At 72.8% G+C, this 55,387-nt stretch carries 58 protein-coding genes (1 of these 58 running past the window's edge); 40 read left to right on the top strand and 18 right to left on the bottom strand.

What is annotated here, in order from left to right; all coding sequences use genetic code 11:
• Nucleotides 1–59 precede the first annotated feature (59 nt).
• The 10 genes from thrS to ACH54P_RS07700 all read left to right on the top strand — a co-directional run bounded on the left by thrS (nt 60) and on the right by ACH54P_RS07700 (nt 7,614).
• Nucleotides 60–2,087, top strand: a complete 2,028-nt coding sequence (thrS, locus tag ACH54P_RS07745) for a threonine--tRNA ligase (RefSeq protein WP_489911653.1) — start codon at nt 60–62, stop codon at nt 2,085–2,087.
• Complete coding sequence (locus ACH54P_RS07740) at nt 2,084–2,626, top strand: HIT family protein (protein WP_489911652.1); 543 nt, start codon at nt 2,084–2,086, stop codon at nt 2,624–2,626. Before thrS ends, ACH54P_RS07740 begins: the two co-directional genes overlap by 4 nt.
• A gap of 62 nt (nt 2,627–2,688) precedes the next feature.
• Nucleotides 2,689–3,219, top strand: coding sequence for a MarR family winged helix-turn-helix transcriptional regulator (locus ACH54P_RS07735; RefSeq protein WP_489911651.1), 531 nt, complete (start codon nt 2,689–2,691; stop codon nt 3,217–3,219).
• Between the two features lie 88 nt (nt 3,220–3,307).
• The gene (gene pgsA / locus ACH54P_RS07730; protein WP_489911650.1) at nt 3,308–3,934 is read left to right on the top strand and encodes a phosphatidylinositol phosphate synthase; all 627 of its coding nucleotides are present in this window, start codon (nt 3,308–3,310) and stop codon (nt 3,932–3,934) included.
• The gene (locus ACH54P_RS07725) at nt 3,931–4,848 is read left to right on the top strand and encodes a phosphatidylinositol mannoside acyltransferase (protein ID WP_489911649.1); all 918 of its coding nucleotides are present in this window, start codon (nt 3,931–3,933) and stop codon (nt 4,846–4,848) included. Before pgsA ends, ACH54P_RS07725 begins: the two co-directional genes overlap by 4 nt.
• Before the next feature lie 19 nt (nt 4,849–4,867).
• Nucleotides 4,868–6,016: a glycosyltransferase family 4 protein gene (locus ACH54P_RS07720; RefSeq protein WP_489916351.1), complete on the top strand. Its 1,149-nt coding sequence runs from the start codon at nt 4,868–4,870 to the stop codon at nt 6,014–6,016.
• A complete protein-coding gene (locus ACH54P_RS07715; protein ID WP_489911648.1) occupies nt 6,013–6,495 on the top strand; it encodes an NUDIX hydrolase in 483 nt (160 codons plus the stop codon). Before ACH54P_RS07720 ends, ACH54P_RS07715 begins: the two co-directional genes overlap by 4 nt.
• A gap of 1 nt (nt 6,496) precedes the next feature.
• Entirely contained in the window at nt 6,497–6,655 is a 159-nt protein-coding gene (locus tag ACH54P_RS07710; RefSeq protein WP_489911647.1) for a hypothetical protein, read from the top strand.
• 109 nt (nt 6,656–6,764) lie between these two features.
• A complete protein-coding gene (locus ACH54P_RS07705; protein ID WP_489911646.1) occupies nt 6,765–7,022 on the top strand; it encodes a hypothetical protein in 258 nt (85 codons plus the stop codon).
• An 82-nt stretch (nt 7,023–7,104) separates the two neighbouring features.
• Nucleotides 7,105–7,614: an XdhC family protein gene (locus tag ACH54P_RS07700; RefSeq protein ID WP_489911645.1), complete on the top strand. Its 510-nt coding sequence runs from the start codon at nt 7,105–7,107 to the stop codon at nt 7,612–7,614.
• Nucleotides 7,615–7,662: 48 nt separating this feature from the next.
• On the opposite strand, the gene ACH54P_RS07695 is transcribed toward ACH54P_RS07700, so the two are convergent.
• Entirely contained in the window at nt 7,663–9,771 is a 2,109-nt protein-coding gene (locus ACH54P_RS07695; RefSeq protein ID WP_489911644.1) for an elongation factor G-like protein EF-G2, read from the bottom strand.
• 130 nt (nt 9,772–9,901) lie between these two features.
• On the opposite strand from ACH54P_RS07695, the gene ACH54P_RS07690 reads away from it, so the two are divergent.
• From ACH54P_RS07690 to pdxS, 3 genes are all read left to right on the top strand, one after another.
• Nucleotides 9,902–11,344: an FAD-binding oxidoreductase gene (locus tag ACH54P_RS07690; protein WP_489911643.1), complete on the top strand. Its 1,443-nt coding sequence runs from the start codon at nt 9,902–9,904 to the stop codon at nt 11,342–11,344.
• A gap of 30 nt (nt 11,345–11,374) precedes the next feature.
• Nucleotides 11,375–12,358, top strand: a complete 984-nt coding sequence (locus ACH54P_RS07685; RefSeq protein ID WP_489911642.1) for a DUF5937 family protein — start codon at nt 11,375–11,377, stop codon at nt 12,356–12,358.
• A gap of 88 nt (nt 12,359–12,446) precedes the next feature.
• Nucleotides 12,447–13,367, top strand: a complete 921-nt coding sequence (pdxS, locus tag ACH54P_RS07680; protein WP_489916349.1) for a pyridoxal 5'-phosphate synthase lyase subunit PdxS — start codon at nt 12,447–12,449, stop codon at nt 13,365–13,367.
• Between the two features lie 4 nt (nt 13,368–13,371).
• Here the strand turns inward: pdxS and ACH54P_RS07675 are convergent, their stop codons facing one another.
• Complete coding sequence (locus tag ACH54P_RS07675; RefSeq protein ID WP_489911641.1) at nt 13,372–13,935, bottom strand: helix-turn-helix domain-containing protein; 564 nt, start codon at nt 13,933–13,935, stop codon at nt 13,372–13,374.
• A 68-nt stretch (nt 13,936–14,003) separates the two neighbouring features.
• Here ACH54P_RS07675 and ACH54P_RS07670 point away from each other — a divergent pair, with 68 nt between their 5' ends.
• From ACH54P_RS07670 to ACH54P_RS07650, 5 genes are all read left to right on the top strand, one after another.
• Entirely contained in the window at nt 14,004–14,696 is a 693-nt protein-coding gene (locus ACH54P_RS07670; RefSeq protein WP_489911640.1) for an AzlC family ABC transporter permease, read from the top strand.
• Complete coding sequence (locus ACH54P_RS07665; protein ID WP_489911639.1) at nt 14,696–15,016, top strand: AzlD domain-containing protein; 321 nt, start codon at nt 14,696–14,698, stop codon at nt 15,014–15,016. The genes ACH54P_RS07670 and ACH54P_RS07665 overlap by 1 nt, the downstream gene beginning before the upstream one ends.
• 371 nt (nt 15,017–15,387) lie before the next feature.
• On the top strand, nt 15,388–16,008 hold the full coding sequence (pdxT, locus tag ACH54P_RS07660; protein WP_489911638.1) for a pyridoxal 5'-phosphate synthase glutaminase subunit PdxT: 621 nt from the start codon (nt 15,388–15,390) through the stop codon (nt 16,006–16,008).
• 41 nt (nt 16,009–16,049) lie between these two features.
• Complete coding sequence (locus tag ACH54P_RS07655; RefSeq protein ID WP_013227126.1) at nt 16,050–16,805, top strand: YebC/PmpR family DNA-binding transcriptional regulator; 756 nt, start codon at nt 16,050–16,052, stop codon at nt 16,803–16,805.
• Nucleotides 16,806–16,960: 155 nt separating this feature from the next.
• Nucleotides 16,961–17,512: a DUF4262 domain-containing protein gene (locus tag ACH54P_RS07650; protein ID WP_489911637.1), complete on the top strand. Its 552-nt coding sequence runs from the start codon at nt 16,961–16,963 to the stop codon at nt 17,510–17,512.
• On the opposite strand, the gene ACH54P_RS07645 is transcribed toward ACH54P_RS07650, so the two are convergent.
• On the bottom strand, nt 17,509–17,949 hold the full coding sequence (locus tag ACH54P_RS07645; protein WP_489911636.1) for a cupin domain-containing protein: 441 nt from the start codon (nt 17,947–17,949) through the stop codon (nt 17,509–17,511). The genes ACH54P_RS07650 and ACH54P_RS07645 overlap by 4 nt on opposite strands.
• Nucleotides 17,950–18,023: 74 nt before the next feature.
• Between ACH54P_RS07645 and ruvC the strand changes: the two genes are divergently transcribed.
• From ruvC to ACH54P_RS07605, 8 genes are all read left to right on the top strand, one after another.
• Nucleotides 18,024–18,608, top strand: coding sequence for a crossover junction endodeoxyribonuclease RuvC (gene ruvC / locus ACH54P_RS07640; protein WP_360269759.1), 585 nt, complete (start codon nt 18,024–18,026; stop codon nt 18,606–18,608).
• The gene (gene ruvA, locus ACH54P_RS07635; RefSeq protein WP_489911635.1) at nt 18,605–19,198 is read left to right on the top strand and encodes a Holliday junction branch migration protein RuvA; all 594 of its coding nucleotides are present in this window, start codon (nt 18,605–18,607) and stop codon (nt 19,196–19,198) included. The genes ruvC and ruvA overlap by 4 nt, the downstream gene beginning before the upstream one ends.
• A gap of 8 nt (nt 19,199–19,206) precedes the next feature.
• Nucleotides 19,207–20,274: a Holliday junction branch migration DNA helicase RuvB gene (gene ruvB / locus ACH54P_RS07630; RefSeq protein WP_489911634.1), complete on the top strand. Its 1,068-nt coding sequence runs from the start codon at nt 19,207–19,209 to the stop codon at nt 20,272–20,274.
• A 122-nt stretch (nt 20,275–20,396) separates the two neighbouring features.
• The gene (gene yajC / locus ACH54P_RS07625) at nt 20,397–20,795 is read left to right on the top strand and encodes a preprotein translocase subunit YajC (protein ID WP_489911633.1); all 399 of its coding nucleotides are present in this window, start codon (nt 20,397–20,399) and stop codon (nt 20,793–20,795) included.
• Between the two features lie 219 nt (nt 20,796–21,014).
• Nucleotides 21,015–22,802 carry a protein translocase subunit SecD gene (gene secD / locus ACH54P_RS07620; RefSeq protein WP_489911632.1) on the top strand — a complete coding sequence of 596 codons (1,788 nt, stop codon included), beginning with the start codon at nt 21,015–21,017 and terminating at the stop codon, nt 22,800–22,802.
• Nucleotide 22,803: 1 nt separating this feature from the next.
• Entirely contained in the window at nt 22,804–24,018 is a 1,215-nt protein-coding gene (gene secF, locus ACH54P_RS07615) for a protein translocase subunit SecF (RefSeq protein ID WP_489911630.1), read from the top strand.
• A 70-nt stretch (nt 24,019–24,088) separates the two neighbouring features.
• Nucleotides 24,089–24,607, top strand: coding sequence for an adenine phosphoribosyltransferase (locus tag ACH54P_RS07610; protein WP_489911629.1), 519 nt, complete (start codon nt 24,089–24,091; stop codon nt 24,605–24,607).
• 126 nt (nt 24,608–24,733) lie between these two features.
• Complete coding sequence (locus ACH54P_RS07605) at nt 24,734–27,088, top strand: RelA/SpoT family protein (RefSeq protein ID WP_489911628.1); 2,355 nt, start codon at nt 24,734–24,736, stop codon at nt 27,086–27,088.
• On the opposite strand, the gene ACH54P_RS07600 is transcribed toward ACH54P_RS07605, so the two are convergent.
• Nucleotides 27,064–28,347, bottom strand: a complete 1,284-nt coding sequence (locus tag ACH54P_RS07600; RefSeq protein ID WP_489911627.1) for an amidohydrolase family protein — start codon at nt 28,345–28,347, stop codon at nt 27,064–27,066. The genes ACH54P_RS07605 and ACH54P_RS07600 overlap by 25 nt on opposite strands.
• An 81-nt stretch (nt 28,348–28,428) precedes the next feature.
• Here ACH54P_RS07600 and ACH54P_RS07595 point away from each other — a divergent pair, with 81 nt between their 5' ends.
• Nucleotides 28,429–28,863, top strand: coding sequence for a MarR family winged helix-turn-helix transcriptional regulator (locus ACH54P_RS07595; protein WP_489911626.1), 435 nt, complete (start codon nt 28,429–28,431; stop codon nt 28,861–28,863).
• Here the strand turns inward: ACH54P_RS07595 and ACH54P_RS07590 are convergent.
• Entirely contained in the window at nt 28,860–29,261 is a 402-nt protein-coding gene (locus ACH54P_RS07590) for a DUF1304 domain-containing protein (RefSeq protein ID WP_489911625.1), read from the bottom strand. The genes ACH54P_RS07595 and ACH54P_RS07590 overlap by 4 nt on opposite strands.
• Complete coding sequence (locus tag ACH54P_RS07585) at nt 29,258–29,674, bottom strand: cupin domain-containing protein (RefSeq protein ID WP_489911624.1); 417 nt, start codon at nt 29,672–29,674, stop codon at nt 29,258–29,260. Before ACH54P_RS07585 ends, ACH54P_RS07590 begins: the two co-directional genes overlap by 4 nt.
• A gap of 88 nt (nt 29,675–29,762) precedes the next feature.
• Here ACH54P_RS07585 and ACH54P_RS07580 point away from each other — a divergent pair, with 88 nt between their 5' ends.
• A complete protein-coding gene (locus ACH54P_RS07580) occupies nt 29,763–30,785 on the top strand; it encodes a helix-turn-helix transcriptional regulator (RefSeq protein WP_489911623.1) in 1,023 nt (340 codons plus the stop codon).
• Nucleotides 30,786–30,842: 57 nt separating this feature from the next.
• Here ACH54P_RS07580 and ACH54P_RS07575 read toward each other — a convergent pair whose 3' ends face one another.
• Nucleotides 30,843–31,349 carry a hypothetical protein gene (locus tag ACH54P_RS07575; RefSeq protein ID WP_489911622.1) on the bottom strand — a complete coding sequence of 169 codons (507 nt, stop codon included), beginning with the start codon at nt 31,347–31,349 and terminating at the stop codon, nt 30,843–30,845.
• 95 nt (nt 31,350–31,444) lie between these two features.
• Here ACH54P_RS07575 and ACH54P_RS07570 point away from each other — a divergent pair, with 95 nt between their 5' ends.
• The 3 genes from ACH54P_RS07570 to ACH54P_RS07560 are packed head-to-tail and all read left to right on the top strand — an operon-like array spanning nt 31,445 to nt 34,146.
• Nucleotides 31,445–32,098, top strand: a complete 654-nt coding sequence (locus ACH54P_RS07570; RefSeq protein ID WP_489911621.1) for a serine/threonine kinase C-terminal domain-containing protein — start codon at nt 31,445–31,447, stop codon at nt 32,096–32,098.
• 24 nt (nt 32,099–32,122) lie between these two features.
• Entirely contained in the window at nt 32,123–33,805 is a 1,683-nt protein-coding gene (locus tag ACH54P_RS07565; protein ID WP_489911620.1) for an AbeC-like domain-containing protein, read from the top strand.
• Complete coding sequence (locus ACH54P_RS07560; protein WP_489911618.1) at nt 33,805–34,146, top strand: hypothetical protein; 342 nt, start codon at nt 33,805–33,807, stop codon at nt 34,144–34,146. Before ACH54P_RS07565 ends, ACH54P_RS07560 begins: the two co-directional genes overlap by 1 nt.
• Nucleotides 34,147–34,182: 36 nt before the next feature.
• Here the strand turns inward: ACH54P_RS07560 and ACH54P_RS07555 are convergent, their stop codons facing one another.
• Nucleotides 34,183–35,016: an alpha/beta fold hydrolase gene (locus ACH54P_RS07555; RefSeq protein ID WP_489911617.1), complete on the bottom strand. Its 834-nt coding sequence runs from the start codon at nt 35,014–35,016 to the stop codon at nt 34,183–34,185.
• Between the two features lie 73 nt (nt 35,017–35,089).
• Here ACH54P_RS07555 and ACH54P_RS07550 point away from each other — a divergent pair, with 73 nt between their 5' ends.
• Complete coding sequence (locus ACH54P_RS07550; protein ID WP_489911616.1) at nt 35,090–35,869, top strand: enoyl-CoA hydratase/isomerase family protein; 780 nt, start codon at nt 35,090–35,092, stop codon at nt 35,867–35,869.
• A 1-nt stretch (nt 35,870) separates the two neighbouring features.
• Here the strand turns inward: ACH54P_RS07550 and ACH54P_RS07545 are convergent, their stop codons facing one another.
• From ACH54P_RS07545 to ACH54P_RS07520, 6 genes are all read right to left on the bottom strand, one after another.
• Nucleotides 35,871–38,468: an NPCBM/NEW2 domain-containing protein gene (locus tag ACH54P_RS07545; protein ID WP_489911615.1), complete on the bottom strand. Its 2,598-nt coding sequence runs from the start codon at nt 38,466–38,468 to the stop codon at nt 35,871–35,873.
• Entirely contained in the window at nt 38,465–38,704 is a 240-nt protein-coding gene (locus tag ACH54P_RS07540; RefSeq protein WP_489911614.1) for a hypothetical protein, read from the bottom strand. The genes ACH54P_RS07545 and ACH54P_RS07540 overlap by 4 nt, the downstream gene beginning before the upstream one ends.
• Nucleotides 38,705–39,117: 413 nt before the next feature.
• A complete protein-coding gene (locus ACH54P_RS07535) occupies nt 39,118–39,684 on the bottom strand; it encodes a hypothetical protein (protein WP_489911613.1) in 567 nt (188 codons plus the stop codon).
• 94 nt (nt 39,685–39,778) lie between these two features.
• Nucleotides 39,779–40,588, bottom strand: coding sequence for a LysM peptidoglycan-binding domain-containing protein (locus ACH54P_RS07530; RefSeq protein WP_489911612.1), 810 nt, complete (start codon nt 40,586–40,588; stop codon nt 39,779–39,781).
• A gap of 74 nt (nt 40,589–40,662) precedes the next feature.
• Entirely contained in the window at nt 40,663–41,442 is a 780-nt protein-coding gene (locus ACH54P_RS07525; protein ID WP_489911611.1) for an aminotransferase class IV family protein, read from the bottom strand.
• Nucleotides 41,442–42,314 (bottom strand): peptidylprolyl isomerase, encoded by an 873-nt coding sequence (locus ACH54P_RS07520; RefSeq protein ID WP_489911610.1) that lies wholly within the window; start codon nt 42,312–42,314, stop codon nt 41,442–41,444. Before ACH54P_RS07520 ends, ACH54P_RS07525 begins: the two co-directional genes overlap by 1 nt.
• A gap of 148 nt (nt 42,315–42,462) precedes the next feature.
• Between ACH54P_RS07520 and ACH54P_RS07515 the strand changes: the two genes are divergently transcribed.
• Nucleotides 42,463–43,029: an MBL fold metallo-hydrolase gene (locus ACH54P_RS07515; RefSeq protein WP_489916347.1), complete on the top strand. Its 567-nt coding sequence runs from the start codon at nt 42,463–42,465 to the stop codon at nt 43,027–43,029.
• 2 nt (nt 43,030–43,031) lie between these two features.
• Nucleotides 43,032–43,673 (top strand): hypothetical protein, encoded by a 642-nt coding sequence (locus tag ACH54P_RS07510; RefSeq protein ID WP_489916345.1) that lies wholly within the window; start codon nt 43,032–43,034, stop codon nt 43,671–43,673.
• On the opposite strand, the gene ACH54P_RS07505 is transcribed toward ACH54P_RS07510, so the two are convergent.
• The 3 genes from ACH54P_RS07505 to ACH54P_RS07495 all read right to left on the bottom strand — a co-directional run bounded on the left by ACH54P_RS07505 (nt 43,645) and on the right by ACH54P_RS07495 (nt 46,792).
• Nucleotides 43,645–43,890 (bottom strand): hypothetical protein, encoded by a 246-nt coding sequence (locus tag ACH54P_RS07505; protein WP_489911609.1) that lies wholly within the window; start codon nt 43,888–43,890, stop codon nt 43,645–43,647. The two genes, ACH54P_RS07510 and ACH54P_RS07505, sit on opposite strands and share 29 nt — an antisense overlap.
• A 72-nt stretch (nt 43,891–43,962) precedes the next feature.
• Entirely contained in the window at nt 43,963–45,624 is a 1,662-nt protein-coding gene (locus ACH54P_RS07500; protein ID WP_489911608.1) for a YibE/F family protein, read from the bottom strand.
• Between the two features lie 190 nt (nt 45,625–45,814).
• Nucleotides 45,815–46,792, bottom strand: coding sequence for a GlxA family transcriptional regulator (locus ACH54P_RS07495; RefSeq protein ID WP_489911607.1), 978 nt, complete (start codon nt 46,790–46,792; stop codon nt 45,815–45,817).
• A 99-nt stretch (nt 46,793–46,891) separates the two neighbouring features.
• Between ACH54P_RS07495 and ACH54P_RS07490 the strand changes: the two genes are divergently transcribed.
• From ACH54P_RS07490 to ACH54P_RS07465, 6 genes are all read left to right on the top strand, one after another.
• Entirely contained in the window at nt 46,892–47,596 is a 705-nt protein-coding gene (locus ACH54P_RS07490) for a DJ-1/PfpI family protein (RefSeq protein WP_489911605.1), read from the top strand.
• 101 nt (nt 47,597–47,697) lie between these two features.
• On the top strand, nt 47,698–50,646 hold the full coding sequence (locus tag ACH54P_RS07485; protein WP_489911604.1) for an AfsR/SARP family transcriptional regulator: 2,949 nt from the start codon (nt 47,698–47,700) through the stop codon (nt 50,644–50,646).
• A 99-nt stretch (nt 50,647–50,745) separates the two neighbouring features.
• Complete coding sequence (locus ACH54P_RS07480; RefSeq protein WP_489911603.1) at nt 50,746–51,255, top strand: hypothetical protein; 510 nt, start codon at nt 50,746–50,748, stop codon at nt 51,253–51,255.
• Between the two features lie 96 nt (nt 51,256–51,351).
• On the top strand, nt 51,352–51,741 hold the full coding sequence (locus tag ACH54P_RS07475; RefSeq protein ID WP_489911602.1) for an SPW repeat protein: 390 nt from the start codon (nt 51,352–51,354) through the stop codon (nt 51,739–51,741).
• 101 nt (nt 51,742–51,842) lie between these two features.
• Nucleotides 51,843–52,727, top strand: a complete 885-nt coding sequence (gene ligD / locus ACH54P_RS07470; RefSeq protein ID WP_489911601.1) for a non-homologous end-joining DNA ligase — start codon at nt 51,843–51,845, stop codon at nt 52,725–52,727.
• Between the two features lie 195 nt (nt 52,728–52,922).
• Nucleotides 52,923–54,389 carry an MFS transporter gene (locus tag ACH54P_RS07465; RefSeq protein ID WP_489911600.1) on the top strand — a complete coding sequence of 489 codons (1,467 nt, stop codon included), beginning with the start codon at nt 52,923–52,925 and terminating at the stop codon, nt 54,387–54,389.
• A gap of 48 nt (nt 54,390–54,437) precedes the next feature.
• Here the strand turns inward: ACH54P_RS07465 and ACH54P_RS07460 are convergent, their stop codons facing one another.
• Nucleotides 54,438–55,387, bottom strand: the 3' portion of a protein-coding gene (locus tag ACH54P_RS07460) for a DNA polymerase ligase N-terminal domain-containing protein (RefSeq protein WP_489911599.1). The gene runs 127 nt beyond the window's last position; 950 of the gene's 1,077 nt are visible here — the last part of the coding sequence; its start codon lies off the right edge, out of view; it ends in the stop codon at nt 54,438–54,440.

Genomic DNA, 55,387 nt, shown 5'->3' with positions numbered 1-55,387 from the left:
GCGGGCCGCCGACTAGCATCGACGGCGTCATCTTTCTCACTGAAGTCCGAGGAGCCATCGTGTCCCAGTCGCCCCCCGTTTCCCCCGTGGCCGCCTCCCGCGTGGTGGTACCGGCGGGCACTACGGCGGGCGCGGCGGTCCGCGAGGCCGGCCTGCCGACCAAGGGCGAGGACACGATCGTCGTGGTCCGCGACGCCGACGGGAAGCTCCGCGACCTCGCGTGGGCCCCGGAGGCCGACGCCGAGGTCGAGCCGGTCGCCGCGAACACCGAGGACGGGCGCAGCGTCATCCGCCATTCGGCGGCGCACGTGCTCGCCCAGGCCGTGCAGCAGCAGTTCCCGGAGGCCAAGCTGGGCATCGGCCCGCCGGTGAAGGACGGCTTCTACTACGACTTCGCCGTCGACACTCCGTTCACCCCGGAGGACCTGCAGGCGCTCGAAAAGCGCATGAAGCAGATCGTCAAGGGCGCCCAGCAGTTCTCCCGGCGCGTTTTCGACTCGGTCGACGAGGCGAAAAAGGAACTGGCGGACGAGCCGTTCAAGCTCGAGCTCGTCGACCTCAAGTCCGAAGTGGACACCTCCGAGGTGATGGAGGTGGGCGAGGGCGAGCTCACCATCTACGACAATCTCGACCCGCGCACCAAGGAACGTGTCTGGAGTGACCTCTGCCGCGGTCCGCACGTGCCGACCACGAAGTTCATCCCCGCGTTCAAGCTGACCCGCGTCGCCGCGGCGTACTGGCGCGGCAGCGAGAAGAACCCGCAGCTGCAGCGGATCTACGGCACGGCGTGGGAGTCGGCGGAGGCGCAGGACGCCCACCTCGAGCGCATCGCCGAGGCCGAGCGCCGCGACCACCGCAAGCTCGGCGCCGAGCTCGACCTGTTCTCCTTCCCGGAGGAGATCGGCTCCGGCCTGCCGGTGTTCCACCCCAAGGGCGGCATCATCCGCCGCGAGCTGGAGAACTACTCGCGCCGCCGCCACGAGGAGGCCGGCTACGAGTTCGTGAACACGCCGCACATCAGCAAGGGCGAGCTGTTCCACACCTCCGGCCACCTGCCCTACTACGCGGACACGATGTTCCCGCCGGTGCAGTTCGACGAGGAGAACTACTACCTCAAGGCCATGAACTGCCCGATGCACAACCTGATCTTCCGCTCGCGCGGGCGGTCGTACCGCGAGCTGCCGCTGCGGCTGTTCGAGTTCGGCACCGTCTACCGCTACGAGAAGTCGGGCGTGGTGCACGGCCTGACCCGCGTGCGCGGGCTGACCATGGACGACTCGCACATCTACTGCACCAAGGAGCAGATGCCGGGCGAGCTGCGGTCGCTGCTCAAGTTCGTGCTCGACCTGCTGGCCGACTACGGCCTCTCCGACTTCTACCTCGAGCTGTCCACCCGCGGTGACTCCGACAAGTTCATCGGCGAGGACTGGGAGTGGGAGGAGGCCACCGAAACGCTGCGGCAGGCCGCCGTCGACTCCGGCCTCGAGCTGGTCCCGGACCCGGGCGGCGCCGCGTTCTACGGCCCGAAGATCTCGGTGCAGGCCAAGGACGCGATCGGCCGCACCTGGCAGATGTCGACCATCCAGCTGGATTTCAACCAGAACAAGCGGTTCGAGCTCGAGTACACCGCGCCGGACGGCACCCGCCAGCGCCCGGTGATGATCCACCGCGCGCTGTTCGGCTCGATCGAGCGCTTCTTCGGCGTGCTGACCGAGCACTACGCGGGCGCGTTCCCGGCGTGGCTCTCGCCGGTGCAGGTGGTCGGCATCCCGATCACCGCCGACCAGGTGGAGTACCTGCAGGACGTCGAGAAGGCGTTGCGCGCCAAGGGGATCCGCGCGGAGGTCGACGCGAGCGACGACCGGATGCAGAAGAAGATCCGCACGCACACCACGCAGAAGGTGCCGTTCATGCTGCTGGCCGGCGCGAAGGACGTCGAGGCGGGCGCGGTGTCGTTCCGCTTCCGCGACGGCGGCCAGATCAACGGCGTGCCGGTGGAGGCAGCGGTGAACGCGATCGCGGAGTGGGTCGGGCGGCGCGAGAACGCGTCGCCGTCGGCCGAGGCGCTGGAGACGGTCGTTCGGTGAGTGACGGTCCCGAGCTCGTCGAGCAGCAGGGCGTGGGGGTCCAGGACGCGTTCCAGCGCCTCTGGACCCCGCACCGGATGGCCTACATCAAGGGCCAGGACAAGCCGGAGGACGACGAGGAGCCCGGCTGCCCCTTCTGCCGCATCCCTTCCCTGGACGACAAGACGGGGTTGATCGTCGCCCGCGGCGACGCGGTGTACGCGGTGCTGAACCTGTACCCGTACAACCCCGGCCACCTGATGGTGGTGCCGTACCGGCACGTCGCCGACTACACCGACCTGACGGCCGGGGAAACGCGTGAGGTCGCCGAGTTCACGCAGCACGCGATGAAGGTGATCCGCGCGGTGTCCGGCGCGCACGGGTTCAACATCGGCCTGAACCAGGGCGTGATCGCGGGCGCGGGCATCGCGGCGCACCTGCACCAGCACCTGGTGCCGCGGTGGGGCGGCGACGCGAATTTCATGCCGATCATCGGCCAGACCAAGGTGCTTCCGCAATTGCTGGGCGAGACGCGGGACCTCTTGGCCGACGCCTGGTGAGCGTGAATTCGCCGTAATCGGAAAACCCTTATTGAGTGTTCAACCGAGGGTATGATGGGGGTATGTCCGAAACCCGATGGCTCAGCGACGACGAACAACGCGTCTGGCGTGAGTTCAACGCGGCCACCCGCATGCTGAGCGCCCACCTCGAGGGCCAGCTGCAGCACGACTCGGGCATGCCGCACACCTACTACGAGGTCCTCGTGGCCCTCTCGGAAGCGCCGGGGCGCCGGCTGCGGATGAGCGAGCTCGCCGACGCGCGTCAGGCGTCGCGAAGCCGGCTCTCGCACGCCGTCGCGCGGCTGGAGGCGAACGGCTGGGTGCGCCGCGAGGCCTGCCCGACCGACAAGCGCGGCGCCTGGGCGGTGCTGACGAAGGAAGGCTTCGCCGCGCTCGAGGCGGCCGCGCCGGGCCACGTCGAGGCCGTCCGCGAGAGCCTGTTCGACCCGCTGACGCCGGAACAGGTCACCGCGCTCGGCGAAATCAGCGCGGCGATCCGCCGTCAGCTGTCGCCGAAGTGCGCCGCCGCCGTGGCCGCCGAAGAGGCGCGCGAGCTCTCCGGCGACGTCGTCCGGCTCACGAAATCGGGCTGACCCGGGGCGGCACGTCGGAGGTGCGCACGGGGGTCGATAGGCTGCCAACGCCCACCCGACCCTCGTAGCCAGGTGCCTCGACGAACCGATGCTCAATATCTTCGCGCGTGCCTCCGTCTCCCGCGTCACCGATCCGATCGGCCAGGCGCTGGTCCGCGCCGGGCTGACCCCGAACATGATGACCGTGTTCGGCACCGCCGGCGCGGTGGTTTGCGCACTGGTCTTCTTCCCGAACGATCACCTCCTGTGGGGCACCTTCACGGTGTGGGGCTTCGCCATGCTCGACATCCTCGACGGTGCCATGGCCCGGGCCCGCGGCTACGGCACACCGTTCGGCGCGGTGCTCGACGCGACCTGCGACCGCCTGGTCGACGGTGCCCTGTTCGCGGCCATCGCCTGGTGGTGCTTCGTCGTCGACGACAACCGCCCGGCCGCCGCCGCGGCGCTGCTGTGCCTCGTGCTCGCCCAGGTGATCTCCTACGTCAAGGCGAGGGCCGACGCCTCGGGCCTGCCGGTCGACGGCGGGCTCGTCGAGCGCGCCGAACGGCTGATCATCGCGCTGGTCGGCACCGGTCTGCACGGCTTCGGTATTCCGTACACCGTGGACGTGACGCTCTGGCTGCTCGCCGCCGGATCGGTCGTCACGCTGCTGCAGCGCTTCGCCGCCGTGGCGAAGGCGGCCCGCGAGGCCGCCGCCGGGGAGCAGCCCGTATGACCAGGTTGACCGAGCGGCTGAGCGCCTTCGGCTACGCGGCCGGCTGGCGGCTGGCCGGCTGGCTGCCCGCCGGGTTCGGCAGCACGGTCTTCTCGCTCGGCGCCGACCTGGCGGTCCGCCGCGACGGCGGGGGAGTGCGGCAGCTGCGCGCGAACCTCGCCCGCGTGGTCCCGCAGGCCGACCCGGTCGAGCTGGACGAGCTCACCCGGCGCGCGATGCGCTCGTACGCCCGGTACTGGCACGAGACGTTCCGGCTGCCGTCGATGGACCAGCAGGAGGTCAGCGCCAAGGTCGCGGCCTCGATCACCGGCGTCGAGAACCTCGACGCCGCGCTCGCCGAGGGCAACGGCGCGGTGATGGCGCTGCCGCACAGCGGGAACTGGGACATCGCCGGCGTGTGGCTGGCCGGCTACCTCGGCGGCTTCACGACGGTGGCCGAGCGGCTGAAGCCCGAGTCGCTCTACCGCCGGTTCGTCGAGTACCGCGAGTCGCTCGGGTTCGAGATCGTGCCGCTGACCGGCGACAGCTCCGCGATGCGCGTGCTGCTGAAGCGGCTGCGCGAGAACAAGGCCGTCTGCCTGGTCGGCGACCGCGACCTGACCACCAGCGGCATCCCGGTGAAGTTCTTCGGCGAACAGGCCCGCTTCCCGGGCGGCCCGGCGCGGCTGGCGGCGACAACCGGCGCGGCCCTCATCCCGGCCGGCTGCTGGTTCACCGAGGACGGCTGGCAGATCCGCCTGCACCCGCGCATCCGGGTCACCGCGCGGGCCGAGGTCCCGGCCGCGACCCAGGCACTGGCCGACATCTTCGCCGGCGACATCGCCGCGCACCCGGCCGACTGGCACATGGTCCAGAAGTTCTGGCCCGCCGACCTCGAGGCCGGCGAGCGGGTCAGCCTCGAAGAAGCGAGCTGACGGCGTGACCGCGCGTCCGATGCGGGTCGGGATCGTCTGCCCCTACTCGTTCGACGTGCCCGGCGGGGTCCAGGGGCACGTGATCGACCTGACGAAGGCGCTGCTCGCGCGCGGGCACCAGGTGTCCGTGCTCGCGCCCGCCGACGAGGACGCGGACCTGCCGGAGTTCGTGCACCCGGCGGGCAAGGCGCTCGGGATCCCGTACAACGGCTCGGTCGCCCGGCTGCAGTTCGGCCCGGTGTCCTACGCCAGGGTCCGGCGCTGGATCCGCGAGGGCGACTTCGACGTCCTGCACCTGCACGAGCCGGCCGCGCCGAGCCTGTCCCTGCTGGCGCTGCTCATCGCGGACGGCCCGATCGTGGCGACGTTCCACACCGCGACGACGCGCTCGCGCACGCTGTCGGCGTTCCAGCCGGTGCTGCGGCCGCTGCTGGAGAAGATCACGGCGCGGATCGCGGTGTCCGCGCTGGCCCGCCGGGTCCAGGTGGAGCACGCGGGCGGCGACGCCGTGGAGATCCCCAACGGCGTCGACGTCGGCTTCTTCTCTTCGGCGACGCCGTTGCCGGGCTACCCGCGCGCCGGCGGCACGGTCGGCTTCGTCGGCCGGTTCGGGGAGCCGCGCAAGGGCATGGGCGTGCTGCTCGAGGCGCTGCGGCGGATCCTGCCGGAGTTCGAGGACCTGCGGCTGGTCGTCGTCGGCCGGGGGGACACCGACCAGCTGCGCCGCGACGCCGGCCCGGCGCTGGCGCCGCACCTGGAGCTGCTCGGCCAGGTCGACGACGCGACCAAGGCGCGGGCGCTGCGCAGCGTCGACGTCTACTGCGCCCCGAACACCGGCGGCGAGAGCTTCGGGATGATCCTGACCGAGGCGATGGCCGCGGGGACCCCAGTGCTGGCGAGCGGGCTCGACTCGTTCCGGCGGGTGCTCGACGACGGCCGCGCCGGGCAGCTGGTGGAGACCGGTGACCCGGCCGCCCTCGCGGACGGGCTGCGCGACCTGCTCGGCGACCCGGCGCGCCGCGCGTCGCTGGCCGCGGCGGCGGGGGAGCGGGTCACGATGTTCGACTGGTCGGTGGTGGCCACGCAGGTGCTGCGGGTCTACGAGACGGCCGTCGCCGCCGACCCGCGGCGCGTCGCCACGACGGCGGAGCGGGAGCTCGCGCAGTGAGCGTGCTCGGCTGGCTGCTTCCCCTGCTCGCGCTGATCGTGGTGCTGGGCGGGCTGTTCCTGGTGGCGACGGCGAACCGCCTCGACCGGCTGCACGTCCGGACGGACGCGGGCTGGGCGGCGCTCGACGCGGCACTGGCGCGCCGGGCGGTCGTGGCGCGCGCGGTCGCGGCCCTCTCGGGCGACCCGGTGCTGCGGACGTCGGCCGAACGCGCCGAAGCGGCGTCGCGGGCCGACCGCGAAGCCGCGGAGAACGAGCTGACCCTGCACCTGAGCCGCGTCGACCGGACGGCCCTGCCGGCCGAGCTGGCCGAGGAGCTCACCGACGCCGAGCACCGGGTGGTGATCGCCCGCCGCGTCCACAACGACGCCGTCCGCGACACCCTCCGCCTCCGGCGGCGCCGGAAGGTGCGCTACTTCCGGCTCGCGGGCACGGCGCCGTTGCCGGAGTACTTCGAGTTCGCGGAACCGGAGGTCTGAGATGTGGTGGGTGGTCGTCGAGGAGCAGCGCGGCGGCGGGGACGCACGCGCCTGGAACGTCACCAAGACGAAACCGGCGGGCGGGGACCGCGCCCACGCCGACGAGGTGGCGCGGCGGCTGGCGTTCTCTCGCACGAGCCCGTGCACCCGGCGTCGGTGAAGGAGCGGAAGGTGCTGCGCGTCGGCGACGGCTACCTGGTGATCGCGACCGGCCGGACCGCGACGTTCCACTTCCGCGTGACGCTCGGCGAGACCGTGGCGGAGCCCGCATGAGCTGGTGGGTGGTCGTCGAGGAGCAGCGCGGCATGGGTGACAACCGGAGCTGGTCGCTGTCGGAAACGTTCTCCTACGCCGACCAGGAGACGGCCGAAGCCGAGGCGCTGCGGCTGGCGAGGGAGTACCAGCCGGTGTACCCGTGGTCGCCGAAGTCGCGGAAGGTCCTGCGGGGTGCGGGCGGCTACCTGGTGATCGTCGAAGGCCGGACGTCGACGTTCCACTTCCGGCTGAGCGTGCTCGAGGAGATCTGAACCGCGTGCTTCGCGGGGCATCTCGCGTGATCGGCGGGGCATCACGCGTGATTGCGGGGGCGACACGGGGAACAATGACCGCATGAGCGAACCCGAGGCCTGCGACGTCGCGCACGGCAAGGCGGAAGCGGACCCGAACGTGCGGACCCTGGTGGCCGTCTTCGCGTCACCCGTGTCGCGGTACCTGCTGAAGTTCGCGCGGGACCTCGGGTACCACGTCGCGCTGTTCGAACCCGATCCCGCGCGCGTCACCGACGTGCCCGAAGGCTTCGAGGCGGAGACCACGCTGCCGCCGCTCGACGGGGCCGCGGACGTCGTCGTCACCGATCATCACCGGCCCGAGCTCGGTGAGGTGCTCAAGACCGCGCTGGCGGCGGGACCGCGGTGGGTCGGCGTGCTCGGCAACCCTCGGCACCCCGGCCCGCACGTGGCCGCACTGCAGGGACTAGGTGTCGCCGACGCCGAGATCGCGCGGGTGCACCGGCCGGTCGGGCTGAACATCGGCTCGCGGACCCCGCCGGAGATCGCGCTGGCCACGCTCGCCGGGCTGCTCGCCGACCGCAACGGCCGTCCCGGCGGCTTCGAGTTCTGACGGCGGAGCCGGAGGGGACACCCGGGGGATGTCCCCCTCGGCCCGTCGCTAGTGCACCGCCATCCCTTCCGGCATCGGCTCGAACCGGGCGTGGCGGCGGGTGAACGTCGCCGTGCCCGAGGTCATCGAGCGCAGGTCGATCAGGTACCGCACCAGCTCGGTCGCCGGGACCTCGGCCCGGATCACCGTCCGCCCGCCTTCGCCGGCTTCGGTGCCCAGCACCCGGCCCCGCCGGGACGAGAGGTCGCCGAGCACCGTGCCGAGGTGCTCGTCCGGCAGCCGGATGGCCACCTCCTCCAGGGGCTCGAGCATGGTGATGTGCCCGTTCGCCGCGGCCTCGCGCACGGCCAGCGCGCCGGCGGTCTGGAACGCCGCGTCGGAGGAGTCGACGCTGTGCGCCTTCCCGTCGACCAGCGTGACCTTGACGTCGACGACCGGGTGCCCGTCGGCCAGCCCGCGCTGCAGCTGCGCCCGCACGCCCTTCTCCACGCTCGGGATGAACTGGTGCGGCACCGAGCCGCCGACGACCTTGTCCACGAACTGGAACCCGCCGCCGCGCGGCAGCGGCTCGACCTCGATGTCGCAGACGGCGAACTGGCCGTGGCCGCCGGACTGCTTCACGTGCCGCCCGTGCCCCTTGGCGGGCTTGCCGAACGTCGAGCGCAGGCTGATCTTCACCGGTTCGGTGTCGACGTCCGCGCCGCCGGCCCGCAGCCGGGACAGCACGACGTCGGCGTGGGCTTCGCCCATGCACCACAGCACGAGCTGGTTGGTCTCGGCGTTGCGGTCCAGGCGCAGTGTCGGGTCCCCGGCGACGAGCCGGGAAAGGTTGCGCGCCAGCGTGTCTTCGTCGCTGCGGGTCTTCGCGACCACCGCCACCGGAAGCAGCGGCTCGGGCATCGCCCACGGCTCCATCAGCAGCGGCTCCTCGGGCGAGGACACGGTGTCACCGGTCTCGGCCGATCCGACCTTCGTCAGCGCGCAGAGGTCTCCCGCGACGCAGTAGGGCACTTCCCGCAGGTTCGCGCCGAGCGGGGAGTAGAGGTGCGCGACGCGCTCGTCGGCGTCGTGGTCCTCGTGCCCGCGTTCGGCGAGGCCGTGGCCGGACACGTGCACGGGGCGCTCGGGGCGCAGCGTCCCGGAGAACACCCGGACGAGGGAAACCCGGCCGACGTAGGAGTCGACAGCCGTCCGGACGACCTCCGCGGCGAGGGGGCCCGCGGGGTCGGCGGTGATCGCGGCGTGCGGCGCGCCGTCGGGCGTGGTGACGTCGGGCGGTTCGTGCTCGAGCGGGGAGGGGAACGCCCGGACGATCCCGTCGAGCACCTCGGCGAGGCCGATGCCGCTGGTCGCGCACACCGGGATGACCGGGTGGAACGTGCCGCGCGCGACGGCGGTCTCGAGGTCGCCGATCAGGGTGTCCTCGGCGATCTCCTCGCCGGCGAGGTAGCGGTCCATCAGGGACTCGTCCTCACTCTCGGCGATGATCCCTTCGATGAGCTCGTTGCGGGCCTCGGCCATCCGCTCGAGGTCGGCCGGGTCGGGCTCGCCGACCTTCGGCGGGTGGCCGCCGGAGTAGTCGAAGTACCGCTGGGTGATGAGCCCGACCAGGCCGTCGCCCGCGGGCAGGTACAGCGGCAGCACGCCGGCGCCGAACGCGGCCTGGCAGGCGGCGATCTCGGCCATCGCGTCGGCCCGGTGGTGGTCGAGCCGGGAGACGACGACCGCGCGCGGCATGCCGACCGCGGCGCACTCCTCCCACACGGCGACGGTCGCCGCGTCGACGCCTTCGGCGGCGCAGACGACGAACAACGCCGCGTCCGCCGCGCGCAGCCCGGCCCGCAGCTCCCCGACGAAGTCGGCGTACCCCGGGGTGTCGATCAGGTTGATCTTGTGGCCCTGGTGCAGCACGGGCGCGACCGAGAGGCCGACCGAACGCTGCTGGCGGACCGCCGCCGGGTCGTGGTCGCACACCGTCGTGCCGTCCACCACCGAGCCCGCGCGCGGCACCGTGCCGGAGGCGGCGAGCAAGGCCTCGGTGAGGGTCGTCTTCCCGGAGCCGGACGGGCCGACGAGCACGACGTTGCGGACCTTGGCGGGGTCGTCCACAGCGACGGCGGCCCCGGTGTCGGCGTTCTTGGCTTGTTTGTCTGCCATGACGACTCCTCGGCGAACGGCTGGTGTACGGGATGTGTCCTCGATCACACACCCGCTACCCTGGTCACGGCAAGGCAGGGCTCCCGGGACCAGCCGAATGCCCGGGGGGACACGGGGCAGGGGGAGAGGCGTGGACAGGCGGACCTTTTTGCGGATTTCCGGAGCGGTGCCGGTGGCGGGCCTGGCGGGGTGGCCGCCGCCGGACGACTGGGAGCGGCTGCGCCGGCGACTGGCCGGCCCGCTGTTCCGGCCGGGCGACCCCGGCTACCCCGACGCCAAGCAGGCGTTCTTCACGATGTACGACGACCGGATGCCGGCGGGCGTGGTCGGCGCCGCGCGCGTCGAGGACGTCCAGGCCGCCGTCGGCTTCGCGGCCCGGCACGGCCTTCCCGTCGCCGCCCGCAGCGGCGGGCACAGCTATCCCGGCTATTCCACAGTGGACGGCGGGATCGTGGTCGACCTCGGCCGGTTCTCGGGGATCGACGTGCGCCCGGACGGCCGCGCGGTGGTCGGGGCCGGCGCCCGGCTGGGCCCGATCGCCTCGACGCTGGCCGCCGCCGGCCGGGTCCTGCCCGCCGGCACGTGCGAAACGGTCGGCATCGCCGGGCTCGCCCTCGGCGGCGGCGTCGGGCTGGTCGACCGGAAGTACGGGCTGACGTGCGACCACCTCGAGGCGGCGCGGATCGTCACGGCCGACGGCCGGGTGCGGACGGTTTCGGCGGAGGCGGAGCCGGACCTGTTCTGGGCGCTGCGCGGCGGGGGCGGCGGGAACTTCGCGATCGTCACCGGGTTCACCTTCCGGACCGTGCCGGCCGTGGACGTCGTCACCTACGCGCTGACGTTCCCGGTCGAGGCGCAGGCCGCCTTGCTGGGCGCCTGGCAGGAGTGGCTGGGGACGGTGCCGGACGAGCTGTGGTCCGGCATGGGTCTCACGGCCGGATCCGCCGAGGTCAGCGGTACGTTCCTCGGTCCGCAGGCCCGGCTGGCCGAGCTACTCGACGACCTCGTCCGCCGGGTCGGTACCGAGCCCACCGAGCGGCGGGGGCGGCTGCAGGACCACCTGGGCGCGATGCGGTCCTTCGCCGGCCGGGACGCCGGGCCGGGCGCGCCCGCGGTCCGGGAGGCGTACGTCGGGACGTCGCGGATGCTGATGCGGCCGATCGCCGACCCGGCCGAGGTGGTGGCGGTGCTGACCCGGAACCCGAACGTCCTCACGCTCGTCGACTCCGGCGGCGGCGCGATCGCGCGGGTCGGCGTCCGCGAGACGGCGTTCCCGCACCGGAAGGCACTGGCCAGCTTCCAGATCCTGCACGACGTGCGGCCCGAAACGGGCGGCCTGCCGGCGGCCCGCCGCGCGGTCGCCGCCGTGCGGGACGGGCTCGGGCCGGAGTTCGGCACCACCGGGTACGTCAACTACCTCGACCCGGAGATGCCGGACTGGGCGGAGGCGTACTACGGGGTGAACCTGCCGCGGCTGCGCGCGGTGGCGCGGAGGTACGACCCACGGGGGATTTTCGCCTTCCCGCAAGGGCTTTCCGCGCCCCGCTCGACCGTCTACAAGGGAGGGTCTTAGACTTCGCCGACCCACGGCAGGAGGCAGCGCGTGCTCGACCTGGCATTCTCCACGGAGGACCTGGCGCACACCCGGTTCGCGTTCTCCCCGGCGTGGGAGATCGTGGCGAGCGTCCGCGTCCTGAACCAGCCGGGGGAGCACGCGCTGCACCTGCCGTGGGTCAAGCGCGCCACCGCGGCGCTCGGCGGGGCCGGTCTCGACATCGGGTTGCTGCGCGACCTCGTCCCGCTGCGGCACCTGCCGGGCTTCCTCGCCGGGACGCCGTCGACGCCCCTGCCGGAGCTGGCCGACGAGCTCGCCGACCTCCGCGACGTGCCCGCCCGCCTCGTCCGGCGCGAACTGGACGCGATGTCGGGGCCGCGCTCGCCCGCGCTGAACCGCTTCCACCGCGATCCCGAGGCCGGTCTCGAGCGGCTCGCGACGTTGATGGAGCGGTACTGGGAGCTGGTGCTCGCCCCCGACTGGCCCCGGATCCGCGCGCTGCTGGAAGCCGACGTGCTGCACCGGTCGCGGCTGCTGGCCCAGGGCGGCGCCGCCGAGCTGTTCAACGACCTCACCCCGCTGGTCCGCTGGCAGGGCGGCACGCTCACGGTGGCGCACCGGCACCTGCACGCCGCCGTGCCGCTCGACGGGCGCGGTCTCGTCCTGGTGCCGTCGGCGTTCGTCTGGCCGCGGGTGTTCTCCAAGACCGACCCGCGGTGGCAGCCGGTGCTGCGCTACCCGCCCCGCGGGATCGCCACGCTGTGGGAGACCGGCACGGCCGCCGCGCCCGGGGCGCTGGCCGCCGTCGTGGGGCGCGGCCGGGCGATGCTGCTGACCGAGCTGACCGCGCCCGCGTCCACCTCGGAGCTGGCCCGCCGGACCCGGCTGAGCGCCGGGGCGGTGTCGCAGCACCTCGGCGTCCTCAAGGCCGCGGGCCTGGTCAGCGGGCATCGTGCCGGACGTCACGTCCTGTACGCGCGCACGCGGGCCGCGGAAGTCCTGGTCGCGGGCGTGCCGGAAGTGGACTCCTGAGATAGCCGCGTACTGGCCTGCCTGAAGGGTCCACCGCCGACCTACCCTCGGACACGTACCCCTCGTTTTCGTGTCGAAAGGCCTCGTCGTGTCCGAGCAGCAGACCACCCCCAGTGGCACCGTCCAGTCCGTCACCGGCACCGCCAAGGTGAAGCGCGGCATGGCCGAGATGCTCAAGGGCGGCGTGATCATGGACGTGGTCACCGCCGAGCAGGCCAAGATCGCCGAAGACGCCGGTGCGGTCGCGGTGATGGCGCTGGAGCGCGTGCCCGCCGACATCCGCGCACAGGGCGGCGTCGCGCGGATGAGCGACCCCGACCTGATCGACGGCATCATCGAGGCCGTCTCGATCCCCGTGATGGCGAAGGCCCGCATCGGCCACTTCGTCGAGGCGCAGGTCCTGCAGTCCCTCGGGGTCGACTACGTGGACGAGTCCGAGGTGCTCACCCCGGCCGACTACGCCAACCACATCGACAAGTGGGCGTTCACCGTGCCCTTCGTCTGCGGCGCGACCAACCTCGGCGAGGCGCTGCGCCGCATCACCGAGGGCGCGGCGATGATCCGCTCCAAGGGCGAGGCCGGCACCGGCGACGTCTCCAACGCGACCACCCACATGCGCAAGATCCGCGGCGAGATCCGCCGGCTGCAGTCGCTGCCCGAGGACGAGCTGTTCGTCGCGGCGAAGGAGCTGCAGGCGCCGTACGAGCTGGTGCGCGAAGTGGCCCAGGCGGGCAAGCTGCCGGTGGTGCTGTTCACCGCGGGCGGCATCGCGACCCCGGCCGACGCGGCGATGATGATGCAGCTCGGCGCGGAGGGCGTGTTCGTCGGCTCCGGCATCTTCAAGTCCGGCAACCCGGCCCAGCGCGCCGAGGCGATCGTCAAGGCGACGACGTTCTACGACAACCCGGACGTGCTGGCGAAGGTCTCGCGCGGCCTGGGCGAGGCCATGGTCGGCATCAACGTCGAGGAGCTCGCGGAGCCGCACCGCCTCGCCGAGCGCGGCTGGTGACCTCCTAGATGTATTCGGAGATCTCGACGCCGTAGGTACCCGGCTCGAGGGCTTCGAAGATGTGCGGGACGTCGCCCGGGTAGGAGATGTAGTCGCCGGGGTTCAGCTCTTCCGGCGCCTCCAGCACGCCCACCCGGGCGCGTCCCGCGCACAGCACGATGTGCTCCATCACGCCGGTCATGTGCGGGTCGGACCGCCGCGGCGTCCCGGGTTCCGCCCGGATGAGGTACATGTCCCGCCGCGCGGACGGGGGACAGGCCGACAGCAGCGTGCACGCGTAGTCGGCGTGTTCGGCGAACACCGTCGGGCCCTTGCCGGCGCGGATGACGCGGACCTTGGGCCGCTCCGGTTCGACCAGCCGGGAAAACGGCACGTCGAGGGCGACGCCGAGCGCCCACAGCGTCTCCACGCTGGGGTTGCCGGTGCCCGACTCGAGCTGCGAAAGCGTCGACTTGGCGAGGCCGGCGCGGCGCGCGACCTCGGTCAGGGACAGTCCCGCGCGGGTCCGCTCCCGGCGCAGCGACGCCGCGATGATCTCCAGCGGCGCTCCGGTCGGTTCCTGCGACATGCCGTTCGCTCCATCGGTCTGTCTGTTCGTCTTGACGAACACGGGGCCTGCCGTTCACTATAGAACACATGCGTTCGATATGGCGAACACTCGATCGGGCTCTCGCCCGCGACATCGGCCTGGTCTGTCTCGCCGATTGTCTCGTGGGCGTGTCCTACGGCGCCATCGCGGTGAGCTCCGGCTTCCCGCTGTGGCTGCCGATGCTGATGTCGCTGCTGGTCTTCGCCGGCGCGTCGCAGTTCATGTTCATCGGCATCGTGGCCGCCGGCGGCAACCCGTTCGCCGCCGTGCTGGCCGGGCTGCTGGCCAACGCGCGGCACCTGCCGTTCGGCTTCGCGATCGGCGACGTCCTGGGGAAGCGGTGGCCCGCTCGGCTGATGGGCAGCCACCTGATGAGCGACGAGACGGTGGCGTTCGCCATGGCCCAGGACGAGGCCCCGCGCCGCCGCGCCGCCTACTGGGCCTGCGGGCTGGGCATCTTCGTGTTCTGGAACGCCGGGGTGCTGGCCGGGGCGTTCGCCGGGACGGCGATCACCGACACGGACGTGTTCGGGCTCGACGCGGCGTTCCCGGCGGTGCTGCTGGCGCTGGTCCTGCCGTCGCTGCGGGACAAGGCGGCCCGGCTGCCGGTGCTGGCCGGGGTCCTGGTCGCGCTGGCCGCGACGCCGTTCCTGCCGGCCGGGCTGCCGGTGCTGCTCGCGCTGGCCGGGGTGCTGGTGGGCGTCGCGGCCAAGGAACCCGAACTCGAGGAGGCGCGCTGATGGACGGGACGGAACTGCTGATCGCCATGGCGGTGCTGGCCGGGGGCACGTTCGCCTTCCGGTTCGCCGGGCCCGTGCTGCGCAGCCGGGTGAAGTTGTCGCCGAAGGCGGAACGGCTGATGGCCCTGGCGGCGGTCGTGCTGCTGGCGGCGCTGGTCGCGGTCAGCGCGCTGACCGAGGGGCACGGGTTCGCCGGCTTCGCCCGCCCGGCCGGAGTGCTGGTCGCGGGCGTGCTGGCCTGGCGGAAGGCGCCGTTCGTGCTGGTGGTCGTGGCGGCCGCGGCGACAGCGGCGCTGCTCCGCCTGGCGGGCGTGCCCTGACGGCGGCTCCAGCGCCCCGACCTGGCGTTCGGTGCGCCGGACGCCATATCGGGCGCGCCGGACGCCGCATCGAGCGCGTGGGCGCACTAAAGCCATGTCGGGCGCGGGGTGCACCAGCGCCATATCGGGTTCCTGGGCGCACCGGCGCCATACCGGGCGCGTGGGCGCACCAAAGCCATGTCGGCCGCGGGGTGCACCAGCGCCATATCGGGTGCCTGGGCGCACCAGCGCCACACCGGGTGCGTTGGACGCGCCCCAACGCCGCTTCGGGTGTAGCCCCACATCGGGGCCTTCCGGGACCGGTCCTGACCTGCCGGTAAGCCCCGGAGCCGGGGCGTCTAGGCTGGTGGGAAGGTCTTTCGGGAGGTCGGGTGTCGTCAGAGCCGGTCATCGGTGTGCTCGCCATGCAGGGTGCCGTGCGCGAGCACGTCGCGATGCTGACCGAGGCGGGCGCGCGGGCGAAGCCGGTGCGCCGCGCCGCCGAGTTGTCCGAAGTGGACGGTCTGGTGCTGCCCGGCGGCGAGTCGACCACGATGTCGCGGCTGCTGGAGAGCTTCGAACTGCTGGAACCCCTCAAAGCGCGGATCGCCGACGGGCTGCCCGCCTTCGGCTCGTGCGCCGGGATGATCCTGCTGGCGCGCCAGACCCTCGACGGGCGGCCGGACCAGCAGCAGCTCGGCGGGCTCGACGTCGTCGTCCGGCGCAACGCGTTCGGCAGGCAGGTCGACTCGTTCGAGGCGGACCTGGACTTCGCCGGTGTCGACGGCGGCGGCGTGCACGCGGTGTTCATCCGGGCCCCGTGGGTCGAGAAGGCCGGTGACGGCGTCGACGTGCTGGCCACGGTCAGCGGCGTGCCCGGCGTGGGAGACGAGGCCGCTAGGATCGTCGCGGTCCGGCAGGGGGCGGTGCTGGCGACCGCGTTCCACCCGGAACTGACGCCCGACGTGCGGGTGCACCGGCTGTTCGTCGACCTCGTGCGACAGGCTGCTTGAGACGCGGTGCCCGGCCGGGGTACGGAACAGATGGAGGAGAGATGAGCGGCCACTCCAAGTGGGCCACCACGAAGCACAAGAAGGCCAACCTCGACGCGAAGCGCGGCAAGCTCTTCGCGCGGTTGATCAAGAACATCGAGGTGGCCGCCCGCACGGGCACCGGTGGTGGCGACCCGGACGGCAACCCCACGCTCTACGACGCCATCCAGAAGGCGAAGAAGAACTCGGTCCCGCAGGACAACATCGAGCGCGCCCGCAAGCGCGGCGCCGGTGAAGAGGCCGGTGGCGCCGACTGGCAGGACATCACGTACGAGGGCTACGGCCCGAACGGCGTGGCGGTGCTGATCGAGTGCCTGACCGACAACAAGAACCGCGCCGCGATGGAGGTCCGCACCGCGCTCACGCGCAACAACGGCTCCCTCGCCGACCCGGGGTCGGTCGCCTACATGTTCAACCGCAAGGGTGTGGTGATCATGCCGAAGGGCGACGCCACCGAGGACGACGTCCTCATGGCGGTGCTCGACGCGGGCGCCGAAGAGGTCAACGACCTCGACGAGAGCTTCGAGATCGTCTGCGAGGGCGGCGACCTGGTGCCGGTGCGCAAGGCGCTGCAGGAGGCCGGGTTCGAGTACGAGTCGGCGGAGCTCACGTTCCTCCCGACGGTCAACGTGCCCCTCGACGTGGACGGCGCGAAGAAGGTCTTCAAGCTGATCGACGCCCTCGAAGACTGCGACGACGTCCAGAACGTCTACGCGAACTTCGACGTATCCGACGAGGTGCTCGCCGAGGTCGGGTGACGGCGGAGGGACGTCTACGCGCGGTGTTGCCTTCCACGTCTCCGACGAGGTGCTCGCCGAAGTCGGCTGAGTTTTCGCTGTCTCGCAAGGCATCCGGGTCCGGGTCGGAAACTTTCCGGCCCGGGCCCTGTGCTCTGGGGGCCTCGTCGGGCACAATGTGGGCCGTGACCTCGACGACCCCCGCCGCTGCCGCCGACATCACCGCCGAACTGTCCGCGGAAGAACTGCGCCTCATCGAATGGATCGAGGGGCAGGCGAAGGAACGCGGCAACGCGGTCATCACCGTCGCCGCCGACGACGAAGGTGCCGGCTACTGCTTCACCGCCTGTGCGTGGGCGCTGCACCACGTGCCGGAGGCCGTCGTGGTCGGGCTGCCCGACCAGATGGGCCAAGTGCTGCTCGACGCCTACGTCGACCGCGCGGCCAACGGCGAGATCTTCGAGGTCGGCAAGCGCTACGAGGACTTCTTCGAGGGCGTCGCCGTGGTCCTCGAACGCGTCAACAAGGGGCACTACCCCGAGTACTTCGGCACGGCGTTCCTCATCTACCCGGACGGCGACTTCCCGGCGCTGCAGCTGATCGTCGCGACACCGGAGGGCAAGTTCCCGTGGCACCCGGACGCGCCAGAGGGCTTCGCCCGGTGGCAGCCGGTGCTGACCGAGAGCGGCGACCCCGAAAGCTGGACTCCCGGCGTCGACGGTCCCTAGAACACCCGCAGGTCGGCGGCCGCTTCCGGGTACCGCTGAGCCAGGTCCGCAGCGGACGCGAATTCGACGCAGTCGTCCGTGTAGGGCGGGACGACGACCGTCCCCAGCAGGCTCCATTCGCCGCGCGTGACGGTGGCCTGCCACGTCCCGGCGGGCACCACGACCTGCGGCCGCTCCCCGGCGGCGACGTCGGTGCCGAGCACGGGCCGCTCGACCGAGCCGTCCTCGTGCAGCAGCAGCATCGCGGCCGGCGCGCCCGCGTGGTGCGCGTAGACCTCGACGCGGTCCAGCCGGTGCGGCGCGGAGCGCTCGGGCGCGACGAGCAGGTAGTAGATCGCGGAGCCGGTTTCCGACCGCCAGCTCTGCGCCCACCGCCCCCCTTCGACGGGCAGCGGCTGAAGTCCCAGGTGGGTGACGAAATCCGACAGCTGCGGCATGTCTTCCATCCTGCCGCAGCGGCGCCCAGTAGCCTCAACCCTCGAACTGATGTTCGCGGCGGGAGGAAATGCGGGTGCGGGTGCTCGGGGTCGACCCCGGTTTGACCAGGTGCGGCCTGGGGGTGGTCGACGGCGGCAAGGGCCGGGCCGTCCGCTGCGTCGCCGTCGACGTGGTGCGGACGCCGGCCGACGCCGATCTGGCGCACCGGCTGCTCGGCATCTCCGACGAGGTCGAACGGTGGATGGACAAGTACAAGCCGGCCGCCGTCGCGGTCGAGCGCGTCTTCGCCCAGCACAACGTCCGGACCGCGATGGGCACCGCGCAGGCCGGTGGCGTGGTCGCGCTGGCGGCCGCGCGGCGGGGCCTGCCGGTCGTGTTCCACACGCCGAGCGAGGTCAAGGCCGCCGTCAGCGGGTCCGGCCGGGCGGACAAGGCGCAGGTCACCGCCATGGTCATGCGCCTGCTCAACCTCGAGGTCGCGCCGCACCCCGCCGACGCCGCGGACGCGCTCGCCCTCGCCATCTGCCACCTCTGGCGGGAGCCGATGCGGGCCCGGCTCGCCGAGGCCGAAGCCCGCGCGGCCGAGATGGCCCGCACGCACAAGGCCCGCCTCGCCGCGGCGGCGAAACAAGCCAAGAACCCAGGAGCAGCACGATGATCTCGTCGGTACGCGGGGAAGTCCTGTCGGTCGGCCTGGACCACGTCGTGGTCGAGGTCGGCGGGGTCGGCTTCGCCGTGCAGGCCACCCCGGCGACCCTGGCCACCCTGCGCCGCGGCGAAGAAGCCCGGCTGCACACCGCGCTGGTCGTGCGCGAGGACTCGCTGACGTTGTTCGGCTTCGCCGACGCCGACGCGCGGGAGCTGTTCGGGCTGCTGCAGACGGTGTCCGGGATCGGGCCGCGGCTCGCGCTGGCCACCCTCGCCGTGCTCGACCCCGGCAAGCTGCGGGGCGCGCTGGTGGAAGGCAACATCACCGTGCTCACCTCGGTGCCCGGCATCGGCCGCAAGGGCGCCGAACGGCTCACCCTCGAGCTGCGGGACAAGGTCACCGCGCTCGGCTCCGGCGACGCGCCGGCGGTCACCGCGCCCGGTGCCCTGCGGGCCGAGGTCGTCGAGGCCCTGGCCGGGCTCGGCTTCCCGGCCAAGCAGGCCGAGGCGGCCGTGGACAAGGTCCTCGCCGACGGCGACGGCCACACGACGGCGAGCGTGCTGCGCGCCGCACTGGCCACCCTCGGCCGGAAGCGGTAGGGCCGGCCGTGGAGTATGAAGCGGTGGACGAGGAAGAAGCCCTCTCGGCGTGGGCCCAGACCGGCGAGGAGAACGTCGAAGGCACGCTGCGGCCCCGCAAGCTCGACGAGTTCGTCGGCCAGCCGCGCGTGCGCGAGCAGCTGGAGCTGGTGCTGGAGAGCGCGCGGCGCCGCGGGGTGCCCCCCGACCACGTCCTGCTGTCCGGCCCGCCCGGGCTGGGCAAGACGTCGATGGCGATGATCGTCGCGGCCGAGCTGGGCGCGGCCATCCGGATCACCTCCGGCCCGGCGCTGGAACGCGCGGGCGACCTCGCCGCGATGCTGTCCAACCTCGCGCCCGGCGACGTCCTGTTCATCGACGAGATCCACCGGATCGCCCGCCCCGCCGAGGAGATGCTCTACCTGGCGATGGAGGACTTCCGGGTCGACGTCGTCGTCGGCAAGGGCCCGGGCGCCACCAGCATCCCGCTGGAGATCGCGCCGTTCACGCTGGTCGGGGCCACCACGCGCTCGGGCTCGCTGACCGGGCCGCTGCGCGACCGGTTCGGCTTCACCGGCCAGATGGAGTTCTACACCGACGCCGAGCTGGAACTGGTCGTCCGCCGGGCGGCGACCATCCTCGACATCCCGATCGACCGCGACGGCTGCGCGGAGATCGCCGGCCGCTCCCGGGGCACGCCCCGGATCGCGAACCGGCTGCTGCGGCGCGTCCGCGACTACGCCGAGGTCCGCGCCGACGGCAAGGTGACCCGCGACGTCGCCCGTGCCGCGCTGGCCGTCTACGACGTCGACGAGCTGGGCCTGGACCGGCTCGACCGGGCCGTGCTCACCGCGCTGACCAGGTCCTTCGGCGGCGGGCCGGTCGGCATCTCGACCCTGGCGGTCGCCGTGGGGGAGGAGGCGACCACCGTGGAAGAGGTGTGTGAGCCCTACCTCGTCCGCGCCGGTATGCTCGCCCGCACCCCCCGTGGCCGCGTCGCCACCGCGACCGCGTGGGAACACCTCGGCATGGTGCCGCCCGCCGACCTTCCGGGGCGCTCCGACCAGGGCGGGCCGTCGCTCTTCGAGCAGGACTGAGCGACCGGTACCGGCGGGGGTGGTGCTGGCGTTTGCGCCGGTACCTGGCACACTCGACAAGAGCACATACCCAAAAACCGGACATTTCGGCATGGGCCTGGGTGTCCGTCGAACGGAGAATCATGCAAAGTCTATTGCTGCCCCTGCTGCTGGTGCTCGTCCTGGCCGTGCCGCTGGTGATGAGCACGCGCAAGCAGAAGAAGCAGCAGGCGGCGCAACAGGAACTGCAGAGCAGCCTGGCGCCCGGTGACCGCGTGATGACCACTTCGGGTCTCTACGGCACCGTCGCCGACGCCTCGGGTGACAACACGATCGACATCGAGATCGCGCCCGGCGTCGTCACCACCTGGCTGCGCCTCGCGGTCCGCGAGAAGGTCGAGCCGGTCGTCGAGACCGAAGAGGACGTCGTCGACGAGGCGGAAGCCCCCGCCGAGGAGACGATCGCCGAGCCGGTCGTCAAGGACGACGAGCCGCAGACCACCGCGCAGGTGGCGCCGCCGCTGGAGCACGGCAAGAAGTAAGCCCCGCGCGGCACCCCTGGGCAGGGCGGGAATCCCGACGAAAGTCGGTAGGGCCTCGAACGCCGGGCTCACGCAGCACCGAGTAGTGTCTCGGTGCTGCGTGCGTGTCCGCCGTCATACCCGTGCCCGGGAGTGAATCGCACACAGTCCCGGCCCGGTAACCCTCCGGGCGGGCACCGCAACTTTGGGGTCCACCCAGTCCGAGGAGACCGAAGCACCGTGGCAGCATCGGCCGGGCATCTCCGCCCGGGACGCTATCTCGCCCTGTTCGCCCTGATCGTGATCGTGCTGTACGCGCTGGTGTTCCTCACCGGCAACCACAAGCCGACCCCGAAGCTGGGCATCGACCTGCAGGGCGGCACCCGGGTCACGCTCACCGCCCGCACCCCCGACGGCGGCCAGCCGACCCGGGAGTCCCTGAACCAGGCGCGCCAGATCATCGAGCGCCGCGTCAACGGGATCGGCGTCAGCGGCACCGAGGTCCTCCTCGACGGCAACAACGTCGTCATCACCGTCCCCGGTGAGCAGGGCGACCAGGCGAAGAACCTGGGCAAGACCGCGAAGCTGGGCTTCCGGAAGGTCGTCGCCAACGCGACGCAGCCGGTCGTGCCGCCGCAGACGTCCACCCCGCCGCAGACGTCGACCCCGCCGACCTCGGGCGCCCCGAGCAGCTCGGCTCCGCCGGCCAGCTCCAGCGCGCCGCCGTCGAGCCCGGCCGCCGGTGGTGGCGGGGCCCCCGCCGCCGCGCCCGCGCAGCAGCAGAGCACGACCCCGGCCGCGCCGAGCAGCAGCACCACGCCGCCGCCGTCGTCGAACCCGGCGCCGGCGCCTTCGGACGGTTCGGTCGACGCGGAGACCGCGAAGGAGATCCAGGCCGCGAAGGCGGTCCGGCAGAACCCGCAGCTGATCGGCGCGGACGGCAACCCCAACCAGGAGCTCGTCGCGCAGGCGATGGCGTCGCTCACCTGCGCGCCCAACGCCAAGGACCCCCTCGAGGGCAACGACGACCCGAAGCTGCCGCTGGTCGCCTGCGGTGACCACGACACGTACAAGTACCTGCTGGAGCCGGAGTTCCTGCCGGGCACCGAGATCGCCGACTCGACCTCGGGCTACGACCAGCAGCGCGGCCAGTGGGTGGTGAACCTCAGCTTCAAGAGCGAGGGCACCAAGACCTGGGCCGACTTCACGTCGAAGAACACCGGCCAGCAGGCCGCGTTCGTCCTCGACACGCAGGTCGTGTCCGCGCCGAACATCCAGGTGGCCATCCTCGACGGCAACACCCAGATCACCGGCAAGTTCACCCAGGCCGAGGCGAAGGACCTCTCGGACATCCTCAAGTACGGCTCGCTGCCGCTGTCGTTCGCGTCTTCGGACGCGACCACGGTGTCGGCCACCCTCGGCCTGGCGTCGCTGCAGGCCGGCCTGATCGCCGGCGGCATCGGCCTGCTGGTCGTGTTCGTCTACTGCCTGTTCTACTACCGGCTGCTCGGCGTGCTCACCATCCTGTCGCTGGCGCTGTCCGGGGCACTGGTGTTCGCGGTGCTGGTGCTGCTCGGCCGCTGGATCGGCTACACGCTGGACCTCGCGGGCATCGCCGGCCTGATCATCGCCATCGGCATCACGGCGGACTCGTTCGTCATCTACTTCGAACGGCTCAAGGACGAAATCCGGGAGGGCCGGACGTTCCGGTCCGCGGTGCCACGCGGCTGGACCCGCGCCCGGCGCACCATCCTGGCTTCGGACGCGGTGAGCTTCCTGGCCGCGGCCATCCTGTACGTCATCGCGGTCGGTGACGTCCAGGGCTTCGCGTTCACCCTCGGCATGTCCACGGTGCTCGACCTGGTGGTCGTGTACCTGGTGACGCACCCGCTGGTGGCCATGGTGTCCACGTCGAAGAACGCGTTCCTGTCCAATCCGAGGCACCTGGGCCTCGGCGCCGTGCAGCAACTGGGTTCGCAGCGGAAGAAGTCGACCTCGGTCGGCCGCGCGAACGTGAAGGAGGCCTGACGTGGGGGTCGAAGAACTGGGCACGGACGCCGAAGGCAACGCCAAGGTCGCGGCGAAGCCCGGCAAGAAGGAAAGCGTCTTCCACCGGCTCTACGTCGGCACGGGCGCGTTCGACGTCGTCGGCAAGCGCAAGCGCTGGTACGCCTTCTTCGGCGCGCTGGTGCTGGTGTGCCTCCTGTCGATGATCTTCCGCGGCTTCAACCTGGGCATCGAGTTCGAGGGTGGCACGCAGATCCAGATGCCGGCCGCCGGCGTCCACGGCGTGATCACCGAGGACCAGGCCAAGGAGGCGTTCCAGAAGGCCCTCGGCCACCCGGCCGCCGAGACGCAGAAGGTCGGCACGGGCAACGCGTCGACCATCCAGATCCGCACCGAAGCGCTGAACGCGGCCGACGTCGCCAAGGTCAAGCAGGTCCTGTTCCAGGACCTGGGGCCCAAGGGCACCAACGGCCAGCCCAGCGTCCAGGCCATCAGTGACAGCGCGGTGAGCGCGTCCTGGGGTGGCGAGATCTCCCAGAAGGCCCTGATCGCGCTCGCGGTGTTCCTCGTCGCGGTGGTCATCTTCCTGGCGATCTACTTCGACGCCCGGATGGCCGTGGCCGCGCTGGTCTCGCTGCTGCACGACATCCTGGTGACCGCGGGCGTGTACTCGCTGGTCGGCTTCGAGGTGACCCCGGCGACCGTGATCGGCCTGCTGACCATCCTCGGGTTCTCGCTGTACGACACGGTGGTGGTGTTCGACAAGGTCCGCGAGAACACGCGCGGCCTGCTCGGGCTGACCCGCCGCACGTACGCCGAGGCCGCGAACCTCGCGCTGAACCAGACGCTGATGCGGTCGTTCAACACGGCGTTCATCGCGCTGCTGCCGATCCTGGGCCTGCTGGTCGTCGGGTACGTGCTGCTCGGCTCGGGCACGCTGCAGGACCTGGCGCTGGTGCAGCTGACCGGCACCCTGGTCGGCGTGCTGTCGTCGGTCGCGCTGGCAACGCCGCTGCTGGTCGACTTCAAGATGCGCGACCCGAAGTACAAGCAGCAGGCCGAGCGGGTCCGGCAGCGCCGGGCCAACCAGGAGCGCAAGGCGGCGGGCGAGGACTTCGACGCCTCCGACGACGACGCCCTGGCGGCGGAGCTGCGCAAGGAGAAGGCGTACGCGGCCGCGGCCAGCGTGCCGGCCCGGATCCAGAAGCAGCGCCCGGCGGGCAAGCGCAAGCGCTGACCCCTTCGCGGAGGTGTGCCCCGGTGGGGCGCACCTCCGCCGAAGCACGTACGCAGAATCGCGAGGATTGATGGAGCTCGAAAAGGCCCTCGGCCTGATCGCCGAGGTGCCGGACTTCCCCGAGCCCGGCGTGCTGTTCCGCGACCTGAGCCCGCTGTTCGCCGACGCGCCCGCGTTCAAGGCGGTCGCCGACGCGCTGGCGGACACGCTCGGCCCCGGCGTCGAGGCGCTCGCCGGTGTGGAGGCCCGCGGGTTCCTGCTCGCCGCGGCCGTCGGGTACGCCCGCGGCCTCGGCGTGGTGCTGGTCCGCAAGCCCGGCAAGCTGCCCCGCGTGGCGGGCCGGGTGGACTACGCCCTCGAATACGGCACGGCGAGCGTGGAGATCCCGGAGGGGATCGTCCGGCCCGGCCAGCGGATCGCGATCCTCGACGACGTCCTGGCCACGGGCGGCACGGTCGCGGCGACGGCCAAGCTGCTGGAGGACGCCGGTGCGGTCGTGGACAGCGTGTCGGTGGTGGTGGAGCTGGCCGCCTTGGGCGGCCGCGCAGTCCTCGGGAACCGGCGGGTCCACGCCCTCGAGGTCGGCTGAACCCGACACGCGGGTTCCGGCTGGTCCGGGCTCCGGCATCCCCCTGAACGGGCGCACCCGAGAGGGCTGTGAGGCGCAGCGGCTACCCTGGTGGTCCGAAGGCCGCACGAGCAGCAGGAGGTGCGGGTGAGCCAGGAGCTCGACGCCGCGGTGCCCGCGAAAGAGGGCGCCCAGCAGAACGGGCAGGCGGCGGCACCGTCCGCGCCGCCGAAGCCGAACGGCGCGGCGCCGAACCCGTCCGCGACCCGGCGGGTCCGGGCGCGCCTCGCCCGGCGGATCACCGCGCAGCGCGCCGCCCCGGTCAAGCAGGTCCTCGAGCCACTGGCCGTCATCCACCGCGAGCTCCACCCGAACGCCGACCTCGGGCTGCTGCAGCGCGCCTACGACGTCGCCGAAGAGCTGCACCGGAACCAGCGGCGCAAGTCCGGCGACCCCTACATCACCCACCCGCTGGCCGTCGCCACCATCCTCGCCGAGCTGGGCATGGACACCACGACCCTGGTCGCGGCGCTGCTGCACGACACGGTCGAGGACACCGGCTACGCGGTCGAGAGCCTGAAGGCCGACTTCGGCGAGAAGGTCGCCGAGCTGGTCGACGGCGTCACGAAGCTCGACAAGGTCAAGCTCGGCACCTCCGCCGAGGCCGAGACCATCCGCAAGATGGTCATCGCGATGGCCAAGGACCCGCGCGTGCTGGTCATCAAGCTCGCCGACCGGCTGCACAACATGCGCACCATGCGCTTCCTGCCGCCCGAGAAGCAGGCCCGCAAGGCCCGCGAAACGCTCGAAGTCCTCGCTCCGCTCGCCCACCGGCTCGGCATGGCCACGGTGAAGTGGGAGCTGGAGGACCTCGCGTTCGCCATCCTGCAGCCGAAGAAGTACGACGAGATAGTGCGCCTGGTCGCCGACCGCGCGCCCTCGCGCGACATCTACCTGCGGTCGGTCATCACCGACCTGACCAGCAACCTCGTCTCGTCGCGGATCACCGCGAAGGTCGAGGGCCGGCCGAAGCACTACTACTCGATCCACCAGAAGATGATCGTCCGCGGCCGCGACCTGGACGACATCCACGACCTGGTCGGCGTGCGGATCCTGGTCGAGGACGTCCGCGACTGCTACGCGGCGATGGGTGTCGTCCACGCGCTGTGGCAGCCGGTCCCCGGCCGGTTCAAGGACTACATCGCGCAGCCGCGGTTCGGCGTCTACCAGTCGTTGCACACCACGGTGATCGGCCCGGACGGCAAGCCCCTCGAGGTGCAGATCCGCACCTACGAGATGCACCGCACCGCCGAGTACGGCATCGCCGCGCACTGGCGCTACAAGGAAACCAAGGGCACGCACACCGGCAACGCCGTGGACGTCGACGAAATGGCGTGGATGCGCCAGCTCCTCGACTGGCAGCGCGAGGCGGCGGACCCGGGTGACTTCCTCGAGTCGCTGCGCTACGAGCTGGCCGCGCGCGAGATCTTCGTGTTCACGCCGAAGGGCGACGTGATCACGCTGCCGGTGGAGTCGACGCCGGTCGACTTCGCCTACGCCGTGCACACCGAGGTCGGGCACCGCTGCATCGGCGCCCGCGTCAACGGCCGCCTGGTCGCGCTGGAACGCAAGCTGGAGAACGGCGAAGTCGTCGAGATCTTCACCTCGAAGGCGGAGACCGCGGGCCCCAGCCGCGACTGGCTGCAGTTCGCCGGTTCGCCGAAGGCCCGCGCCAAGATCCGGCAGTGGTTCGCCAAGGAACGCCGCGACGAGGCGATCGAAGGCGGCAAGGAAGCCATCACCAAGGAGATCCGCAAGGTCGGCCTGCCGATCCAGCGGCTCGTCTCCGCGGAGTCGATGGGCGCGGTGGCCACCGAGCTGCGCCACGCCGACATCTCGTCGCTGTACGCGGCGGTCGGGGAGGGCCACACCAGCGCGAAGCACGTCGTGCAGCGGCTCGTCGCGCTGATCGGCGGGGTCGACGCGGCGGAGGAGGAGCTCGCCGAGCGGGCGACGCCGTCGACGGTGACCCGGCGCCGCGGCTCCAACGACGTCGGCGTGGTCGTCAAGGGCGCCAGCGACGTCTGGGCGAAGCTCGCCCGCTGCTGCACCCCGGTGCCGGGCGACGAGATCCTCGGCTTCGTCACCCGCGGCGGCGGCGTTTCGGTGCACCGGACCGACTGCACGAACGCCGGCGACCTGCAGTCCCAGCCCGAACGGCTGGTCGAGGTCGAGTGGGCGCCGTCGGCGTCGTCGGTGTTCCTGGTCGCCATCCAGGTCGAAGCCCTCGACCGGCACCGGCTGCTCTCGGACGTGACGAAGGTGCTGGCCGACGAGAAGGTCAACATCCTGTCGGCCTCGGTGACGACGTCCCGCGACCGCGTCGCGGTCAGCCGCTTCTCGTTCGAGATGGGCGACCCGAAGCACCTCGGCCACGTCCTCAAGGTGGTCCGCGGCGTGGAAGGCGTCTACGACGTCTACCGCGTGACGTCGGCTTCCTGAGGCGCCCACGACCCGTCGACGGCGATCCCGGCGGCCGCGGCCACCCGGTCGCGTGACTCGAGCAGGCGGGCCCGCAGCGCGGGCAGGTCGACGCCGAGCAGCCGTCCGTCGCGCTTGACCGCTTTCCCGGCGACGAAGACGCTGTCCACCAGGCCGGGATGACCGGCGGTGACGATCGTGCCGACGGCGTCGCCGACGGGGAAGACCGAGGGATCCTCGGCGTCGAGCAGGATCAGGTCGGCGTCCTGGCCGGCGGTGATGCTGCCGGTAGGGCGCCCGCAGGTCCGCCCACCGTCCACAGTGGCGAACGCGAGGACGTCCCGAGCCGTGACGGCGCCGCGCTCGGCGGCCAACGCGGTGCGCATGGCGGAGAACAGGTCGCCGCCGGCGGACGGGCAGTCGTCGACCGACAACGACGGGCGCAGCCCGGCGGCCAGCGCCCGGCCGGTCACGGGCGGCTCGAAACCCATCTTCAGCTCGACGTCCGGGCTGACCGACACCGAGCCGCCCGCGTCGGCCAGCATCACCAGCTGGTCGTCGGAAAGGCCGTTGCCGTGCACGACGGTCGTGCGGTCGTCGAGCAGGCCGCGCTCCCGCATCCCGGCGATCGGCCGGTCGCCGTGCGGCCAGCCCCCGGTGCCGTGGACGTGCACGCTCACCCGGAGCCCGAGTTCCCGGGCCAGCGCGACATCCGCGGCCGTATCGTCCATTGTGGACAGCACAGGGCCGCGCAGGCCCAGCACCATTTCGTCGTCCGCCAGTCCGGCTCGCACCCGCCGGATCTCCGGCGCGATGTCCGGCCCGTCGGCGCCGTAGCAGAAGATCGAATGGCCGGGCGCGTCGTGCAGCGCCTGGATCGCGGCGTCGGCGTTCTCCGGCCGGTCGGCGCAGTGGAACCAGTCGAGCAGGGTCGTCACGCCGGAGTTCAGCGCCTCGATCCGGCCGAGGAGGTTGCCCAGGTAGACGTCTTCCGGCCGGTAATGCGGCTTGAGCGTGCCGTGCACGGCGACGCGGTACTGGGCGAACGTCCAGTCGGCGCCGAGGCCGCGGAACGCCGTCTGCCAGGTGTGCCGGTGGGTGTCCACGAACCCGGGCAGCACGAGCTTGCCGGTGGCGTCGACGAGCTCGGCGTCGGCGCCGTCGATCGCGGGGGCGACCGCGGCGATCCGGCCGTCCTCGATGAGCACGTCACCGCGCGCCAGATCGCCGACGGCCGGGTCCATGCTGATCACCGTGCCGCCGCGCAGCAGCGTCTTCATGAGCGCTCCTTCCCTAGAATTGACGCATCAACTCTAGGGATCGACGAGTTGATGCGTCAACTCCTCGGTATGCTGGCGCCCATGGCGGAGATGAGCCCCGGGGACTGGGCGTTCTGGGACACCTGGATGCGCGCGCACCGGCTGGTCGTCCGGGAGCTCGACCGCGGGCTGCAGCGCGACTGCGGCATCTCGAAGGCCGAGTTCAGCGTGCTGATGACGCTGGACCGGCCGATGCGCGTCGGCGAGCTCGCCGACGCGCTCGACTGGGAGAAGAGCCGCGTCGCGCACCTGCTGACGCGCATGGAGAACCGCGGACTGGTGGCGCGGATCGAGGACGGCGCCACCGGCCGGCGCACCGGGATCGAGCTGACCGGCGAAGGCCGTCGCGTCGCGGCGAGCGCCACGCGGGCGCACGGGGACAACATCCGCCGGCTCGTCCTCGACCGGCTCACGCCCGAGCAGGCCGCGAACATCGGCGCCTGGAGCGAGCAGGTGGTGAGCCGCCTCGACGGCTAGAAGGCGGCCGCGACCAGGGCGACGACCGGGGGGATCGTCTGCGCGAGCGCGCCGCCGCGGCCCGCGCCGCGCGGGCGGCTGAGCGCGAGCAGGTCGGACACGCCGAGCGCGATCCCCGCCAGCGCCATGAACCCGCAGCAGTAGACCACCAAGGCGCGTCCGGCGTCGGCGTGCCCGGTGTGCAGCAGGACCAGCCCGGTGACCGGCCCGGCGGCGAGGAACAGGTTGTAGAACCCGACGTTGAACGACCACAGCCGGGTGGCGGGCAGGTTCTCGGTCGGGATGCGGAAGAGGTCCCGGTGCACGCCCGGCCGTTCGAACAGCACGACCTCCCACGTGAACGCGAGCAGGTGCACCAGCGCCGCGATCCCGGCGAAGACCTGGACGACGGCGTTCACGACTCCGCCAGCGCGATGCCGTGCCGGCCGGCGACCTGCGGGATCTGCTCCGGCGAAGCCCGGTCGACGTCGTGGAAGAACGCGCCCATGCCGCCGGTCATGCTCACCGCGAGGAACTGCGCCGACGGGGTGTGCACGGTGAAGGTGTTCGGTGTGCCCGCCGGGATGCTGATCGACGCGCCGGGGCCGAGGTCGTGGAGTTCGCCATCGACGTAGACCGAGATGCGGCCGTGCAGCACGTAGAAGCTCTTCGCCCAGGGCTCGGTGTGCGGCGGGACCGACGGCCCGCGGGGCGCGTCGACCTCGAACAGCTCGTAGGCCCCGCCGGTGTGCTCGGCGCCGACCTTGACGGTGATCCTGGCGTCCTTCGAATCGAGTTCCGGGCCTTCGCCCGGTGCGCTGAAGTGGGTCATGCCGCCGACGTTAGGAACCCGGCGAGCGGGGGGACCATCCCGGAAATGTGGGATACCCCGGCGCCGCGGCGCGGCGCATACTGCGTCCATGTGGGACGGCCGGGCGCAGGGAGTGCGGCGGGAGGTCGCCGCGCTCGCGACGGCGGGCCTCGGCGTCGCCGAGCTGCACGCCGCCGCCATCGAGCTGGTCGACCGCGTGGTCCCCGCGGAGCTCACGTGCTGGGCTTCGCTGGATCCGGACACGGCGGTGATCAGCTCGATGACCAGCGGCCGGGCGCGCATCCCCGGCGAGTACGAACCGCTGCTGGCGACCTACGAGTACGACGGCGCGCAGCCCCACACCTTCGCCGAGCTGGCCGGGCGGCCGGTGCCGGCGGCCCGGCTTTCGGACCTGCCGCGGCGCGACGTCGAGCGCAGCGGCCGGCTGAACGAGGTCTGGCGGCCGCTGGGTCTCGGCCACGAGCTGCGCGTGGTGTTCCGCGTCGACGGCACCTCGTGGGGCGCGGCCGGCCTGGTGCGGCGCGGCGAGTTCAGCGACCGCGAGGTCGAGTTCCTGACCTCGGTCGCCCCGGCGGTGGCGGCGGCGACGCGGGTGGCGGCCCGCACGCGCGGGGCGGGGGAGCGGGCGGAACCGGCGATCGTGGTGGTCGGCCCGGACGGCCGGCCGCGGACGGCCACCGCGGCGGCCGCGGCGTGGCGGTCCGAACTGGACGAAATCGCCCCCGGCCGGTTCGCGGTGCTGCTGCGCGCGGTGGTGGCCGGCGCGCGGGCGGCGGCCACGGGGACGTTCCGCGCCCGGGTCCGGGACGCCCGCGGCGGCTGGGTCGTCCTGCACGCCGGCCGGCTGGTCGCGGGCGAGGACGACGACGAGACGGTCGTGACGATCGACCGCGCGTCGGCAGCCGAGCTGCTGGGCGTGCTGCTCGCGGCCTACGGCCTGACCGCCCGCGAGCGCGACGTCTGCCGCGAGGTACTGGCCGGAAGGTCCACATCGGACATCGCGGCGCGGCTGGTCATCTCCGCGCACACCGTGCAGGACCACCTGAAGTCGGTGTTCGGCAAGGTGGGCGTGCGCAGCCGCGGCGAACTCACCGCGACGCTGTTGTCGTAACCTTCTCGCCGCCCGTCAAGAAATTGTCGAACGACGACGGCGGGGTATTTCCGGAATTCAGAGACCGTGCCGCCGGACGAGTGGTGCGATGCGTCTCGCTTCGAGCCGCCAGCGCTGTTTCCGGAACCGCAGGACCACCGCGGCCGCCAGTGCGCTGCTGACCGTTGCCGAAGCCGCCGCGAGAAGCAGGCTCCCTGCGGCCATCGACCACCACACCAGACCGAAACCGGCGAGCACGACGGCGGCCATCAGGGCGGCGGCGAGGTGTCCGGGCTGCCACGCCCACCGGTCGCCGTCGGCCACCACGGCCAGCAGAGAACGGGCCTGCTGCTGGAGTTCGGCGTCGTCGACGGCCAGGTCCAGGACGCGCTGGCCGGCGTCGGCGCAGAGCCGGCGCTGACGGCCGGAGGTGATCACCGGCGTCCCGTCGCGGGTCACGCTGCACGCTTCGACGGCGCGCCGATAATGCGTGGCCGCCAATTCCCGCCGGGTTCCCGGATCGGCTCGGCCATCCGTCACCAACCGTTCCAGCTCGGCGATCCGCCGTGAATCCTCTTCGAACAAGATCACTCCCGATATTGCCGTCCCGCTTTCCGCGGGTGCATGCTACGGTCTGCAAATTGCCGAGGGGGAGCGGCGTCCGAAACGGGGAGGCGGAAATGGTGGTCCGGCTCGGTTCCGCGCGGCTGGCGACCGTCGTCTTCGCGGCGAACCTCGTCGGCTGCGCCCTCGTGGGCACCGCCTGGACGGTGCTGAACCCCGCGGCGGAACCGGGGCCACCGAGCGAACCCGGCCTCGCACTGGGAACCACCGCCACCACCACGACCCTTCCGCCGGCCGCGCCGGCTCCGGCGACCTCCGAGACGCCGTCGAGCGGGGAAGCGTTACTGGAGCGGGTGAGCGGACCGGCGGGACTCGAGACCGTCCTGCCGCGCGGCTGGCCCACGAAGACCCTGCCGGAACCGGGCAGCGTCCAGGCGACCGATCCTGCGGACCCTCGGCGAATCGTGAAGTTCGGCGGCGCACCACCGTCGGACGGCTCGGACATCCTGACCTTCCACGAGCGCTACGAGCGGCAGATCGCCCGCCGCGCCGGCTACGTGCGGTACGGCCTGGAGCCGGTGACCGTGCGCGGTCACGAGGCCGTCGACTGGGAGTTCGCCTGGGACGCGCCCGAAGGCCGGCGCCACGTCCGCGCCGTCTACTGGCGCAGCGGCGGGCTCGAGTACTACGTCTACCTGCACGGACCCGAATCGAGCTGGCCGGAGACCGCCGCGCTGGCCCAGCGGGTGCTCGACGGCTCGACCCCCTGACCGCACCTTCCCCGAGGGAGCAGCATGTCCCCAGGCCCGGCCGACGACACCACGCGCTACCTGTGCGCGGCCTCCTACCTCGACCCCGGCTACAGCACGCGGGCGATCACCGAGTTCCTCGTCGAGCCCACCCGGCCGGTCCCGCCGTCGCCGGGCCTCGACGCGGGCCGCGTGCTCACGGAGGCGGTGCGGGCGCGGGCGCGCCGGAAGAACTACGACGGGCTGCTGGTGCTGCTCATGGCCGTCGTCATCGGGCTGTCGTGGGACAACCCGCTGCTCTACGGCTGGATCGTGCTGTCGGTCGTGCTCGTGGTCGCGCGGGCGGGGAAGAACGCGTACGCGTCGGGGCGGTCGTTCAGCCCGAAGACGATCGCCGTGCTCGGCGTCGCCGTCCTCGTCGCCACGCTGCTGCTGAGCTACTCGGACGAGATCTTCGGCTCCGGGAGCCGGTACTCCTCGGGCTACTACGACGACTACTACTACTACGACGGGGCCTCGGGTGGGGAGACCGCCCGGTTCGTCATCGGCATCGTGCTCGCGGTCGTCGTGCTCGTGCTGGTGACGATCGAGCGCTGGTCCCTGTGGAACCTGCTGACGACACGCTTCAAGCGCCTTGCCCCGCCGACGTCCCACGGCGGCAGCCTCACCGGGCTGTTCACCGAGGACTTCCGCGAGCAGCTCGCCCGCTACCAGCGGGAAGCCGAGATCACCGGGAAGCCGGGCGCGCCGCTGGTGGTGTACCGCGGCTACAACCCGTTCGTGGGCGCCGGATTCCGGCGGGACGCCTGGTCGATGGCGATCCCGCTGGAGCGCCTCGAAGACGACGAGACCGACCCGGCGACGCGGCCGGAGCTGACGACCGAGACGTTGTACGAAGGGATCCGCGAGGCGATCGGGAACCTGCGTCACGCGAGCGCGCTGTCGCCGGACCACCGGCTGGGCGGGCTGACGGTGACCGAGGCCGTGTTCACCCCGGCCGCCGAGCTGATCGACCACCTGGCCGAGCCGGAAGCCGCGGCGTACCTGCCGGACATCGAGTACCCGCCGCACACCCGGCTGACCGCGGCCGACGTCGAGCGGCTGCGGACCGAGCCGAAGGAGTGGGCGCGGTACTACCTGTGCTTCCAGGTGGAGACCTGGGACCGGGACCTGGTGCTCACGACGTTCCTGCACGTGGCGGTGGACGACACGACGCTGTACGTCGAGTGGACGCCGTTCATGCTGCCGCCGATCCGCGCCGACTACCGCGTCGTGGACAAGATGCGGCCGGATTCGCTGCGCCCGTTCGGCCAGGGGCTGCTGGCGTGGCTGGAGCTGCCGGCGAGCCTGCCGGGCCGGATCGTGAACCTCGCGTCGTGGATCCGGCAGCCGAAGCGCGAGCCCGGTGTCCTCGACCCGGACCGCTACGGCGCCGGCAACACCCTGCGCGAACTCGCGTCGGTGAACCTGTTCACCGACTACTTCCAGCTCGTCGACATCGAACGGTACGAGAAGATCATCGAAAGCCGGCTCCTGCCGGCGATCGGCAAGCTCCTCGGCGACGCCGGCTTCTCGACGGCGAAGTTCGAGGAGCAGGCGGCGGTCGTCATCAACAACGACATCACCATCGGCGGCGACAACCGGGCCCCGATCACCCAGACCGGGCAGCGCGGCCCGCGCTCGCGCCCGCCCACGACACCCGGCCGCCTGGCCAGGACGGAGGCCTGATGGGACACCGCATCACGAACAAGGTCAGCATCGGCGGCGACAACTCGGGCCGCATCACCCAGACGGGCATCGAGGGCGGCGGCGCCGACGCGACGGTGGCTTCGCTGCTCCAGCTGGTCGAGCGCCTGACAGCCGAGGTGCGCGGCAAGGAGCTCGCGAAGCAGGAGGTCCTCGAGGACACGCTGACCGACCTGGCGACGGACCTGCGCGAGGGCGACCCGGCCGAGCCCGCCGTCGTGCGCAGCCGGTGGGAGAAGGTGAAGGGCCTGCTGGGCGGGCTGGCGCAGTTCTCCGAGCTGGTGGCGAAGATTTCGGACCAGGTGCAGAAGATCTTCGCCTGAACCGGAGCGGACGACACGCGTGTCGTCCGCTCCGGGCTAGAGCACCCTGCGCAGCAAGGCGTTCACCTCTTCCGGGCGTTCCATCGACGGCAGGTGCCCGGTGTCGGCGAGCTCGACGAGCTCCGCGTTCGGCAACGACTTCGCCAGGTGGGCGGACAGCTCCACCAGCCCCGGCGCGTCCGCGGTGCCGATCACCACCGAGGCCGGTGTCGTGATCTCGGCCAGCCGGTGCCGGGTGTCCGGGATCCGCTCCGTCCACTGTGGAGCCGTCCAGTCGTGGCGGTACACCTGCTCGCACATCTCCCGCACCAGCGCGACCATGTCCGGCGGCAGCACCGAGACGTCCCGCTCCGGGCCCGCGACCAGGTAGCGGATGTTCGCGTCGGCCATGGCCCGCACGTCCGCCGGGTCGACCTCGGCCTCCCGGGCGGCGTACTGGTCGAGCCGCCCGGCGGGGACCGCTTCCGCGGCCAGCCGGGCGATGTCCGCCTGCATGTGGTCCGGCCAGGTGTGGCCGGTGAGGCCCGAACCGAGCAGCACGAGCCGGGTGATCCGCTCCGGTGCGGCGAGGGCGGCGTCCAGCGCGCACGCCCCGCCCATCGACGCCCCGACCAGCGCGGCCTGCTCGATCCCCCGGGCATCGAGCAGGGCCAGCAGGTCCTCGTAGTGGGCGTACTCGCCGGGGCCGTCGGCGGTTTCGCCGAAGCCGCGGCGGTCGTAGCGGATCACCCGGTGGGTGGCGGCGAGCGCGGTGAACTGCGCGTCCCACATCCGGCGGTCGCCGATCGCCGCGTGCAGCAGGACCACCGCGGGTCCCTCGCCCGCTTCGTCGTAGCCGACCGCCGTTCCGTCCACTTCGATCGTCGCCATGGCCCCAAGCTAGCGACACGACCGTGTCACACACCGCGGTTTTCGCTCAGGGCGAGAAGCTAGGGTGCGGTTCATGACCGACGGATTCGACCTCACCCGCGACGGCGAAGTCGCCCGGCTCACGCTGAACCGGCCGGAGAAGATGAACGCGATCACCTTCGGCATGTGGTCGGCGATCCCGGACGTCGTGGCCGAGGTGGAGGCCGACCCGGCGCTGAAGGTGCTGGTGATCGCGGGCGCCGGGAAGCACTTCTCCGCGGGCGCCGACATCAGCGAGTTCGGCGAGCTTCGCACCACCGCGGAAGGCGCGGCGCGCTACGACAAAGCCGTCGAAGGCGCGGTGGCCGCGCTGACGGCGATGCGGAAACCGTCGGTCGCGATGATCCAGGGCAACTGCATCGGCGGTGGCTGCCAGGTGTCGGTCGCCTGCGACTTCCGGTTCGCCGCCGACGGCGCGCGCTTCGGCATCACCCCGGCGAAGCTCGGCATCGTCTACCACTTCGATTCGACGCGCCAGCTCGTCTCGCTCGTCGGCCCGGCGCACGCCAAGTACTTCCTGCTGTCCGGCGAGCTGATCACCGCGGGCCGCGCCCGCGAGATCGGCCTGCTCAACGACGTCTTCCCGGCCGGCGACCTCGAGGCCTCGACACTGGAGTTCGCGGCGACGCTCTGCGCGCGCTCGCAGGCGTCGATCCGCGGGATGAACCGGATCATCGAGAAGATCGTCGCCGGGCAGGAGACGCCGGACGCCGAGGTCGAGGAGATCCGGTCCGAAGCGCTGCACGGCGAGGACTACGCGGAGGGCGTCGCCGCGTTCCTGGAGCGACGCCCGCCGCGCTTCACCCACCGCTGACTCAGGGACACCTCACCGCGGCGTCGGCCCAGTCGCCGTGGTCGGAGTCCTTGTCGTCGCCGCCGTCGGTGACTTCCAGGGTGAGCCGCCGGATGCCCGTGACGTCCGCGGTCACGGGCACCGCGCCATCGGCATCCCGCAGCACGGCGGTTTCGGCCAGCACCCGGCCGTCGCCGAGGACGCGGAACGCCACCGAGCCCTCCTCGCCCACCTCGTCGTCGAGGCCGGTGACCGCGGTGAACGCCGTGCACGCGCCGCCGAGCCAGACGGTCACCGAGCTCGGCGCGTTCGTGCCGAGGCCGTGCGCGTAGGCCGTGCCGGCGATCGCGAGCGGGTGCCCGTCGCCTTCGGCCGTGTCGCCGTTCGACTGGTCGCGCTCCATCGGGCCCCAGCCGTTCGACGACGCCAGGAACGGCAGCGCGCTCACCCAGGCGGTGCCGGTGGGCGCCGGAGGCGGGATGAACGCGCTGGTCGCCGCTTCGACGTGCACCGGCCGCCGCTCCGGGTCGCCGCGGAAGCGGTAGGTGGCCGCCACCGGCAGGTCGGTCGTGCCGGCCGGGCCGCCGGTGAACCGCCAGGTCCCCGTCATCGCCTGGCCGGCGGGCAGCACCGGCCGGTGGACCGGCTCCCCGGTCACCTGCCAGCCCGGGGGCGCGATCGGCGCCAGGTCGACGTCGTACAGCGGTGTGCCTCCGGGCAGGGTGAAGGCCGCCGAAACCTCGACGACCGAGCCCTCCGCCGTGGCGGGGGTGACACCCAACCGCGTCGCCGGCACCTGCCGGACCTCCTGGTCGCACGACGTCCGGCCGGGCCGCGCGGGACAGAGGACCGTGACGAACCCGCCGTTCGCGGCCACCGGCACGGTCAGCCGCCCGTCCGCCGCGACCGTCGCCTTCTCCCGCAGCAGCCCGGACGGCCCGTCGCGCAGGGTGTCGGCGAGCCAGCGCCCGTGGCCCAGGAAGTCCAGCGGCGCCTCGACCTTCTTGGCCGGGCCCGCCTGGATGCCGCCGACGAACCAGCGGTCGCCCGAGCGGCGGGCGAAGACGGCTTCCCGCCCGGGCCGTCCGGACAGCAGCCGGGTCTCGTCCCACACCGTCGGGAGCTGGTCGAGCGTGTGCAGCGCCTCCGGCCGGGCTTCGTAGTTCTCCGGCTTGTCCGCGCCGTGCTGCCAGCCCGACTCGTAGACGAAGAACGTCGCCACCTCGTGCGCGTCGGTCGTGTCCCGATCGGACACCACGAACGCGGTCGGCGTGTAGTCCATGCTGCCGACGACGTTGCGGGTGAAGGGGAACATCGTGTTGGTCGCCGCGCGGGTCTTGAACTGTTCGGCGCCGCGCACGGCTTCGAAGCTCATCACGTGCGGCCAGGTGCGCTGGAAGCCGCGGGGGACGGTCGCGCCGTGGAAGTTGATCATCAGCCGCTGCTGTGCGGTGGCGCGCGCGATGTGGTCGTAGAACCCGAAGCGCGCCTGCGTGTCGGAGTCCATGAAGTCGACCTTGATCCCGGCCACGCCCCACGACTTGACCAGTGGCAGCCACTTCGCGCGCTCGGCGCGGGTGTCCAGGGTGTTCCACCGGAACCAGAGGATCACCTCGACGCCGCGGGCGCGGGCGTAGCGGACGACGTCCGGCGCCCAGGAGGCGTCCCAGCCCTCGTCGACGAGCAAGTACGGCCAGCCGTTGCGCGCGGCGAAGTCCGCGTACTGCTTCTGCCGCACGGGATCGGCCGGGCTGTCGTGTTCGGACAGCCACGACCAGGCGACCTTGCCCGGCCGGACCCAGGAGGTGTCGGCGAGCTCCGACGGCGGCGCGAGGTCGTCGACCAAAGTGGACTCGGTGACCGTCGCGAGGTCGCCGGTGATCGCGACGCGCCACGGCGTGGCGAACGGCCCGGCGCCGGTCACCGACGCGTCCGCGAGCTTGATCGCGTAGCCGGGTGACCCGGCCGCGTGCGTCAGCCGGGCGCCGGAGTAGCGGCCGTCCACAGCGGACTCCGTCAGCAGGGTGTAGCTGCCACCGCCGGTGTCGAACAGCGACGGGAAGCCGTAGTCGCCCGCCGCCGCGCCGCCCGCGGTGGTTTCGACGCGGACCTTCTCGTAGTTGGGGGAGTAGGGCAGCAGCCACGCCGGCGCCGCCGCGGGCAGGGTGAAGGACGACGCTTCGCCGGTGATCGTCCCGCCGGCGGGCAGCACGTAGCGGTAGGCGACGCCGTCGGCGGCCGCGCGCACGACGACGTCCAGCCGGGTATCGCCTTCGCCGGAGAACGACAACGTCGTCTCGGCCGCCCGTGCGTGCCGGTGCAGCCGCTTGCCGGTGGTCATCGTGTAGTGCTCGTCGACGACGCGGTCGGTGCGGCGGAGGAACCGCAGGTCCCGGGTCAGGTCGGCGGCCGTCGTGCGCAGGCCCAGCGGGGCGGGGGCCAGCACGGTCGTGGGGCCGCGGGACACCTCGAAGGTCAGGCCGCCGTCACCGGTGCGAGCGACCGCGGCGGTCACCGCACCGGTCAGGCTGACCGTCCACTGGCCGGCGGCTTCGGCGGGCATCGTGCCGACCAGGGTAGTGGCCAGTGCGGCCACGACGGCCGCGGCGGCGCGCCTCACCGGCTGGCCCCGGTCAGCTGCTCGTTGAGGTACAGGAACGCGCCGAGCCCGTGGAAGTCGTTGGTGGCCCGCGGCCGGTCGAGGTGGTACCGGTCGTTGCCGACGCTGATGTCGGTGATCGCCGTGGTGCCACCGGGCGCCTGCGAGCTGGGCGAGGTACCGCACGACGGCGGTGAGGGTGCGGCGCTGCGGGGCGGCGGCGGGCAGGGCGTCGAGGACGTCGACCGTCGCAGCAATCCGCTCGGATGGCGTAAATGCGCGAAACAGAGGAGGATTTGTCCCCCGATTCGGTGACGCTCGCCGGGTCTCCGAATGCCGTTCCGTAACGAGCCAGGAATGGGTCGAGCATGAAGGCGCCGTCGGCCCACAGCAGGCCGAGCGGGAACAGGGCGCCGGTGTAGCCGAGCCCCAGTGACGCCGCCGGGCGCGCCGCGATCGCCGAGTCGGCGACCGCGCGCGACCAGTCCGGTGGCGCGGCCGCCGCGGGCCGGGCGCCGAAAACGGCGGCGAGGACGACGTGCAGTGCTTTCCGGAACGCCAACGAATCCAGCCCCTTTGCTGCGCGGAAAGAACGGCGGCGGTGTCGATCACCGATCTTCGGCGGTGGCTCCGGATCCGGTCAACGGACAGAACAGGACTGATAATATCGTCAGGCGTCGAGGTATGCGCGGAAGTGTTCGGCGACGACGTCGGTGACCCCGGCGGGATCGAGCCTGCCGTCGATCTCGATGACGCGGATGCCCAGCGCCCGCGCCGACCGCACGGCCTGCGCGGCGAGCATCCGGTCGCGGGTGAGGCGCGTCCGCTGCTCGGGGATCGCGGGCTCGTCCAGCCGGTGCCGCAGCTGGTGCTGGCGGAACAGCTCGGTCGGCACGAGCACGACCATCCGGCCGGGGGAGTCCACCAGCGGCCCGACGAGATCCGGGCGCAGCCCCTGTCCCTCCGCGACGATCGGGCGCGGCGACATCAGCGCGCGCAGGTCCTCCAAGGCCCAGCGGAAGCGCAGCCGAGCGTCGGCGAGGGTCTCGTCCAGCAGGTCCGCGGCCGTGACCCCGGGCGGGGGTACGGCAGGCTCGCCGGCGTCGCGGTCGTCGTGGTGGTAGGTCGTCAGCCCGTGCCGCGCCGCCAGCAGCCGGGCGACGGTGGACTTGCCGGTCCAGGGCGCGCCGCCGATCCACAGGGCCTTCCGCAGAGTCCCGAACGGGTCCGAGGTCATCGTCCGACTATTGCGGCACCGGCGGGCCGAATCCAGTGTTCCGGCGCCGGTTGAGCCGTTCAGCGCAGGGTGACCCGGCACGCACGGACGGCGGTCACTTTCCGTCGCCCTCCTCGTCGACGACGAGCACGGTGGAGCGGTCCGCGAAGCCCGGCTCCCGCCCGAGCCGGAAGTGGAACCGCGTGCCCGGCCGGATCGCCGCGATCACCTGGGTTTCGGCGGTGTCGAGGACGATGATCGAGTGCTCGGCGGTGATCGGTTCGTCGTGCAGCACCTCCGGCGCCGCGTCCGGGCGCGGCCGGGGGAGCACGACCGGGATCGGCAGGGTCCCGCTGACCGAGCCGCACCCGTCGTCGTCCTCGGCCACGGCGCTCGGCTCGAACGGCGGCTCGAACGGCAGCGGCGGCACGACCTGCGGGCGGCGCCGCCACCACAGCCCGGCGATCAGGCCGGTCAGCAGGCCCCCGGTCCCGCTGACGGCCGAAGCCAGCCCGACGCCGAGGCCGTCCTCGGCGGGCTGGACCGCCGGGGCGGCCGGCGGGGTGGCGGGCAGCGGCCCGAACTGCACGGCGGGGTCCCGGGCGTCCTCGGGCAGCTGCAGCACCTGCCCGGGTTCGATCGCGGTGGGGTCGGTGAACGGCGTCCCGTCCGGCCGCGGTCTGCCCTGGTTCAGCCGGAAGATCTCCGGGAAGCGCCGTCCGTCGCCGACGGCCCGTTCGGCGATCCGGAACAGCGTGATCTCGTCCGGGTTGTCGGCGTGCGGGACGATGTAGTACTTCACCGGCGGGGGCGGGGTGCTCTGCGCGAGCGCGGGGCCGCCGGCGAGCACGGCGAAGAGGACTCCGGCGCAGCCGGCCTGGCCGGCGCGCCCGAGGACGCGGCGCACCGCGGGGTGTTCGGCCATCGTCGGCACCTCTCCCCGGTGACCCCGGCGGGTCCCGGTGTTGCCCCTCTACACGGGGCCGGTGCGGGCGAGGTTCAGATCTTGTCCCACGGCACGGTCTCGTACGCCTCGGCGAGCAGCGCCACCGCGCGGTCCGCGGGCGGCAGCACGACGTCGTCGACGGCGGCGACCGGGCGGCCCGGGGTCTCGGAGTTCGTCAGGAACACCGCGTCGAACCCGGGCAGGTCCGCGGGCCGGACTTCGCGCGTTTGCTGGTTCACGCCGAGCCGGCTCAGGGCCTCCCGCTGGAGGAGCATCGTGATCCCCGGCAGCACGGCGGCTTCCGGCCACACGACCGTGTCGCCGGCCAGGAACCCGGCGTTCCAGATCGACGCCTCACTGATCCGGCCGCCGGGGTCGACGAACAGGGCGTCGTCGAACCCGGCGAGGCGAGCCTGCCGGGAGTGGTGGATCAGGCCGAACGTGCCGAGGTGCTTCACCTGCGGCAGATCCCGTTGGTAGCGCACGGTCCGCAGGCGCAGCGGCGCCGGGTCGGCCGGGTGCGGCGGCAGCGTGCGGACCAGGATCTCCGGCGTCATCGGCTCGTCGAACGAGCGCGTGAGCACCAGGACCCGTACCGACAGCGCGGGTTCGCCCGCGATCGCCCGCCGGACGTGGGACCGCACGAGGTCGACGTCGAGGTCGGAGCCGAAGAGCAGCCGGGTGCTCGCGGCGAGCCGCTCGAGGTGCAACGCGAGCCCGCGGACCCGCCCGTCCCGGACCTGCATCGCGGTGAAATGACCGTAGGAGGTCATTCCCGCGACGAAGGCGCCCGGGCCGAGCGGCTCCCCGTTCAGCTCGATGCGCGCCGTCACTACTGGACGGTGACGCCCGTGAACTTCACCTGCTTCGTCGGCGCCCCGGTCCCGTCCTGCGGGTTCGGGTTCGCGATGCCCGCCTTGGCGACGGCGTCGAGCACCTTCAGGCCCTCGTCGCTGATGCTGCCGAACACCGAGTAGTCCGCCGGGAGGCCGTCGGCGTTGCCGTAGACCATGAAGAACTGGCTGCCGCCCGAGTTCGGCGCGGACGTCTTCGCCATGGCGAGGATGCCGCGGCCGTACTTGATCTCCGGGAACGCCTCGTCCGGCATCGTGTAGCCGGGGCCACCCTGGCCGTCGGCCGTCGGGTCGCCGGTGGCCGACGGGTCACCGCACTGCAGCATCTGCAGGCCTTCGGTGCCCAGCCGGTGGCACATGGTGTCGTTGTAGAAGTTCTGCTTCGCGAGGCTGATGAAGCTCTGCACGGCGCAGGGCGCGAGCGCCCGGTCGAGCGTCAGCGGGATGTCGCCCGCGGTGCTCTTGAGCGTCACGTTCACCGTGCCGGTCGACGGGACGTTCTTGCCGTCGGGCAGGTTCACCTTCTTCGGCGCCTTGCCCGTCGCGTCGGCCTTGAAGTCGCACGTCGTCGGGTTCGGCAGCGGCGTCGCCCGCTTCGGCAGCGCGGTGCGCTGCGTCGGGATCTGCACTTCGGTCGGCGGCGGGGTGGCGGAGGACGACGCGGCGGCGTCGGTGTTCTCGCCGCCGTTCGCGCTCACGATCCACACCACGACACCCGCGACGACGAGCACGGCCACACCGACCACACCAGCGCCGATCCTCCGGCGTCGCTTCTGCTGCTCCAATCGGCGCTCGAGTTGCCTCTCGAGCTTGCGCTTCGCAGCTTCGCGGCGCTGCTGGTTGGTCGCCACCCCGTACCCTCCCAGGTTTCCGCTCGTGTCACACGTCTGAGGTAGCGGCAGTGTATGGGCACAGCCTGTGAGGACCATGTACAGGGCCCGCTAGTCTCAACCCGATCGTGATCGGCGCCATCCGGCGCGGATGTCCGGGAGGCGTTCGGTGCTCGTCGTCGGGTTCGGCAGCGGCCCGCTGCAGGCCAACTGCTACCTGCTGGCGGAAGCCGCCGGCGGGCCGTGCGTGGTCGTCGATCCGGGGCAGGAGGTGGCCGCGCCGCTGGCCGCCGCGCTCGCCGAGCACCGGCTGGTCCCGGCGGCTTTGCTGGCCACCCACGGGCACCCCGACCACGTCGCTTCGGCCGCGGTCCTGTCGGCCGGCCACGACGTCCCGCTGCACCTGCACCCGGCCGACGCGAACCTCTACGACGGCGAGAGCGTGCCCCTCGAGTCCGGCACCTTCGCCGGGCTGGACGTCGACGTCCGGCACGTCCCGGGGCACACCCCGGGTTCGGTGGTGCTGGCCCTCGAGACGGCCGAAGGCGGACGGCTGGCGCTGACCGGCGACACGCTGTTCGCCGGCTCGGTCGGGCGCGGGGACGTGGCGGAGGCGGTGCGGGGCCTGCTGGCGAGCCTGCCGGACGACACGGTGGTGCTGCCGGGCCACGGCCCGGCGACGACGATCGGCCGGGAACGCGCGGGCAACCCGTTCCTCGCCGGAACGGGGGCGTGAGCATGGCGCAGGAGCCGTCCGAGCGGCTGGCGCTGTTCGAGGAGGATCCGCGCGGACGCCGTCGCCGCGGGATTTCGGGCCTGATCGGCGTGGTGATCGTCGCCGCGGCGTTCGGCGGGATCGCCGGGCTGATCGGCGGCACGGTGGCCGGGCTGGTCGTCGCGCTGGTGATCGCCCTGCCGCTGCTGTACGTGATGGCGGTCAGCCTCCGGCGCCGCGTCTGGCTGGAGGGTTCGACGCTGCTCGTGCGCACCTGGGGGCTGCGCCGGGTCGACCTGGTCACCGCGACCCGGCTCGACCTCGTCGTCGGCGACGTCCGGGGCTCGCGCACGGTGAGCCTGCTGGTCAACGCGGGGCAGCGCGGGAAGGTCGCGAAGGTCGACCTCGCGGTCTTCTCCGGCACCGGCGGGCGCGAGCTGGGCGTCCTGCAGCTGCGGAAGCTGGCGAACGCGCTGATGAACAACACCGAGGCGAACGGCCTCGTGTTCGGGGAGCTGCTGGTGGCCGAGCTGAAGGCCGAGGCGCGCGGCTCCGGCGTCGCGGAACGGCCGCTCTACCGGCTGGCGTCGGTGGCGCCGTCCGGCAAGTACGTCCAGCGGTTCACGATGGAGGCCGTCAGCCGGTTCGTGGCGACTCTCGACTGACGTCATCGTCGGTCTCGCGGAGCTGCTCGAGCTGGTAGACGAGCTCCGGGACCTCCTGCGCGACGTACGCGGCGAGGCGTTCGACGTGGTGCAGGGTGGCGCGGACGTCCTCGAGGGCCGACGCGATGCGCGGCAGCGATTCGACGGCCTGGACGGTGGCGGTGACCACCCGCAGCGCGCCACGGACGAGGTACCGCGGGCCGGCGAGCAGGAACATGGCACCTCCCGGGTCGGGTGCCGCCTTCCTACCGCGTTTCGGCTGCTCCGTCGCGTCCGGGGTGCGCCGGTGTTACGGGTGGGACGGAACGGCTTTCGTGGTGCTGCTGAGGTGCGTCGCGGGCTCGCGCGAGGCGATCAGCGCGGCGAGAACGGTGGTCACCGGGACGGCCGCGACGATGCCGACGCTGCCCGCCAGCGTCCGGACGATCTCCTGCGCGATCTCCTCGCTGCCGAGCAGCGCGCCCAGCCCGACGCCGGAGATCGACGAGTACAGCAGCACCGGCAGCGCGGCCCCGGCGTAGGCCATGACGAGGGTGTTGACCGCGGAACCGACGTGGTCGCGGCCGATCCGCAGGCCCGAGCGGTACAGCTCCTGCCAGGTCAGGTCCGGGTTCGCGCGGCGAAGCTCCCAGACGGCGCTGGTCTGGGTGACGGTGACGTCGTCGAGCACGCCGAGCGCGCCGATCACGACCCCGGCGAGGAGCAGCCCGCGCGCGTCGATGCCGTGGCCGAGCGACCCGATGAGCGTCGAGGTGCTGTCGTCGAGCCCGGTCAGCGAGGCCGCGGCGGAAAAGATCGCCGACAGGATGCCGATGAGGGCGAGGCTGACGAGCGTGCCGAGCACGGCCGCGGACGTTCTCGCCGACAGCCCGTGGGTCAGGTAGAGCGCGATGAACATGATCGCGCCGGCGCCGGCGATGGCGACGACCAGGGGGTTTTCGCCGGCGAGGATCGCCGGGAGGATGAACAGCGCGATCACGGCGAAGGACAGGCCCAGCGCGACCAGCGCGGCGAGACCCTGCCAGCGGCCGAGCACCAGGACGGCGACGGCGAAGAGCGCGGCGAGGACCAGGAGCGGGGTGCCGCGCTGGAAGTCGACCAGCTGGAAGCTGGCCGGATCGGCCGCGTTGCCGCCGTTGTAGGCGAGCACGACGGCGTCACCGGTGGTGAAGCGCGGGGTGCTGGGCTCGATCGGGACGGTCAGCCGCAGGGGTTTCCCGGTGGCCGGGCCGTCGGTCATGGTGAGCTCGACGGTCAGGCACGGCTTGGCGCCCGGATCGGTTTGGTCGCCGACCTGGACCTGCCCCTGCGCGAGGCACGGCCCGCTGGTGGTGGCGGTGATGTCCGCGGCGACGGGCGTGCCCTGCGGAACAACACTCGTCGGCGACGGCTTTCCCCAGGGGTACAGCACGATCATCCCGGCCACGGTGGCCAGGGCGAGCGGGGCGAGCAGCCAGATCAGCAGGAGCCGCACGCGGCGGGAGGCCGGAGCCGCGGGGCCGTGGCCGTGGCCGTGGCCGTGGCCGTGCCCGGTTTCGGGTGGGTGGGCCTTGCCGGGATCGCCTTTGGCGGCCCGCGGCTCGGCGGTTCGCTGCGGCCCGGTGTCCCCCCGCCGGGCGGCCCGCTGCGGCCCGGTGTCCGCCCCCCGGGCAGCTCGCTGCGGCCCGGTGTCCGCTCGGCCCGGGATGCGCTGGGAGCCGGTGTCGGCGCGGGCCCGTTCGCCGGGGATGCGTTGGGAGCCGGTGCGGGGGCCGTCGGCCGGGATCCGCTGCGGCCCGGTGTCGGCGCGGCGTCGCGGCTTTCCGGGGGTGGCTTCGGGTGGCGTGCGGCGTGCCGGTTTCCGGGGCGTACCCGGCGTTCCGGACGTTGCGCGGCCGGGTGAAGGGGACACCTCGTCCGTGATCCGGCGAATCGGGCCGGTTTCGTCGTCGTCGAGGTCGGGGCGGTCCACCCGCACATCCTGACAGCGGGTTTCGCGCCCTCCCACGAGGGGCCACGGACGGCCCGGTTCGTCCGGATGCGCCCAGCCGACCCTCCAGGCACGCGAACCGACCCCTCCGGTACCCCGATCTCGTGTGATCCGGCGGGTATCTCGCGTGATCAGCAGGGCATCTCGCGTGATCGGCGGGGCATCACGGACCTCAGCCGTAGGCCTGGCGGACGTGGACCCGGCGGTAGGCCGACGGCGGGGTGTCGAAGTGGTCGAGGAAGGCCTGGCGCAACGTCTCCGTCGAGCCGAAGCCGCAGCGGCGGGCGATCGTCGCCAGGGGGAGGTCGGTGCCGGACAGCAGGCGGGCCGCGTGTTCGGTGCGGACCGTCCGGACGTACTTGCCCGGCGTCGTGCCGAGGTGGGCGTCGAACAGGCGGGTCAGCTGGCGCGTGCTGAGCCCGGCTCGGGCGGCGAGCGCCGGCGTGCCGAGGTCGTCGTCGAGGTGCTCGGCGATGTACGCGGTGAGGTCGCGGACTTCGCGGTGCTCCGGCGGCGGGCCGGCGAGGAACAGGCTGACCTGGGCCTGGTTCCCGGGCCGCTGCAGGTAGGTGACCAGCGCGCGGGCGGCCTCGCGGGCCAGCGACGGCCCGTGGTCGGCCTCCACCAGCGACAGCGTCAGGTCGAGCCCGCTCGTCACGCCCGCCGCCGTGTAGACGTTGCCGTGCCGGACGTAGAGGGGGACCGGGTCGACCGTCACCGACGGGTAGTCCCGGGCCAGGCGAGCCGCGTACCGCCAGTGCGTGGTCGCGCGACGGCCGTTGAGCAGCCCGGCCGCGGCGAGCACTTCGGCGCCCGTGCACACCGACGCGATCCGGCGGCTGGTGCGGGCCAGGCGCCGGACGTGGGCGAGGACGCGCTCGTCGGCCGCGGCGGCCGTGCTGCCCCAGCCGCCCGCGACGACCAGCGTGTCCAGGTCGCCGGCGACCTGGTCGAGCCGCAGGTGCGGCTGCAGGGTCAGGCCGGAGCCGGTGCGGATGCCGTGGCCGTCGACCGAGGCGAGCTGGAGGTCGTACGGCGGCCGCGCGCCGAGCCGGTTGGCGGCGTCGAACACATCGGCGGGGCAGGCGATGTCCAGCAGCTCGGCGTCGGCGTAACCGACGATCGCGACCCGTCTGGGTGAGCCTGGCATGATCGAACGCTAGCAGCCGGACCGGCGCTCGGACGCGGTTCGCAGGATTTCGGACATTCCCGCCCCGCGCGGTCCTCCGGTCCCGCCACGCTGGGCGGCATGACCGCTGAGCAGAAGACCATCGCCTTCGTCGTGTACCCGGGGCTGACGCCCCTCGACCTGGTGGGCCCGCTGCAGGTGCTGAGCGCACTGGCCCAGATCGACCCTGGCTACCGGACCGTCGTGGTGGGGGCCACGACGGACACCGTCGGCACCGACACGCCGTTGCGGGTCGCGCCGAGCCACACGTTCGACGAGGTGACGTCCCCCTTCGCGGTGCTGGTGCCCGGCGGCACCGTGCCGACGCTGCGCGCGATGGCGGACGAGCAGCTCCTGGCCTGGCTGCGCACCGCCGCCGCGGGCGCCGAGCTGGTGACGTCGGTCTGCACCGGCTCCCTGATCCTCGGCGCCGCCGGCCTCCTCGAGGGCAAGGAGGCGACGACGCACTGGATGTTCCGCGACGTCCTGACCGGGCTGGGGGCGAAGCCGGTCGCCCGGCGATGGGTCGAGGACGGCCGGGTGATCACCGCCGCGGGCGTGTCGGCCGGTATCGACCTGGCGCTGCACCTGGTGGAACGGCTGGCCGGCCGCCAGGTCGCGACGAACGTCCAGTTCGTCATCGAGTACGACCCGGAGCCGCCGCAGGGTGCCCTGGACTGGGCGAACCAGCCGTACGGCGACCTGAAGCCGCTTCGCGAGCACACGCTGCGGCAGGGGCTGGGCGAGAACCCGGCGCTGCTGGAGAAACTGCTCCCGCACGCCTGAACCAACGTCGTCGGCCATCCGGGTGAGCGGGGTTCCCCGGCCGCGCCGGACGGTTAGATTCAGCTCGCTCGATCAGGCGATCTCGCGGGTGGGGTGTAGCCGTGCGGTTCCAGGTCCTCGGCCCGTTGACGGCCACCGTCGCACTGCCGTCGGCGGCCCAGCCGCGGCGGCTGCTCGCCGTCCTCCTCGCGCGGGCCGGCCAGTTCGTCGGCCGCGACACCCTGGTCGACGAACTGTGGCCGGACGGCGCGCCGTCGAGCGCCGCGGCGATCGTGCAGGTCACCGTGTCGAAGCTGCGCAAGACGCTGTCGCCCGGCCTCGGGGCCGCCGAGGCCGGGCAGCGCCTGCGGTCCGGCCCGCGGGGCTACGCGCTGGCCGTCGAACCGGGAGAGCTGGACGCGGACGACTTCCTGACGCTGCTGGCCGCCGGCGCCGACGACCGCGCCCAGCGCCGCCGCGCCCTCGAACGGGCCTTGGCGTGCTGGCGCGGGGACGCCTTCGCCGACGTCGTGGGCGGGCCGCTGCTGGAGGCGCACAAGCTGTGGCTGGAGGACCGGCGGTCGGCGGCGCTGCTGCAGCTGGTCGAGCTGGAGCTCGCCGACGGCGACGGCCGGTCGGTGGTCGAGCGGCTCGACCCGGTCGTCGCCGCCCGCCCCGCCGACGAGCGGTTCGCCGCCCGGCTCGCGGCCGCGCTCGGCGCCGTCGGCCGCCGCGAGTCGGCCCTGGAGGTGCTCCGCCGGACGCGGCGGGCCCTGTGGGAAGAGGCGGGCGTGTGGCCGGGCGCGGACCTCGTCGCGGTGTACCGCCGGATCGCCGGGACCGAGTGGACGACGCCGGGGCCGCCCGCCCAGCTCCCGCCCGCGGTGCCCGACTTCACCGGCCGCGCGGCCGAGCTCGCCGACGCCGGGCGGGCGTTGCGCGGCCCGGCCCCGGTCGTGCTGCACGGGGCCGCCGGCGCCGGGAAGTCCGCGCTGGCCGTCCAGGCCGCGTGGCGCGCCCGGCGCCGGTTCCCCGACGGCCAGCTGACCGCCTCGCTGCGCGGCCCGGACGGGACGCCGGCCGACCCGGCGGCCGTGCTGACCGGGTTCCTGCGCCGGCTCGGCGCGACCCCCGCGGAACTGGCCGACAGGACCGGCCTGGCCGGGCTCTGGCGCGGCTACACCGCCGACCGGCGGCTGCTGGTGCTGCTCGAAGACGCGGCGTCGGAGGCCCAGGTGCGGGCGGTGCTGCCCAGCGGACCCGGCTGCGCCACGCTCGTCACCGCCCGCCGGGAGCTGCCCGGCCTGTGCGGGGCACGCGCGATCCCCGTCACCGGACTGTCCACTGAGGACGCCTACGACCTGCTCGCGGCGATCGCGGGGGAGCCGCGGCTGCGCGCGGAACCCGAAGCCGCGCACCGGCTTCTCGGCCACTGTGCCGGCCTCGCGCTCGCCGTCCGGATCGCCGGGGTGAAGCTCGCCGCGCGGCCGAACCTGACCGTCGCCGAACTCGCCGCCCGGCTCGACGGCGACCGCCGCCGGCTCGACGAGCTGACGACGGGCGACCTCGGCGTCCGGGCCGCCGTGACGTCGGCGCTGCGGGAACGGTCCGCGTCGGAGGTGGCCCTGCTGCGGCGGCTCGCCGCCTTCGGCGGCCCGGTCCCGGACTGGTGCGCCGCGGCCCTGCTGGACCGGCCCCTGGCGGAGGCCCGCGACCGGCTCGACGCCCTCGCCGGCGCCCACCTGCTCGACCCGGCCGGGCCCGGCCGGTGGGCGGTGCGCCCGTTCGTGGGGCTCGTGCTGGCCGAGAGCCCCGCGGCGGAGACCGACCGGGCCGCGCTGCGCCGCGCCTGCGAAGCCACCCTCGTGCTCGCCGAGCACGCCCTTCGCCGGCCGGCGGCCGGCTCGCCGAAACCGGAGCCGGCGGTGCTGCGCCGGGTCGCGGACGATCCCGCGGCGGAGACCGGCCACCTCGCCGCCGCCGTCCGGCTGGCGAGCGCGCACGGCCGGCACGAACTCACCGAGCGGCTCGCCGACGCCTGCACGGCGCTGGCGGGGACGCCGTGGCTCGGCCACTCCGCCCGGGTCGTTTCGGTGCTCGGCCTGGCCGCGGCCCGCCGCCGCCAGGACCCGCGCGCGGAGGCCGGGAAGCTGTACAACCTCGGTTCGGTGCACTGGCAGCACGGCCGCGCACGGCAGGCGCGCACCTACTTCGTCATGGCCGAACAGCGCTTCCGGCGGCTCGGCGACCCGCGGGGGACGGGCGCGGTGCTGGCCGCCCTCGCCGACGTCCACCTCGACGGCGGTGATCCGCGTGCCGCCGAGGCCGAACTGCGGGAAGCCCTCGACCTGCTGCGCGGCTGCGGGGACCGCCGTGGGCAGGCGGCCGCGGCGGCGCAGCTGGGTTCGCTCGCCGAAGACGTCGGCGACGTGCGGCGCGCCGTCGAGAGCTTCGAGGTGAGCATGCTGCTCGCCCGCGAAGGCGACGACGGCCGCTGGCACGACCAGGCCGCGAAGCGCTACGCCGACGTCCTGCGCCGCCACGGCGGCTGCGACCAGGCGGCCGACCTGCTGACCGGCGCGCTCGGCGGGGCCGTCCGCACGCGGGAGCGGCACTGGGAGGCGCACGTCCTGCGCAGCCTCGGCGACCTGCACACCGAGGCCGGCGAGCTCGCCGACGGGGAACGCTGCCTGACGCGCTCGCTCGACCTGTTCGAGCGGATCGGCCACCGGCACGCCGCCGCCTACACCCACCGCAGCCTGGCCGAGGCCCGCCGCCGCGCGGGCGACCCGGTGGCCGCGCGGCGGCACCTGCGGGCCGCGATGGGCGTGTTCCGGGAGCTGCGCGACCGCCGCGGCGCCGGGTACGCCCTGCTCAGCCTGGGCCGGACGCAGGCGGCCGACGGCGCCGGACCCGAGGCGGCACGGGTCCTGCGGACGTCGGCCGACCTGTTCCGGGAGCTGGGGTTCCCGCTGTGGGAGCTGCGGGCATTGAGCGAACTCAACGCCGTCACCAGTGCGTCCCCGGCACGGGACCGCACTCGTGAAGTCTTGGCGAAGATCAGGACCTGACGCCGTCCGGACCCCTACCCGCGACGCCGGTGTTTGGCGAAGTTATGGCCGTCCCGATTTGGCTGCCGCTGATCGATCGTCGGAGCGAGGAGGCAAGTCATGCCGGGACAACGGATGCTGGCGCGGGTGGCGGTGGGGCTGACCGCTTCGGCCGCGACGGCGGTGTTCGCGACCATCGGCACCGCGTCGGCGGGTGTGGAGGTCACCAAGCTGACCCAGGCGCAGGCCGCGTCGCAGCTGTCCGCGGCCGGGGTGACGCACTCGTCCAGCGGGGGCTGCACCGACCGCTACAACTCGACCTGCACGTCCTACGAGCAGATCAACCAGAGCACGGTGAGGGGGGTCATCACGCTCAAGCGGGCCAGCGGCTGCGCCATCAACATCACCGGCGGCACCGAGACCGGGCACGCGTCCGGCACCTACAGCCACTGGAACGGCTACAAGGTGGACATCTCGCACAACAGCTGCATCGACGGCTACATCAAGAACAGCTTCGGCTACGCCGGCCTGCGCGGCGACGGCTACCCGCAGTGGAAGGCCGCCTCCGGCAACCTCTACTGCGACGAGGGCAACCACTGGGACATCACGTACTACACCTGCGGCTGCTGACGCGCGGGGCCGGGGACCTGCCCGTTCCGAGGGCTGCGGGCAGGCCCCGGTTACCCGGTGCGACGACCGGGTACCTCTCCGCGTGGAGGTGAGGAGATGTCCACCCACAGCACTTCGGCCGGGCGACAGCGGACCCGCGCCGCCGGACCGGCGACCGGCGCGGCGGCCGGGCTCGTCCTGCTGGCCGGTCTCTACCTCGTCCTGGCACCCTGGATCGCCGGCTTCGGCGGCGCGGCCGTGCTGGCGCTCACCAACACCGTGGTCGGCCTGGTCCTGGTCGCGCTGGCCATCGCCCGCGCCGCCACCCGGCGCGTGCGCCCGCTCGGCTGGGTCATCCCGGTCCTCGGCGCGTGGGCGGCGGTTTCGCCGTGGCTGCTCCGCTACGCCTGGGACACGCCGCCGTCGACGGCCGCGCTCGTCGGCAACGTGGTGGCCGGGGTGGTGGTCGTCGTGGCCGGGATCGCGGTGCTCGCCCGCAAGGACTGAGCACGCTCCGAGTGGACGTGCCCGGCTCCGGCCGGGCACGCTGCGCGGTGGAGTGCGCGCGGGTGGACGGGCCCGCCGCCGCCCGGCGAGGGAGGCCCCCGGTGGAGCCCGACGAGATCGCGACGTCCAACCCGGACAAGATCTACTACCCCGAAGCCGGGCTGACCAAGGGTGACGTCGTGGGGCACTACCGCACCGTCGCCGAGGTGATGGTGCCGCACCTGCGCGGCCGGCCGCTGACCCTGCGCCGCTACCCGAACGGCATCGCCGGCCAGACGTGGTACCAGAAGGAAGCCAGCCCGAAGCTGCCGTCGTGGATCCGCGTCGAAGCGATCCCGCAGCGGACCACGAGCGACGTCCGGCACGTGCTCTGCGACGACGCCGCGACGCTGGTGTACCTGGCCAACCAGGCCGCGATCGAGTACCACATCTGGTCGTCCACAGTGGACGACCTGGAGCACCCGGACATGGTGCTGATCGACATCGATCCGCCCGAGGGCACCACCGTCGCCGACCTGCGGGACATCGCGCGCATGGTCCGCGACGTCTACACCGCCGCCGGCCTCACCGCGTACCTGCAGGCCACCGGCGGGCGCGGGTTCCACGTCGTCGCGCCGCTGGAGCCGAGCCAGAACTACGACGAGGTCCGCGACCTGGCCAAGGCGGCCGCCGAGGTGCTGGCCCGGCTCGACCCCGACCGGCTGACCACGGCGGTGCGGAAGAACCAGCGCGGCGGCCGCGTGTACCTCGACGTCCTGCGCAACGGCTACACCTCGACGTTCGTGGCGCCGTACTCCCTGCGCGCGCGGCCGTCCGCGGGGGTGGCTACGCCCCTGGACTGGCACGAGCTGGGCAAGGCGGAGCCGGACGGCTGGACGCCGAAGCGGATCAAGGAACGCCTGGCGCGCAAGGAGGATCCGTGGGCCGGCATGGCCGAGCACGCGGCCTCCCCCGCGAAGGCGATGGAGCAGCTGAAGAAGCTGTAGCCGGATGCGGCCGGTATCCGCGGGTTGAGCTGCGCGTGTCCGCGTGCTCGCGGGCAGTTCCGGGATCGGCGGGAACCGCAGGCGGGAAGAAATCCCTGTGCAATCGGGAGGAAGGTGGGGGCCCTCCTTCTCCGTACGGTCGACGCAGACCTACGGACCGCGGAGAAACGCCGTCTCCGCTCGAAGGAGAGAGCCGTGAACCTCGCTCAAGCCGCCCCCACCTCGGTGGCGCAGGGTCTGGACCCGCGCCGCTGGAAAGCCCTGATCCTGCTCTGCACGGCCAACTTCATGGTGATCCTCGACGCCCAGATCGTGATCATGGGGCTCCCGTCGATCTCGGCGGACCTGCACCTGTCGCCGGTCCAGGCGCAGTGGGCCCTCTCGGCCAACCTGCTGACCTTCGGCGGGCTGCTCCTGCTCGGCGGCCGCGCGGCCGACCTGCTCGGCAGGCGGAAGGTGTTCATCGTCGGCACCGCCCTGTTCCTGCTGGTGTCCCTGCTGTCCGGGCTGGCCTGGAACGGCGAGGTCCTGCTGGTGGCCCGTGCGCTGCACGGCGTTTCCGCCGCGCTGATGGCGCCGACCGCGCTGTCCATCCTGACCAACACGTTCCCCGAAGGCCGTGAGCGCAACAAGGCGTTCGCCGCGTGGTCCGGGATCGCCTCCATCGGCGCCACCGTCGGCCTGCTGCTCGGCGGCACGCTCATCGACTGGCTGGGCTGGCAGTCGATCTTCTTCGTGAACGTCCCGGTCGCGCTGCTGATGCTGCTGCTGAGCCCGGTGCTGCTGCGGGAGAGCAAGGACGCGGGCAAGCAGCGGACGTTCGACCTCGCCGGTGCCGTGGTCAGCACCGCCGCGCTCGGCCTGCTGGTCTACATCCTGGTCGAGGCGCCCACCAAGGGCTGGGTCAGCTTCCACACCATCGGCTTCGCCGCGGTGTTCGTCGTGCTCGTCGCGCTGACGATCGTGATCGAGAAGCGCTCGGCGGCGCCGCTGGTACCGCTGCGGCTGTTCCGCTCCCGCGCCCTCGTCGGCGGCAACCTGGTCACCGGGATCGCGGCGATGCTGGCGTTCGGCATGTCGGTGACGATCTCCCAGTATTCGCTGGGCGTGCTGCACTACACCGCGCTGGAGTTCGGGCTCAGCCAGTCGGCGATGCCGATCGCCGCGGTGATCGGCGCCTACCTCGCCTCCGCGCTGCTGACCAGGGTCGGCATCCGGCCGGTCGCCGTCACCGGCGTCCTGCTGCTCGGCGTCGGCTGCCTGCTGCTGACCGGGATCACGCCGGAGGCGAGCTACTGGGGTCACGTCTTCCCGGGCCTGGTCCTGTTCGGGTTCGGGCTCGGCGGCGGCCCGGTCGCGCTGGCTGCGGCGGCGCTCGGCGGCATCGCGAAGAAGGACGCGGGCATCGCGTCCGGCTTCAACACGGCGGCCTTCCAGGTCGGCGGCGCGATCGGCGTGGGGATCGTCTCGACGGTGATCGCGTCCCACATGGCGCAGGCGGCGACCGACCCGGGCGCGGTGATGGACGGCTTCACGCAGGGCTTCGTCGCCTGTGTGATCTTCGCGGCGGTGGGGCTGGTGCTGGCCGTCGCGCTGCTGCGGAAGCCGGGTGGCGGCAAGCTGCAGGTGGTTCCGGAGCAGCGGACGCCTTCGGCGCACTGAGGCACGTCGACAGCGGCCGCCCCGGGATTCCTCCCGGGGCGGCCGCCGTCACGTTTCGATGTGGAGCCAGTCCCCGTCCGCCTTGCCCGGGTGGTAGGCACTGTCGGCGCGTTTCGCGTAGACACCGCCGAGGCCGTGCTCGCGCGCCGCGGCCAGGACCGCTTCGCCGTTGCCCCGGAAGTACTGGGGCACCTGCCAGTTGCCGCCGGACAACCCGAGGTCGGTCAGCATGTCCCGCCGCTCGACGTACGGGAGGTCCACCGCCGGGCGGCCTTCGTAGTGCAGCAGGTCGTACGCGAAGAAGAACGCGGGGCAGTGCTTCATCATCCGCTTCGCGTCGTTCCCGTCCGCGCGGCTGCGCTCGCCGAGGCCCTTCGCGTCCGGGCGGCCTTCGCGGACGACCACCATCTCGCCGTCCAGCAGCACTTCCGTCGAGCCCAGGGTCTCGCCGAGCTTGTGCAGCTCCGGGTACCGGCCGGTGACGTCGGCGCCGGTGTCGTCGTGCGCGGTGATGCGGCCGCCGGACACGCACAGCATCGTGCGGGCGCCACCCCACGCGAATTCGTAGGCCCAGTCGTGGTCCTCGGCCGGCGGGGGCAGCTCGCCCGGGACCGCGGCCATCGGCTCGAGGAACTCGGGGGAGTCCTCGTGGCCGTCCTCGGCCGGGTCGAGCCGGCGGAACGTCCAGTCGCCCGGGTCGTCCGGGTTGTGCTTGTTCTGGAACAGGTACTTGCCGCGCGCCCGCGCGCCGTGGAAGACGACCTCCACCTTGTGGTCGTTCCAGTGCAGCGTCTCGTAGCGGCCGGTGTCCCAGACCGCCATCCACCCGCCGCCGTACTCGCCGGCCGGGATCTCGCCCTCGAAACCGAGGTAGTCCATCGGGTGGTCTTCGGTGTGCACCGCGAGCCGGGTGACGCCGGGGGAGCGCGGCAGGCCCTTCGGCACCGCCCACGACACCAGCACGCCGTCGCGCTCGAGCCGGAAGTCCCAGTGCAGCC

It is taken from the genome of Amycolatopsis sp. N2S4-7, assembly GCF_058119595.1.
Note: the sequence above shows the minus strand (reverse complement) of the source record. Positions and strands in the feature narration are given on the sequence as shown.

What these genes read in the sequence shown, in the direction of transcription:
- ACH54P_RS07735 (WP_489911651.1), top strand. Translation starts at nt 2,689, where the DNA reads ATGTCCGAAACCCGATGGCTCAGCGACGACGAACAACGCGTCTGGCGT.
- pgsA (WP_489911650.1), top strand. Translation starts at nt 3,308, where the DNA reads ATGCTCAATATCTTCGCGCGTGCCTCCGTCTCCCGCGTCACCGATCCG.
- ACH54P_RS07725 (WP_489911649.1), top strand. Translation starts at nt 3,931, where the DNA reads ATGACCAGGTTGACCGAGCGGCTGAGCGCCTTCGGCTACGCGGCCGGC.
- ACH54P_RS07720 (WP_489916351.1), top strand. Translation starts at nt 4,868, where the DNA reads ATGCGGGTCGGGATCGTCTGCCCCTACTCGTTCGACGTGCCCGGCGGG.
- ACH54P_RS07710 (WP_489911647.1), top strand. Translation starts at nt 6,497, where the DNA reads ATGTGGTGGGTGGTCGTCGAGGAGCAGCGCGGCGGCGGGGACGCACGC.
- ACH54P_RS07705 (WP_489911646.1), top strand. Translation starts at nt 6,765, where the DNA reads ATGAGCTGGTGGGTGGTCGTCGAGGAGCAGCGCGGCATGGGTGACAAC.
- ACH54P_RS07700 (WP_489911645.1), top strand. Translation starts at nt 7,105, where the DNA reads ATGAGCGAACCCGAGGCCTGCGACGTCGCGCACGGCAAGGCGGAAGCG.
- ACH54P_RS07695 (WP_489911644.1), bottom strand. Translation starts at nt 9,771, where the DNA reads ATGGCAGACAAACAAGCCAAGAACGCCGACACCGGGGCCGCCGTCGCT.
- ACH54P_RS07675 (WP_489911641.1), bottom strand. Translation starts at nt 13,935, where the DNA reads ATGTCGCAGGAACCGACCGGAGCGCCGCTGGAGATCATCGCGGCGTCG.
- ACH54P_RS07670 (WP_489911640.1), top strand. Translation starts at nt 14,004, where the DNA reads ATGCGTTCGATATGGCGAACACTCGATCGGGCTCTCGCCCGCGACATC.
- ACH54P_RS07665 (WP_489911639.1), top strand. Translation starts at nt 14,696, where the DNA reads ATGGACGGGACGGAACTGCTGATCGCCATGGCGGTGCTGGCCGGGGGC.
- ACH54P_RS07655 (WP_013227126.1), top strand. Translation starts at nt 16,050, where the DNA reads ATGAGCGGCCACTCCAAGTGGGCCACCACGAAGCACAAGAAGGCCAAC.
- ACH54P_RS07650 (WP_489911637.1), top strand. Translation starts at nt 16,961, where the DNA reads ATGTGGGCCGTGACCTCGACGACCCCCGCCGCTGCCGCCGACATCACC.
- ACH54P_RS07645 (WP_489911636.1), bottom strand. Translation starts at nt 17,949, where the DNA reads ATGCCGCAGCTGTCGGATTTCGTCACCCACCTGGGACTTCAGCCGCTG.
- ruvA (WP_489911635.1), top strand. Translation starts at nt 18,605, where the DNA reads ATGATCTCGTCGGTACGCGGGGAAGTCCTGTCGGTCGGCCTGGACCAC.
- yajC (WP_489911633.1), top strand. Translation starts at nt 20,397, where the DNA reads ATGCAAAGTCTATTGCTGCCCCTGCTGCTGGTGCTCGTCCTGGCCGTG.
- ACH54P_RS07610 (WP_489911629.1), top strand. Translation starts at nt 24,089, where the DNA reads ATGGAGCTCGAAAAGGCCCTCGGCCTGATCGCCGAGGTGCCGGACTTC.
- ACH54P_RS07600 (WP_489911627.1), bottom strand. Translation starts at nt 28,347, where the DNA reads ATGAAGACGCTGCTGCGCGGCGGCACGGTGATCAGCATGGACCCGGCC.
- ACH54P_RS07595 (WP_489911626.1), top strand. Translation starts at nt 28,429, where the DNA reads ATGGCGGAGATGAGCCCCGGGGACTGGGCGTTCTGGGACACCTGGATG.
- ACH54P_RS07585 (WP_489911624.1), bottom strand. Translation starts at nt 29,674, where the DNA reads ATGACCCACTTCAGCGCACCGGGCGAAGGCCCGGAACTCGATTCGAAG.
- ACH54P_RS07580 (WP_489911623.1), top strand. Translation starts at nt 29,763, where the DNA reads ATGTGGGACGGCCGGGCGCAGGGAGTGCGGCGGGAGGTCGCCGCGCTC.
- ACH54P_RS07570 (WP_489911621.1), top strand. Translation starts at nt 31,445, where the DNA reads ATGGTGGTCCGGCTCGGTTCCGCGCGGCTGGCGACCGTCGTCTTCGCG.
- ACH54P_RS07565 (WP_489911620.1), top strand. Translation starts at nt 32,123, where the DNA reads ATGTCCCCAGGCCCGGCCGACGACACCACGCGCTACCTGTGCGCGGCC.
- ACH54P_RS07560 (WP_489911618.1), top strand. Translation starts at nt 33,805, where the DNA reads ATGGGACACCGCATCACGAACAAGGTCAGCATCGGCGGCGACAACTCG.
- ACH54P_RS07555 (WP_489911617.1), bottom strand. Translation starts at nt 35,016, where the DNA reads ATGGCGACGATCGAAGTGGACGGAACGGCGGTCGGCTACGACGAAGCG.
- ACH54P_RS07550 (WP_489911616.1), top strand. Translation starts at nt 35,090, where the DNA reads ATGACCGACGGATTCGACCTCACCCGCGACGGCGAAGTCGCCCGGCTC.
- ACH54P_RS07535 (WP_489911613.1), bottom strand. Translation starts at nt 39,684, where the DNA reads ATGACCTCGGACCCGTTCGGGACTCTGCGGAAGGCCCTGTGGATCGGC.
- ACH54P_RS07530 (WP_489911612.1), bottom strand. Translation starts at nt 40,588, where the DNA reads ATGGCCGAACACCCCGCGGTGCGCCGCGTCCTCGGGCGCGCCGGCCAG.
- ACH54P_RS07510 (WP_489916345.1), top strand. Translation starts at nt 43,032, where the DNA reads ATGGCGCAGGAGCCGTCCGAGCGGCTGGCGCTGTTCGAGGAGGATCCG.
- ACH54P_RS07505 (WP_489911609.1), bottom strand. Translation starts at nt 43,890, where the DNA reads ATGTTCCTGCTCGCCGGCCCGCGGTACCTCGTCCGTGGCGCGCTGCGG.
- ACH54P_RS07495 (WP_489911607.1), bottom strand. Translation starts at nt 46,792, where the DNA reads ATGCCAGGCTCACCCAGACGGGTCGCGATCGTCGGTTACGCCGACGCC.
- ACH54P_RS07490 (WP_489911605.1), top strand. Translation starts at nt 46,892, where the DNA reads ATGACCGCTGAGCAGAAGACCATCGCCTTCGTCGTGTACCCGGGGCTG.
- ACH54P_RS07480 (WP_489911603.1), top strand. Translation starts at nt 50,746, where the DNA reads ATGCCGGGACAACGGATGCTGGCGCGGGTGGCGGTGGGGCTGACCGCT.
- ACH54P_RS07475 (WP_489911602.1), top strand. Translation starts at nt 51,352, where the DNA reads ATGTCCACCCACAGCACTTCGGCCGGGCGACAGCGGACCCGCGCCGCC.